This is a genomic window from Kitasatospora arboriphila (assembly GCF_039528095.1).
In the GTDB taxonomy this organism is placed as follows: Bacteria; Actinomycetota; Actinomycetes; order Streptomycetales; family Streptomycetaceae; genus Kitasatospora; species Kitasatospora arboriphila.
In genome coordinates, this window is the sequence record NZ_BAAALD010000027.1 from 21473 (window position 1) to 77322 (window position 55850).

At 74.4% G+C, this 55850-nt stretch carries 54 protein-coding genes and 2 riboswitches (1 of these 56 cut by a window edge); of the genes, 30 read left to right on the forward strand and 24 right to left on the reverse strand.

The genetic code is table 11. From position 1 onward, the window contains the following. The first annotated feature begins 88 nt into the window (after positions 1-88). Together efeB and efeU are read left to right on the forward strand one after the other, a co-directional pair. Complete coding sequence (gene efeB, locus ABD353_RS16090; RefSeq protein ID WP_344624275.1) at positions 89-1381, forward strand: iron uptake transporter deferrochelatase/peroxidase subunit; 1293 nt, start codon at positions 89-91, stop codon at positions 1379-1381. A gap of 40 nt (positions 1382-1421) precedes the next feature. Next, positions 1422-2273, forward strand: a complete 852-nt coding sequence (efeU, locus tag ABD353_RS16095) for an iron uptake transporter permease EfeU (protein ID WP_344624276.1) — start codon at positions 1422-1424, stop codon at positions 2271-2273. Between the two features lie 67 nt (positions 2274-2340). Here the strand turns inward: efeU and ABD353_RS16100 are convergent, their stop codons facing one another. Beyond that, positions 2341-3426 (reverse strand): Zn-dependent alcohol dehydrogenase, encoded by a 1086-nt coding sequence (locus ABD353_RS16100; RefSeq protein ID WP_344624332.1) that lies wholly within the window; start codon positions 3424-3426, stop codon positions 2341-2343. 116 nt (positions 3427-3542) lie between these two features. Beyond that, positions 3543-4961, reverse strand: coding sequence for an aldehyde dehydrogenase family protein (locus ABD353_RS16105; RefSeq protein WP_344624277.1), 1419 nt, complete (start codon positions 4959-4961; stop codon positions 3543-3545). Between the two features lie 189 nt (positions 4962-5150). On the opposite strand from ABD353_RS16105, the gene ABD353_RS16110 reads away from it, so the two are divergent. The 4 genes from ABD353_RS16110 (at position 5151) to ABD353_RS16125 (ending at position 8884) form a co-directional block, all read left to right on the forward strand. After that, a complete protein-coding gene (locus ABD353_RS16110; protein WP_344624278.1) occupies positions 5151-5741 on the forward strand; it encodes a TetR/AcrR family transcriptional regulator in 591 nt (196 codons plus the stop codon). A gap of 314 nt (positions 5742-6055) precedes the next feature. Beyond that, positions 6056-7159: a 2-dehydropantoate 2-reductase gene (locus ABD353_RS16115; RefSeq protein WP_344624279.1), complete on the forward strand. Its 1104-nt coding sequence runs from the start codon at positions 6056-6058 to the stop codon at positions 7157-7159. Positions 7160-7173: 14 nt separating this feature from the next. Beyond that, positions 7174-7617, forward strand: a complete 444-nt coding sequence (locus ABD353_RS16120) for an RrF2 family transcriptional regulator (RefSeq protein WP_344624280.1) — start codon at positions 7174-7176, stop codon at positions 7615-7617. Positions 7618-7693: 76 nt separating this feature from the next. Continuing rightward, a complete protein-coding gene (locus ABD353_RS16125; RefSeq protein ID WP_344624281.1) occupies positions 7694-8884 on the forward strand; it encodes a globin domain-containing protein in 1191 nt (396 codons plus the stop codon). 96 nt (positions 8885-8980) lie between these two features. Here ABD353_RS16125 and ABD353_RS16130 read toward each other — a convergent pair whose 3' ends face one another. Further along, entirely contained in the window at positions 8981-10453 is a 1473-nt protein-coding gene (locus ABD353_RS16130) for an MFS transporter (protein WP_344624282.1), read from the reverse strand. Positions 10454-10602: 149 nt separating this feature from the next. On the opposite strand from ABD353_RS16130, the gene ABD353_RS16135 reads away from it, so the two are divergent. After that, positions 10603-11043 (forward strand): MarR family winged helix-turn-helix transcriptional regulator, encoded by a 441-nt coding sequence (locus ABD353_RS16135; protein WP_344624333.1) that lies wholly within the window; start codon positions 10603-10605, stop codon positions 11041-11043. Positions 11044-11054: 11 nt separating this feature from the next. Beyond that, a complete protein-coding gene (locus ABD353_RS16140) occupies positions 11055-11702 on the forward strand; it encodes a LysE family translocator (protein ID WP_344624283.1) in 648 nt (215 codons plus the stop codon). Between the two features lie 25 nt (positions 11703-11727). Here the strand turns inward: ABD353_RS16140 and ABD353_RS16145 are convergent, their stop codons facing one another. Then, positions 11728-12087, reverse strand: coding sequence for a UBP-type zinc finger domain-containing protein (locus ABD353_RS16145; RefSeq protein WP_344624284.1), 360 nt, complete (start codon positions 12085-12087; stop codon positions 11728-11730). A 155-nt stretch (positions 12088-12242) separates the two neighbouring features. Here ABD353_RS16145 and ABD353_RS16150 point away from each other — a divergent pair, with 155 nt between their 5' ends. The 4 genes from ABD353_RS16150 to ABD353_RS16165 all read left to right on the forward strand — a co-directional run bounded on the left by ABD353_RS16150 (position 12243) and on the right by ABD353_RS16165 (position 15647). Next, positions 12243-13157, forward strand: coding sequence for a DUF2797 domain-containing protein (locus ABD353_RS16150; RefSeq protein WP_344624285.1), 915 nt, complete (start codon positions 12243-12245; stop codon positions 13155-13157). A 114-nt stretch (positions 13158-13271) separates the two neighbouring features. Further along, positions 13272-14111, forward strand: coding sequence for an alpha/beta fold hydrolase (locus ABD353_RS16155; RefSeq protein ID WP_344624286.1), 840 nt, complete (start codon positions 13272-13274; stop codon positions 14109-14111). 125 nt (positions 14112-14236) lie between these two features. Further along, positions 14237-15019, forward strand: a complete 783-nt coding sequence (locus tag ABD353_RS16160) for an SGNH/GDSL hydrolase family protein (RefSeq protein ID WP_344624287.1) — start codon at positions 14237-14239, stop codon at positions 15017-15019. 82 nt (positions 15020-15101) lie between these two features. Further along, entirely contained in the window at positions 15102-15647 is a 546-nt protein-coding gene (locus tag ABD353_RS16165) for a ferritin-like domain-containing protein (protein WP_344624288.1), read from the forward strand. Positions 15648-15677: 30 nt separating this feature from the next. Here the strand turns inward: ABD353_RS16165 and ABD353_RS16170 are convergent, their stop codons facing one another. Beyond that, positions 15678-15944 carry a DUF2630 family protein gene (locus tag ABD353_RS16170; RefSeq protein ID WP_344624289.1) on the reverse strand — a complete coding sequence of 89 codons (267 nt, stop codon included), beginning with the start codon at positions 15942-15944 and terminating at the stop codon, positions 15678-15680. 191 nt (positions 15945-16135) lie between these two features. On the opposite strand from ABD353_RS16170, the gene ABD353_RS16175 reads away from it, so the two are divergent. Continuing rightward, complete coding sequence (locus ABD353_RS16175) at positions 16136-16525, forward strand: SCO5389 family protein (RefSeq protein WP_344624290.1); 390 nt, start codon at positions 16136-16138, stop codon at positions 16523-16525. A 33-nt stretch (positions 16526-16558) separates the two neighbouring features. Here the strand turns inward: ABD353_RS16175 and ABD353_RS16180 are convergent, their stop codons facing one another. Then, positions 16559-17164 carry a TIGR03086 family metal-binding protein gene (locus ABD353_RS16180; RefSeq protein ID WP_344624291.1) on the reverse strand — a complete coding sequence of 202 codons (606 nt, stop codon included), beginning with the start codon at positions 17162-17164 and terminating at the stop codon, positions 16559-16561. A 92-nt stretch (positions 17165-17256) separates the two neighbouring features. On the opposite strand from ABD353_RS16180, the gene ABD353_RS16185 reads away from it, so the two are divergent. Further along, positions 17257-17997 (forward strand): alpha/beta hydrolase, encoded by a 741-nt coding sequence (locus ABD353_RS16185; RefSeq protein ID WP_344624292.1) that lies wholly within the window; start codon positions 17257-17259, stop codon positions 17995-17997. Beyond that, positions 17997-18977, forward strand: coding sequence for a carbohydrate kinase family protein (locus tag ABD353_RS16190; protein WP_425555170.1), 981 nt, complete (start codon positions 17997-17999; stop codon positions 18975-18977). Before ABD353_RS16185 ends, ABD353_RS16190 begins: the two co-directional genes overlap by 1 nt. A 97-nt stretch (positions 18978-19074) precedes the next feature. Here the strand turns inward: ABD353_RS16190 and ABD353_RS16195 are convergent, their stop codons facing one another. After that, positions 19075-19641: a DJ-1/PfpI family protein gene (locus ABD353_RS16195; RefSeq protein ID WP_344624294.1), complete on the reverse strand. Its 567-nt coding sequence runs from the start codon at positions 19639-19641 to the stop codon at positions 19075-19077. Between the two features lie 246 nt (positions 19642-19887). Here ABD353_RS16195 and ABD353_RS16200 point away from each other — a divergent pair, with 246 nt between their 5' ends. Beyond that, positions 19888-20679 carry a tyrosine-protein phosphatase gene (locus ABD353_RS16200; RefSeq protein ID WP_344624295.1) on the forward strand — a complete coding sequence of 264 codons (792 nt, stop codon included), beginning with the start codon at positions 19888-19890 and terminating at the stop codon, positions 20677-20679. 16 nt (positions 20680-20695) lie between these two features. Here ABD353_RS16200 and ABD353_RS16205 read toward each other — a convergent pair whose 3' ends face one another. After that, on the reverse strand, positions 20696-21688 hold the full coding sequence (locus ABD353_RS16205; RefSeq protein WP_344624296.1) for a PHP domain-containing protein: 993 nt from the start codon (positions 21686-21688) through the stop codon (positions 20696-20698). Between the two features lie 126 nt (positions 21689-21814). On the opposite strand from ABD353_RS16205, the gene ABD353_RS16210 reads away from it, so the two are divergent. Continuing rightward, a complete protein-coding gene (locus ABD353_RS16210; protein WP_344624297.1) occupies positions 21815-22723 on the forward strand; it encodes an AurF N-oxygenase family protein in 909 nt (302 codons plus the stop codon). Between the two features lie 141 nt (positions 22724-22864). After that, on the forward strand, positions 22865-24361 hold the full coding sequence (locus ABD353_RS16215; protein ID WP_344624298.1) for an MFS transporter: 1497 nt from the start codon (positions 22865-22867) through the stop codon (positions 24359-24361). 259 nt (positions 24362-24620) lie between these two features. Here ABD353_RS16215 and purB read toward each other — a convergent pair whose 3' ends face one another. From purB to ABD353_RS16235, 4 genes are all read right to left on the reverse strand, one after another. Then, positions 24621-26060 (reverse strand): adenylosuccinate lyase, encoded by a 1440-nt coding sequence (gene purB, locus ABD353_RS16220; protein WP_344624299.1) that lies wholly within the window; start codon positions 26058-26060, stop codon positions 24621-24623. A 59-nt stretch (positions 26061-26119) separates the two neighbouring features. Then, positions 26120-26560 (reverse strand): MarR family winged helix-turn-helix transcriptional regulator, encoded by a 441-nt coding sequence (locus ABD353_RS16225; protein WP_344624300.1) that lies wholly within the window; start codon positions 26558-26560, stop codon positions 26120-26122. Between the two features lie 98 nt (positions 26561-26658). Beyond that, positions 26659-27048 carry a DUF3037 domain-containing protein gene (locus ABD353_RS16230; protein WP_344624301.1) on the reverse strand — a complete coding sequence of 130 codons (390 nt, stop codon included), beginning with the start codon at positions 27046-27048 and terminating at the stop codon, positions 26659-26661. Beyond that, complete coding sequence (locus tag ABD353_RS16235) at positions 27048-27803, reverse strand: HipA family kinase (RefSeq protein ID WP_344624302.1); 756 nt, start codon at positions 27801-27803, stop codon at positions 27048-27050. The genes ABD353_RS16230 and ABD353_RS16235 overlap by 1 nt, the downstream gene beginning before the upstream one ends. 127 nt (positions 27804-27930) lie before the next feature. Here ABD353_RS16235 and ABD353_RS16240 point away from each other — a divergent pair, with 127 nt between their 5' ends. Together ABD353_RS16240 and ABD353_RS16245 are read left to right on the forward strand one after the other, a co-directional pair. Then, positions 27931-29298: an NAD(P)/FAD-dependent oxidoreductase gene (locus ABD353_RS16240; protein WP_043174276.1), complete on the forward strand. Its 1368-nt coding sequence runs from the start codon at positions 27931-27933 to the stop codon at positions 29296-29298. Positions 29299-29441: 143 nt separating this feature from the next. Beyond that, entirely contained in the window at positions 29442-30866 is a 1425-nt protein-coding gene (locus tag ABD353_RS16245; RefSeq protein ID WP_344624303.1) for a glycoside hydrolase family 47 protein, read from the forward strand. 5 nt (positions 30867-30871) lie between these two features. Here the strand turns inward: ABD353_RS16245 and ABD353_RS16250 are convergent, their stop codons facing one another. Then, positions 30872-32056, reverse strand: coding sequence for a GDSL-type esterase/lipase family protein (locus tag ABD353_RS16250; RefSeq protein ID WP_344624304.1), 1185 nt, complete (start codon positions 32054-32056; stop codon positions 30872-30874). Positions 32057-32285: 229 nt separating this feature from the next. Then, a complete protein-coding gene (locus tag ABD353_RS16255; RefSeq protein ID WP_344624305.1) occupies positions 32286-33629 on the reverse strand; it encodes an aminotransferase class I/II-fold pyridoxal phosphate-dependent enzyme in 1344 nt (447 codons plus the stop codon). Positions 33630-33663: 34 nt separating this feature from the next. Here ABD353_RS16255 and ABD353_RS16260 point away from each other — a divergent pair, with 34 nt between their 5' ends. The 6 genes from ABD353_RS16260 (at position 33664) to ABD353_RS16285 (ending at position 39478) form a co-directional block, all read left to right on the forward strand. Then, positions 33664-34335 (forward strand): pyridoxamine 5'-phosphate oxidase family protein, encoded by a 672-nt coding sequence (locus ABD353_RS16260; RefSeq protein ID WP_344624306.1) that lies wholly within the window; start codon positions 33664-33666, stop codon positions 34333-34335. After that, positions 34329-34988 (forward strand): FMN-binding negative transcriptional regulator, encoded by a 660-nt coding sequence (locus tag ABD353_RS16265; RefSeq protein WP_344624307.1) that lies wholly within the window; start codon positions 34329-34331, stop codon positions 34986-34988. Before ABD353_RS16260 ends, ABD353_RS16265 begins: the two co-directional genes overlap by 7 nt. Positions 34989-35271: 283 nt before the next feature. Beyond that, the gene (locus tag ABD353_RS16270; protein WP_344624308.1) at positions 35272-36675 is read left to right on the forward strand and encodes a sugar porter family MFS transporter; all 1404 of its coding nucleotides are present in this window, start codon (positions 35272-35274) and stop codon (positions 36673-36675) included. A gap of 124 nt (positions 36676-36799) precedes the next feature. Then, entirely contained in the window at positions 36800-37492 is a 693-nt protein-coding gene (locus ABD353_RS16275) for a dienelactone hydrolase family protein (protein WP_344624309.1), read from the forward strand. 96 nt (positions 37493-37588) lie between these two features. Continuing rightward, the gene (locus ABD353_RS16280; protein ID WP_344624310.1) at positions 37589-38905 is read left to right on the forward strand and encodes an MFS transporter; all 1317 of its coding nucleotides are present in this window, start codon (positions 37589-37591) and stop codon (positions 38903-38905) included. A 57-nt stretch (positions 38906-38962) separates the two neighbouring features. Beyond that, the gene (locus tag ABD353_RS16285) at positions 38963-39478 is read left to right on the forward strand and encodes an HAD domain-containing protein (RefSeq protein ID WP_344624311.1); all 516 of its coding nucleotides are present in this window, start codon (positions 38963-38965) and stop codon (positions 39476-39478) included. Here the strand turns inward: ABD353_RS16285 and ABD353_RS16290 are convergent. The 3 genes from ABD353_RS16290 to ABD353_RS16300 form a co-directional block, all read right to left on the reverse strand. Then, positions 39472-39858 (reverse strand): nuclear transport factor 2 family protein, encoded by a 387-nt coding sequence (locus tag ABD353_RS16290; RefSeq protein WP_344624312.1) that lies wholly within the window; start codon positions 39856-39858, stop codon positions 39472-39474. The two genes, ABD353_RS16285 and ABD353_RS16290, sit on opposite strands and share 7 nt — an antisense overlap. A 76-nt stretch (positions 39859-39934) precedes the next feature. After that, positions 39935-40723 carry a CPBP family intramembrane glutamic endopeptidase gene (locus ABD353_RS16295; protein WP_344624313.1) on the reverse strand — a complete coding sequence of 263 codons (789 nt, stop codon included), beginning with the start codon at positions 40721-40723 and terminating at the stop codon, positions 39935-39937. Between the two features lie 161 nt (positions 40724-40884). Further along, entirely contained in the window at positions 40885-42387 is a 1503-nt protein-coding gene (locus tag ABD353_RS16300) for a glutamate-cysteine ligase family protein (protein ID WP_344624314.1), read from the reverse strand. A gap of 338 nt (positions 42388-42725) precedes the next feature. Between ABD353_RS16300 and ABD353_RS16305 the strand changes: the two genes are divergently transcribed. Further along, entirely contained in the window at positions 42726-43298 is a 573-nt protein-coding gene (locus tag ABD353_RS16305) for a hypothetical protein (protein ID WP_344624315.1), read from the forward strand. 354 nt (positions 43299-43652) lie between these two features. Continuing rightward, positions 43653-43844 carry a DUF5999 family protein gene (locus tag ABD353_RS16310; RefSeq protein WP_344624316.1) on the forward strand — a complete coding sequence of 64 codons (192 nt, stop codon included), beginning with the start codon at positions 43653-43655 and terminating at the stop codon, positions 43842-43844. 109 nt (positions 43845-43953) lie between these two features. Here ABD353_RS16310 and gcvP read toward each other — a convergent pair whose 3' ends face one another. Continuing rightward, complete coding sequence (gcvP, locus tag ABD353_RS16315; protein WP_344624317.1) at positions 43954-46827, reverse strand: aminomethyl-transferring glycine dehydrogenase; 2874 nt, start codon at positions 46825-46827, stop codon at positions 43954-43956. 91 nt (positions 46828-46918) lie between these two features. Next, positions 46919-47049: riboswitch (glycine riboswitch) on the reverse strand. A gap of 1 nt (position 47050) precedes the next feature. Beyond that, positions 47051-47154, reverse strand: a riboswitch (glycine riboswitch). A 266-nt stretch (positions 47155-47420) separates the two neighbouring features. Between gcvP and ABD353_RS16320 the strand changes: the two genes are divergently transcribed. Then, positions 47421-48680 carry a PRC and DUF2382 domain-containing protein gene (locus ABD353_RS16320; RefSeq protein ID WP_344624318.1) on the forward strand — a complete coding sequence of 420 codons (1260 nt, stop codon included), beginning with the start codon at positions 47421-47423 and terminating at the stop codon, positions 48678-48680. A gap of 190 nt (positions 48681-48870) precedes the next feature. Beyond that, positions 48871-50358 carry an MFS transporter gene (locus ABD353_RS16325; protein WP_344624319.1) on the forward strand — a complete coding sequence of 496 codons (1488 nt, stop codon included), beginning with the start codon at positions 48871-48873 and terminating at the stop codon, positions 50356-50358. Positions 50359-50533: 175 nt separating this feature from the next. On the opposite strand, the gene ABD353_RS16330 is transcribed toward ABD353_RS16325, so the two are convergent. The 6 genes from ABD353_RS16330 to ABD353_RS40445 form a co-directional block, all read right to left on the reverse strand. After that, positions 50534-51952, reverse strand: a complete 1419-nt coding sequence (locus ABD353_RS16330; protein WP_344624320.1) for a DNA polymerase IV — start codon at positions 51950-51952, stop codon at positions 50534-50536. A 122-nt stretch (positions 51953-52074) separates the two neighbouring features. Continuing rightward, positions 52075-52773 carry a SanA/YdcF family protein gene (locus ABD353_RS16335; RefSeq protein ID WP_425555171.1) on the reverse strand — a complete coding sequence of 233 codons (699 nt, stop codon included), beginning with the start codon at positions 52771-52773 and terminating at the stop codon, positions 52075-52077. Between the two features lie 104 nt (positions 52774-52877). After that, positions 52878-53561, reverse strand: coding sequence for a MerR family transcriptional regulator (locus tag ABD353_RS16340; RefSeq protein ID WP_344624322.1), 684 nt, complete (start codon positions 53559-53561; stop codon positions 52878-52880). Positions 53562-53876: 315 nt separating this feature from the next. Then, positions 53877-54350 (reverse strand): bifunctional nuclease family protein, encoded by a 474-nt coding sequence (locus ABD353_RS16345; protein ID WP_263106328.1) that lies wholly within the window; start codon positions 54348-54350, stop codon positions 53877-53879. 95 nt (positions 54351-54445) lie between these two features. Continuing rightward, positions 54446-55195, reverse strand: coding sequence for a transcriptional regulator FtsR (gene ftsR / locus ABD353_RS16350; protein WP_344624334.1), 750 nt, complete (start codon positions 55193-55195; stop codon positions 54446-54448). A 62-nt stretch (positions 55196-55257) separates the two neighbouring features. After that, a protein-coding gene (locus tag ABD353_RS40445) for a double zinc ribbon and FHA domain-containing protein (protein WP_425555169.1) crosses the window boundary here: on the reverse strand, positions 55258-55850 show its 3' portion. The gene runs 286 nt beyond the window's last position; 593 of the gene's 879 nt are visible here — the last part of the coding sequence; the start codon falls outside the window, past its right edge; it ends in the stop codon at positions 55258-55260.

Consider the following 55850-nt stretch of genomic DNA (forward strand, 5'->3'; position numbering starts at 1 on the left):
GACCCGGGCCCGCCCCCCCCCCCCCCCCGCCGCGGCGCCCCGACCGGGCCGCCGCGCCATCCGCAGAGACAGGACCGAAGGAAGCACCGTGGACGCCGAGACCGCCGAGACCACCGCGCCGGACACCGCCACCGACCAGGCCGCCCCCACCCGCCGCGCCGTCATCGGCTGGGCCGGTGCCGGCCTCGCCCTGGGTGCGGCCGCCGCCGGCTCGGTGGCCGCCGCGACCATGCACGAGGCCGCGCCCGCCGCCGCCCCCGGCATCGACTCCACCGTCGACATCCCGTTCTACGGCGACCACCAGGCCGGCATCGCCACTCCCGTCCAGGACCGGCTGCACTTCGCCGCGTTCGACGTCATCACCAAGGACCGCGAGGCCCTGGTGAAGATGCTGAAGGAGTGGACGAAGGCGGCCGCCGCGATGACCGCCGCCCGCGAGGTCGGCGCCGGCGCGACCGGCGGCCTCCCGGAGGCCCCGCCGGACGACACCGGCGAGGCGCTCGGCCTGCCCGCGTCGCGGCTGACCCTGACCGTCGGCTTCGGCCCGACGCTGTTCGAGAAGGACGGCACCGACCGCTTCGGCATCAAGGCCAAGCGGCCCGAGGCCCTCGTCGACCTGCCGAAGTTCCCCGGCGACCGGCTGGAGGAGAACCGCACCGGCGGCGACATCTGCGTCCAGGCCTGCGCCGACGACCCGCAGGTCGCCGTGCACGCGATCCGCAACCTGGCCCGGATCGGCATGGGCGTGGTCAACGTCCGCTGGTCGCAGCTCGGCTTCGGCAAGACCTCCTCGACCACCCCCGAGGCGCAGACCCCGCGCAACCTCATGGGCTTCAAGGACGGCACCCACAACATCGCCGGGACCAACACCAAGTCGCTGGCCGACCACGTGTGGGTCGCCCCCGGCGACGGCCAGGACTGGATGACCGGCGGCTCCTACCTCGTCGCCCGGCGGATCCGGATGACCATCGAGACCTGGGACCGCACCCCGCTCAAGGAGCAGGAGGACATCTTCGGCCGCAGCAAGCTGGAGGGCGCCCCGGTCGGCAAGCAGAAGGAGCGGGACACCCCGGACCTGTCCGCGATGAAGCAGGACGCGCACGTCCGTCTCGCGCACCCGGACAGCAACAACGGGCTGATGATCCTGCGCCGCGGCTTCTCCTTCACGGACGGCACCGACGGCCTCGGCCGCCTGGACGCCGGCCTGTTCTTCCTCGCCTACCAGCGCGACACCCGCAAGGCCTTCGTGCCGCTGCAGTCCAAGCTCGCCGGCAACGACGCGCTGAACGAATACATCACGCACGTCGGCTCCGGCCACTTCGCGTGCCCGCCTGGCGTCCGCAAGCCCGGCGAATGGTGGGGCCAGGCCCTGTTCGGCTGACCCCCTGCCCCGTACCACCTCCACCCCCGGGAGTCCCCCTGTGTTCGGCAACTACCTGATCGGTCTGCGGGAAGGCCTCGAAGCCAGCCTCGTGGTCTGCATCCTGATCGCCTATCTGGTCAAGACCGGCCGCCGGGACCGCCTCGCGCCCGTCTGGGCGGGCATCGCCGCGGCGGTCGTGCTGAGCATGGCCTTCGGCGCGGTGCTGCAGTACGGCTCGACGCAGCTCAGCTTCGAGGCACAGGAGGCGCTCGGCGGCTCGCTGTCGATCGTCGCGGTCGGCCTGGTCACCTGGATGGTCTTCTGGATGCGCCGCACCGCCCGCCACCTGAAGACCGAACTGCACGGCAAGCTGGACGCCGCGCTGGCGATGGGCACCTTCGCCCTGGTGGTGACGGCCTTCCTCGCCGTCGGCCGGGAGGGCCTGGAGACGGCGCTGTTCATCTGGACGGCCGTCCAGGCGACCAGCGACGGCGTGCGGCCGCTGGTCGGCGCGGTCCTCGGCCTGCTCACCTCGGTGGTGCTGGGCTGGATGTTCTACCGCGGCGCGCTGAAGATCAACCTCGCCAAGTTCTTCACCTGGACGGGCGCGATGCTGGTCGTCGTCGCGGCCGGCGTGCTCGCCTACGGCGTGCACGACCTGCAGGAGGCCGGCTGGATCCCGGGCCTGACCAGCCAGGCCTTCGACATCTCCAGCACCGTGCCGAAGGACAGCTGGTACGGCACCCTGCTGAAGGGCGTGTTCAACTTCCAGCCGGACCCGACGGTGCTGCAGGTCTCGGTCTGGGCCGCCTACCTGGTGCCCACCCTCTTCCTCTTCCTGCGGAAGTCCGGCACCCCGGCCCCCAAGCCGGCCCCGGCCCCCGCGACGGCCGAGAAGCCCGCCGCCTGAGGCCTGGCGACCGAGAAGGTCCCGTACCCCGTCGGGGTGCGGGACCTTCCGCGTCGTACGGGCGGTGTCAGTGGTCGAAGAGCACCAGGGAGCGGCCGCCGCGGCCCGCCGCCATCCGTTCGAAGGCGGCCGGGATGTCCTCCAGGGAGATCCGGTCGGTGATCAGTGCGTCCAGGTCGAGCCGGCCGCTGCGCACGTGCTCGGCGAGCACCGGCACCGTCTCGTCCGGGTCGCAGTTGCCGTACACGCAGGCGGTCAGGGTGCGGGCGTAGTGGAAGAGCTCCAGGGCGGAGAACGAGACCGTGTCCTCCTTGCCGCCGATGCCGACCACGGTCGTCCGCCCGCCGCGGCGGGTCGCGGACCAGGCCGAGCGGATCGCCGCGCCGCGGCCGACGCACTCGAAGGCGTGGTCGGCGCCGCGGCCGCCGGTGAGCTCCCGGACGGCCTTCGGGGTGGAGTCGCCGGCGAGCAGGAACTCGGTGGCGCCGTGCCGGCGGGCCAGTTCCTCCTTCTCCGGGGTGACGTCGACGGCGACCACCGGCGAGGCCCCGGCGAGACGGGCGGCCTGCAGCACCGCCAGGCCGATCCCGCCCAGCCCGTACACCACCACCGACTCCCCCACCCGCACCCGGGCCGCGCTGTGCACGGCCCCGTAGCCGGTGAGGACGGCGCAGCCGAGCAGGGCGGCGGAGGCCAGCGGCACGTCGGCGGGCAGCGGCAGGACGGCGCGCCGGTCGACGACCGTCTCCTCGGCGAAGGCGCCGACGCCGAGGCCGGGGTGGAGCGGGGTGCCGTCCGGGAGGGCGGCGTAGTGGCCGGTGGACGCGGCGCCGGAGTTGTCGCACAGCCAGGGCTCGCCGATCGCGCAGGCCGGGCAGGCGCGGCAGGCGGGGGCCCAGTTGAGGACGACCGGGTCGCCGGGCGCCACCCCGGTGACGTCCTCGCCGACCGAGACGACGGTGCCCGCCCCCTCGTGGCCGAGGACCAGGGGGAGGGTGGCGCGGAGCATGCCGCGGCCGATCGACAGGTCGGAGTGGCAGACGCCGGCGGCGGCGAGGCGGACGCGGACCTGGCCCGGTCCCGGGTCCGGCAGGTCGATGTCGGTGATCTCGAGCGGGGCCCCGGCGGAGCGCAGGACGGCGGCGCGGACCATGGCGGTCACCTCGGTGGTCTTCTCGGTGTGTTCGGACGGGGACTGATCGGCGGACGGGGTCGCCCGACGGGGACGGGTCGGCGGGCGGGGCGGGCGGCGGTCAGAACTGCAGGGACTCAGAACTGCAGGGACTTGGTCTGCAGGAACTCCTCCAGGCCGTGCCGGCCGAGTTCGCGGCCCACGCCGGAGTTCTTCCAGCCGCCGAAGGGGGCGAGCGGGTTGAAGCGGCCGCCGTTGATGTCGACCTGGCCGGTCTCCATGCGGCGGGCGAACGCGGCGGCGGTCTCCTCGTCGCCCGCCCAGACGGCGCCGGCGAGGCCGTACTCGGTGCCGTTGGCGAGCGCGAGGGCGTGCTCCTCGTCGTCGTACGGCAGCACCACCAGCACCGGGCCAAAGATCTCCTCCTGCACCGCGCGGGCGTCCGGGGGGAGGTCGGCGAGGACGGTCGGGCGGACGTAGTAGCCGCGGTCCAGGCCCTCGGGGGCCCCGGGGCCGCCGGCAACCAGCCGGGCGCCGTCGGCGAGCGCGCCGTCGATGTACTCCCGGACGCGCTCGCGCTGCCGGGCGCTGACCAGCGGTCCGACCTGGGTGGCCGGGTCGGCCGGGTCGCCGGGCGCGTACTTCGCGGCGGAGGCGGCGGCGATCGCCAGGGCCTCCTCGTACTGGTCGCGGTGGACGAGCAGCCGCGTCCAGGCGGTGCAGGTCTGGCCGGAGTTGGCGAAGACGTTGGCCAGGTTGACGTTGACGGCGCGGGCCAGGTCCGCGCCGGGCAGGACGACGCTCGCGGACTTGCCGCCGAGTTCCAGGGAGACCTTCTTGATGCCGCGTCCGGCGCTCTCGCCGATGGCGCGGCCGACCGCGGTGGAGCCGGTGAAGGAGACGACGTCCACGCCGGGGTGGGCGGCGAGCGCGGCGCCGACCACCGTACCGAGGCCGGTCACCAGGTTGAAGACGCCCGGCGGCAGGCCCGCGCCGTCGACGATCCGGGCGAACAGCCGGGCGATCAGCGGGGTCTCCTCGGACGGCTTGAGCACCACCGTGCAGCCCGCCGCGAGGGCCGGGACGACCTTGGCGACGATCAGGTGCAGCGGGTAGTTCCACGGCGTGATCGCGGCGACCACCCCGGCGGGCTCCGCGTACACCGTGGAGTTGCCGACCTTCTCGTGGAAGGCGTAGTCGGCGAGGACGTCGAGGTAGGCCGAGGCCACCGCGATCGGGGTGCCGGCCTGGACGGCGTCGGCGAAGCCCGCGGGGGTGCCGAGTTCGGCGGTGACGGTGGCGGCGATCTCCGCGCGGTGGGCGGCCAGGCCGTCGCGCAGCCGGGTCAGGGCGGCGAGCCGCTCCTCGCGGCTGCTCGCCGCCCAGCCGGGGGCGGCGGCGCGGGCGGCGGCCAGCGCGGCGGCGACCTCGGCGGCGATGCCGGCCGGGACGGCGGCGATGGGCTGCTCGGTCGCCGGGTTGAGCACCACGATGGTGTCCGGCCCGGCGGCGGGCCGCCAGCCGCCGCCGATGTACTGGTCCGCGTAGTGCTCCACCCGATGCTCCTCGGAGTCCGCTCCGGATTTAACTAGCAGTGGTAGTTAACTCGCGGGTAGCCCTCCGGCGCAAGAGCACAGCCCGGTACGGCACGGCGCGGCACCGCGGGTGACGCCCCCTCACACCCGGGCACCGGCCGAACGGCCACCACCCCGGGGTGCCTCCGCACGCCTGTAGGGTTGGGCCGCATGAACGCCCGAACAGCCCCCGCCACAGCGGCCTCCCGCAGGTCCGAGGCCCGGGAGAGGCTGCTCGACACGGCCGCCGAACTGTTCTACGCGGAGGGCGTCCAGGCCGTGGGCGTCGACCGGCTGATCGCCGAGGCCGGCATCACCAAGGCCACCTTCTACCGGCACTTCCCCGGCAAGGACGAACTCGTCCTCGCCTACCTCGGCCGACGCGACCGGGCCGTCCGGGAACGGCTCGCGGCGGCCGCGGCGGCCTCGCCCGACCCGCGCACCACCCTCGCCGTCCTGGTGGCGGCCCTCGCCGACGAGGTCTGCGGGCCCGGCTTCCGCGGCTGCCCGTTCATCAACGCCGCCGCCGAGTACCCCGATGCCGACCACCCCGTCCGGCAGCTCGTCACCGCCCACCGCCGCTGGTTCCGCGGCGCGCTCGCGGACCTGCTCGCCGCCTGCGGCCACCCCGACCCGGTGGGCGGGGCCGCGGCGCTGCTCCTCCTCCGCGACGGCGCCATGGTCGCCGGATACCTCGACGGCACCGAGACCCGCGACCGCATCACCGCCACCGCCACCGCCCTCCTCGGCCCGCTCCCCTGACCGAGCCCGACGGGCGCATCACCGGGCACCCCGGATACCCCAGGGGCGCGTGGGGGCACCTCCCGGCCGAAGGCTGGGGGGAGAACTGCGCAGTCCGGGGGTGGGCAGCCCACAGAATCCGGGCCAGCCGCAGATCCGCACGGCAGCCCCATCCCAATTGCGCAGTTCCCACGCGCCCCTGGGGGTATCCCCACGCGCCCCTGGAGGCATCCCCTTGCGAGGGGATGCCCCGCACCCCGCGGGTTCCCCGTGGGCGCGGCCAGCGCCTAGGGTGCTCGGCACACCGTCCGTTCCCCCGCCGGAGGATGACTGCCGTGACGCCCACCCCGCCCACCCCGCCGTCCGGGCGGCTGCGGATCGCCGTGCTCGGCGCCGGCAGTATCGGCTGCCACCTGGGCGGTCTGCTCGCCGAGGTCGCCGACGTCACCCTGATCGGCCGGCCGGCCGGGATGGCGGTGGTGCGCGAGCACGGCCTCACCCTGACCGGCGGTGGCCGCCCCACCGTCCGGGTGCCCGCCGGGGGCCTCCGCACGGCCACCGACCCCTCCGGCGCCGAGGGCGCCGACCTCGTGCTGGTGACGGTGAAGTCGGCCGCGACCGCGGAGGCCGCCGCCTCCGTCGCGGGGGTGCTCGCTCCGGGCGCCGCCCTGGTCAGCTTCCAGAACGGCCTGCACAATCCGGCGCTGATCAGGTCGGCCGTCGGCGCGGACCACCCGGTGGTGGCCGGCATGGTCCCGTACAACGTGCTGCAGACCGCGCCGGGCACCTTCCACCAGGGCTCGGGCGGGGCACTGATGATCGACGACCAGCCGGCCGGTGCCCCGCTCGCCGGGGCGGCCGCGGCGGCCGGTCTGACGGTGGAGCGCCGCGCCGACATGCGCGAGGTGCAGCACGGCAAGCTGCTGATGAACCTGAACAACGCCGTGAACGCCCTCGCCGGCGTGCCGCTGCGCGAGGAGCTCGGGCAGCGGGCGTTCCGCCGCTGCCTGGCGCTGTGTCAGCGGGAGGCGCTGGCGGCGATGCGGGCGGAGGGCGTGCACCCGGCCCGGCTGGGCGCCCTGCCGACCGCGCTGATGCCCCGGCTGCTCGCCCTGCCCGACGGCGTGTTCCGGCGGCTGGCGGCGGCGACGCTGAAGGTGGACGCCGAGGCCCGGTCGTCCACCTGGGAGGACCTGCAGCGGGGCCGCCGGACGGAGATCGACAGCCTGCAGGGCGAGGTGGTGGCGATGGCCGGACGGCACGGTCTGGCGGCGCCGGCCAACGCCCGGCTGATCGAGCTCGTCCGGGAGGCGGAGCAGGCCGGGCCGGGCGGAGCACGGGTGTGGGCGGGCGCCGAGCTGCTGGCGGAGCTACAGGCCGCCCGACCTGCGGGAACGCGGCAGCGGGGACCCCAAAGACGAATCCGAGATTCGCATTAGATAGTCTTCCGGATGTGAGGCTGACGAAGGGCACCGACATCGCACTCCGCATCGCCATGCGGCTGGCCGTGCTGGACGAGGCGTCCAACCCGACCACCCGTGAGGTCGCGGCGGCGATGGAGGTTCCCTACACCCACGCGGCCAAGGTGGTGAGCAGGCTTCAGCACCTCGGCGTGGTCGAGGCGCGCCGGGGCCGCAGCGGCGGCCTGGCGCTCACCCCGGCCGGCCGCACCGGTTCGCTCGGCGCCCTGCTGCGCGAACTGGAGGGGATCGGCGACGTGGTGGGGTGCGAGGACGACCCACCGTGTCCGCTCCGGTCGTCGTGCCGGCTGCGCGGGGTGCTCCGCCAGGCCCAGGAGGCATTCTTCGCGGTGCTCGACCCGCTCTCGGTCGAGGACCTGGTCGCTTCCCCGACCGGCCCGGTCCTGCTGAGCCTCTCCGTCCGTCCGCCGGACTGATCCGTCCCACCGGGAACGGCCCGCCCGTTCCCGTCCCGCAAAATACGAAGATCAAATACCGATTAAGGAGCCGTCCATGCTGTCCCCGCAGAACGCCCCGGTCGTCGAAGCCACCCTGCCGGTCGTCGGCGCCGCCGTCGGCGACATCACCGCACGCTTCTACGAGCGGTTGTTCGAGGCCCACCCGGAGCTGCTGCGCGACCTGTTCAACCGCGGCAACCAGGCCAACGGCACCCAGCGGCAGGCACTGGCCGGCTCGATCGCGGCGTTCGCCACCGCCCTGGTCGCCCACCCCGAGCAGCGGCCGGACGCGATGCTCGCCCGGATCGCCCACAAGCACGCCTCGCTGGGCGTCGCGCCGGAGCAGTACCCGGTCGTCCACGAGCACCTGTTCGCGGCGATCGTCGAGGTGCTCGGCGAGGCGGTGACCCCGGAGGTCGCGGCGGCCTGGGACGAGGTGTACTGGCTGATGGCCAACGCGCTGATCGCACTGGAGAAGGGCCTGTACACCGGGGCCGGCACCGGCCCGGAGGCGCTGTGGCGCCCGTACACCGTGGTCGCGCGGCTGCTGGAGACCGACGACGTGGCGACCTTCCTGGTGCGGCCCGCCGACGGCGGCCCGCTGCCGGCCACCACCCCGGGCCAGTACGTCTCGGTGCAGGTCGAACTGCCGGACGGCGCCCACCAGATCCGCCAGTACAGCCTCTCGGGACAGCCGGACGGCGCCCTGCAGTTCTCGGTCAAGCGGGTGGCGGGCACCCCGGACGGCGAGGTCTCCAACCACCTGCACGCGCACGTCGGAGCCGGCGCGACCCTGCTGCTGAGCCCGCCGTTCGGCGACGTGACGCTGGCCGAGGGCGACGGCCCGGTGCTGTTGGCCTCCGCGGGCATCGGCTGCACCCCGATGATCGGGATGCTCTCGCACCTCGCGGCCACCGGCAGCACCCGGCGGGTGATCTCGGTGCACGGCGACCGCGACCAGCTCGCCCACGCCTTCCGCGCGGACCTGCAGCAGCTCACCGCCAAGCTCGCGGACGCCGAGGCGCACGTCTTCTACGAGCAGCCGGCCGGCGAGTGGCCCGCCGGGCGCACCGGTCTGGTGGACCTGGCCGGCGTGGAGGTCCCGGCCGGCACCACCGCCTACCTGTGCGGCCCGCTGCCCTTCCTGCGCTCCGTCCGCGGGCAGCTGATCGCGGCGGGCGTCCGCCCGGCCGACATCCACTACGAGGTCTTCGGCCCCGACCTGTGGCTGGGCGCGGAGGCCTGACGCCTCCTCACCCCGCAGCTCCTCACCGCCGCGGGCCGGCACCCCTCCGGCAGGGGGTGCCGGCCCGCGGCGCGCCGGCCGTGCGGCCGGTCGTCCTCAGGCCTGCGCGGCGGGAGCGGCGGCCTCGTCCTGCTGCGCGTCCACGGCCGGAGCGGTCGCCCCGCTCGGCGCGGCCTGCTCGGGCCGGCCGGGCACGGCGAGGGTGACCAGGGCGGCGAGGACGGCGGTGCCCAGGCCGATCGCCAGGCCCGTCCGGAAGCCGCTCTCGGAGGGCAGCTGGACCGGGCCCGTCGTCACCGTCATGTGCGAGAGCACCACGCCGACCACCGCGGCGGAGGTGGAGGTGCCGATCGACCGCATCAGGCTGTTCAGGCCGTTGGCGGCGGCGGTCTCCGAGGCGGGCACGGCCGACATGATCAGCGCGGGCATCGCGGCGTAGGCGAAGGCCACGCCGGCGCCGATCACGCAGGAGAAGAGCACCATGCCCCAGACGTGGCGGGTCAGCCCGAGCGAGAGCGCGTAGCCGGCCGCGATCACCAGCGAGCCGATCAGCAGCGAGACCTTGGGGCCGCGGGCCGCCGAGATCCGTGCGGAGAACGGCGAGACGGCCATCATCACCAGGCCGGACGGGGCCATGCACAGGCCCGCGACCACCATCGAGCGGCCGAGGCCGTAGCCCGTCCCCTCGGGCAGCTGCAGCAGCTGGGGGACGATCAGCGACATCGCGTACATCGCGAAGCCGATCACCACCGAGGCGAGGTTGGTCATCAGCACCTGGCGGCGGGCGGTGGTGCGCAGGTCGACCAGCGGGCTGCCGGTGCGCAGTTCCCACACGCCCCACAGCAGCAGCACCGCGGCGGCGGTGCCGAACAGGCCGAGGGTGGTGCCGCTCGCCCAGCCCCAGTCGCCGCCCTTGGAGACGGCCAGCAGCAGGCTGAGCAGTCCGGCGGAGAGGCCGACGGCGCCGACCAGGTCGAAGCGGCCGCCGGAACGCACCGGGGACTCCGGCACGAGGGCCACGACCAGGGCGATCACCAGCGCGCCGATCGCGGCGGAGGCCCAGAACAGCACGTGCCAGTCGGCGTGCTGGGCGACGACGGCGGCGAGCGGCAGGCCGAGTGCGCCGCCGATGCCGAGCGAGGAGCTGACCAGGGCCATCGCCGAACCCATCCGCTGCGGCGGCAGTTCGTCGCGCATGATGCTGATGCCGAGCGGGATGACGGCGGCGGCGCAGCCCTGCAGGGCGCGGCCGACGACCATGGGGACGAGGCCGCCGGCGAGCGCCGGGACGAGGGAGCCGATCACCATCAGGGCGAGGCTGGCGAGCAGGACGCGGCGCTTGCCGTACATGTCGCCGAGCCGGCCGAACACGGGGGTGGCGACGGCGCCGGCGAGCAGGGTGGCGGTGATCGCCCAGGAGGCGTTCGCGGGTGTGGTGCCCAGCAGTTCCGGCAGGTCGGGGATGAGCGGGACGACGAGCGTGTTCATCAGCGAGACGGCGATGCCGGCGCCGGCGAGGACGCCGATGATCGCGCCGCCGCCGCTGCGCGCGGTGGGGGGTGTGCTCAAGGGGGCTCCAAGTCACGGGGATGCGCTATGCATCGTACACACGATATGCATCATGCACATAGTATTGACTGGAACCCGACGATCACCGGCGGCGGAGCGACGAGGAGGACGTTGTGCACGAGGAGCTCGGCGACCTCGAACGCGAACTGATGCTGATCGGGCGCCACCAGGCGATGGGCTCGCTGCGCGCCGACCCCGGCGGCCGCCTGGAGCGCAGCGCGTACACCCTGCTCAGCCGGATCGAGGCCGAGGGGCCGATGACCATCGGTCAACTCGCCGAGGCCTTCAACCTGGACACCTCCACGGTCAACCGGCAGACCGCCGCGATGCTCCGTCAGAACCTCGTCGAGCGCATCCCCGACCCGGCCGGCGGCATCGCCCGCAAACTGCGCATCACCGGGGAGGGCCTGCGCCGGCTGCACCACGACCGCGAGTGGTCGCTCAACGGCCTGGCCTCCGTCCTGGCGGACTGGCCGCAGGACGAGGTCGCCGCCCTCGCCCGGCTGCTCACCCGGCTCAACCGCAGCATCGAGGGCAAGGAGGGCCGCAGCTGGCCCCGCCCCGGCGACCGGGGAACGGCCGGCCGATAGGCTCACCGGGCATGGACAACGCCACCGCCCTCTGGTCCTTCGCCCTCCTGGTCGGCCTGCTGACGCTCACCCCCGGCCTCGACACCGCCCTCATCCTGCGCACCGCCGTCCTCGGCCGCCGCCGCCGCGCCTGGGGCGTCGTCCTCGGCATCCAGACCGGCACCCTCGCCTGGGGCGTCCTCGCCTCCGCCGGCGCCACGGCGGTGCTCACCGCCTCCCACCTCGCGTACGAGCTGCTGCGCTGGGCCGGCGCGGCCTACCTGCTGTGGATGGGCGGCCGCATGATCCGCGACTCCTGGCGGCGCGAGCCCGCGGGCGACACCGCCGGCGCCGCGGACCCGGCGGACACCGGCGAGCGCGACGCCTTCGGCGCCGGCTGGCGGCGCGGGGCGCTCACCAACCTGCTGAACCCCAAGGTCGGCGTCTTCTACATGGCGCTGCTGCCGCAGTTCGTTCCGCCGGGCGCCCCGCACCTGGCCTTCGGCACGCTGCTCACCTGCGAGCACATCGTGCTCGGCACGCTCTGGTCCGCGGTGCTGGTGGGCTTCGCCCGGGTCGTCCGCCGCTGGCTCGCCGGGCCGACCGCCAAGCGCGTCCTCGACCGGATCACCGGCGGTGTGGTGGCCCTGTTCGGCCTGCGGCTCGCCCTCGGCGACTGAGGCACCCGCTCCGGTCCACCGGCCGTCAGTGCAGCCTGCCCCGCCAGTCCGCGGGCACCTTGTCGGACGGGCCCGGCGAGGCCTGCGCCTCCGGCCGGGAGAGCGGCGGCGCCAGGTCCGGCCCGCTGTAGTACTCGCCGGTCTCGGTGTTCCAGAACCAGTCCTCACCCGGCTCGAAGCTGGTGATGAACGGGTGTCCACTGTCCCGGGCGTGCCGGGTGGCGTGCTGGGACGGCGAGGAGTCGCAGCACCCGATGTGCCCGCACTCGGCACACCGCCGCAGGTGCAGCCACCAGCCGGCGTCCTGCCCGGCCAGGCACTCGGCGCACCCCTCGCCGCTCGGCACCGCCGACGGGTCGATCCCGGAAATCCGCTGCTCCGCCATGCCGCCGCCTCCTCCGGCTCGCCCTCCCCCGCGCCTTAGACCGTACGCCCGCGCACCGGCCCCCGCAGCGGGGTGGCTGCGTGGGCACGCGGGGCCGTCCCGCCTGTCAGCGGCGTCTGGTGGGATGGGGGCGGCGGCGACGAGGAGGGTGCGCGGTGGACGGGCAGGCGGGGTGGCGCTGTACGGGGCTGCACTGGCGGGACGGGCAGCCGGTGCTCGGTGCGGTGCGCGGCGGCCGGCACCACGAGCGGGTGGTCGCCGCGGGCACGGCCGTGAGCTGGCGGCTGCACGGCCCGCGGTACTGCTCGGGCCCGTGGCTGGCCGGCGAGACGGAGCAGCGGCCGTGCCCGCACCGGGCCGAGATCGATCCGAACGGCGGCGCGGTGCTCTGCCCGCCGTGCCAGGCGGTCGACCGCGGGCTGGCGCTCGCGCGGGACAGGATCCTCGACGACGGCCGGACGTACCTGCTCTACCTGGCCTGGTTCGGCGGCGACCTGGCCAAGGTGGGGCTGACGGCGGAGCAGCGCGGCCGGGCCCGGTTGCAGGAGCAGGGGGCTCCGGTGTTCACCGTGGTGGCCCGCGGTCCGCTGCCGGCGGTGCGCCGGGCGGAGTTGACGGTGTCCGGGGCGGGGCTGGCGCGCGAGCGGTTCGGGGTGCGGGCGAAGGCGGAGCAGTGGTGGCACCTGCCCGGTCCTGCGGAGCGGGCGGCGCGGGTGGCCGAGCTCCGGGCGGCGGTGACCGGGTTGCTCGCCGGGCATCCGGTGGAGCTGTTCCCGGCGGGCGAGGTGGTGGACCAGGTCGGCCTGTTCGGGCTGGTGGACGGTCCGCCGCGGGTGTACCGCGAGGTGGTGGCGGTGGCGGACGGCGCCACGGTCGGCGGCACGCTGCGGGCGCCGATCGGACGGCAGCTGTTCCTGGAGCAGCCGGACGGCGGTGAGCCGCTGCTGCTGGACGCCCGGCGGCTGACGGGCTGGGGGCTGTCGCCGGCTCCGTCGGGGCCCTGCTCGGGGGTGGAGGTGCGCGCGCACCGGCGGCCGCCGGCCCCGGACGCCCAGCCGGCGCTGTTCTGAGGGATCGGGCCCGGCTCCGAGGGATCGGGCACGGCGGATCCGGCGGATCCCTTGCGGGGTTTGCTACCGGTCGGTAATTCTTGCTGACATTCCGTCCCACAGAGGAGCGTCCGCATGTCCGCCGAGGTCACCTTCGCCCTGCCCTCCCCGTACGGCCCGCGCACGGCGACGGTGCGCTACCACCGGGAGGGCTCCGGCAGCCCGCTCCTGCTGCTGCACGGAATCGGCCACCACTGGCAGGCCTGGGGCCCGGTGCTGCCCGCACTCGCCGCCCGGCACGAGGTGGTCGCCGTCGACCTGCCGGGCTTCGGCACCTCGCCGGCGCTCCCGGACGGCGTCCCGTACGGCCTGGAGGCCGCCGTCCCGACCGTCGGAGCGTTCTGCGCCGCGCTCGGGATCGAGCGCCCGCACGTGGCGGGGAACTCGCTCGGCGGCCTGCTCGCCCTCGGCCTCGGCCGGGCCGGACTCGCCCGCTCGGTCACCGCCCTCTCCCCCGCGGGCTTCTGGACGGAGCCGGAGCGCCGCTACGCCTTCGCGGTGCTGGCCGGGATGCGCCTCGGCGCCCGGACGCTGCCGCGGTCCGCGGTCGAACGGCTGGCGCGCTCTGCCGCGGGCCGCGCCCTGCTGGTCAGCAGCATCTACGCCCGGCCGGGCCGGCGTTCGCCCGAGGGCGCGATCGGCGAGACGAGGGCGCTGCGCGAGGCGACCGGTTTCGCGCCGACGCTGGCCGCGGGCCGCAGCGTCCGCTTCACCGGGGACGTGCCGGGCGTGCCGGTGACCATCGCCTGGGGCACCCGGGACCGGCTGCTCGTCCGCCGCCAGGGCCTGCGGGCGCTGCACGAGATCCCCGGCGCCCGCCTGGTGCGGCTGCCGGGCTGCGGGCACGTGCCGATGAGCGACGATCCGGAGCTGGTCGGCCGGGTGATCCTGGACGGCTGCGCGGCCGCGGCCTGAGGCCCCCCGGAGGCGTCCCCGACGGCCCGGTGGCACGCCCGGCCGCGGGGGGTGGCGGAGATCACGCTCTGCAACGGGCCACCTACGGTGGCGTAGGTCACTTCAGAGGGTGAACCATCGGCACCATGCCTGATCCACTGGAGACCTTTGACCCGACTTCCTACGTCGCCCTCGGCGACAGCTTCACCGAGGGCCTGAACGACCCCGGCCCCGACGGCCGTTACGCCGGCTGGGCCGACCGGCTCGCCGGGATGCTCGCCGACCGCCGGCCGGACGGCGGGTTCCGGTACGCCAACCTCGCCGTCCGCGGCCGCCTGCTCGACCAGATCGCCGCCGAGCAGGTGCCAGAGGTCCGGCGGATCGCGCCGGACCTGGTGACCTTCTGCGCGGGCGGCAACGACATCCTGCGCCCGGGCAGCGACCCGGACGAGGTCGCCGAGCGGTTCGAGTCGGCCGTCCTGCAGCTCCGTGAGAGCGCCGGGACGGTGCTGGTGTGCACCGGCTTCGACACCCGCACCGTGCCGGTGCTGCGCCACCTTCGCGGCAAGATCGCCACGTACAACGGCCACATGCGGGCGATCGCCGACCGCAACGGCTGCACGGTCGCCGACCTGTGGTCGCTGCGCTCGGTGCACGACCGCCGGGCCTGGAGCGAGGACCGGCTGCACCTCTCGCCCGAGGGCCACCAGCGGGTCGCCCTGCTGGCCGCCCGCTCGCTCGGGCTGCCGGTCGAGCAGGACCCGGAGGCGCCCTGGCCGCACCGCCCCGAGCCCACCCCGGCCGAGCAGCGCCGCGAGAACCTGGCGTGGGCCCGGACGTACCTGATCCCGTGGGTCGGCCGCCGCCTGCGCGGCGAGTCCTCGGGCGACCACGTCGAGGCCAAGCGCCCCGAACTGCTGCCGCTCTGAGCACCCGGCCCCGGTTTCCCTCCGCGGGCGTCCGGCATACCGTCGGTCGTGACGGGACCGCCCGCGCACAGGAGGCACCGCCATGGCCGACAGCTTCGCCGTCGACGTGACCCGCATCAGCCGCGAGGCGCTGCGCACGATGGCCACCGAGCCCGGAACCGCGCCGCATCTGGACGAGGAGCGGGCCGTCAGCGTGCTCAACGACGTGATCGCCACCGAGGTGGTCGGCTGGCTCCGCTACACCCGGGACGCCCTGGCCGCCGCCGGCGGGGGCCCCGAGTCCGGCCGGGCGGCCGCGCTGCTGACCGCGCACGCCGAGCAGGGCATGCGGCACGCCGTCGCGGTGGCCGAGCGGATCACCGCACTGGGCGGGCGCCCCAACTTCGACCCGGACACCCTGGCGCAGCGCGCCCACACCGACTACTCGGTGCCCGCGGACGCCGCGCTGACCGCCACCCTCGACCGCAACCTGCGGGCCGAGCGGATCGTCCTCGCGACCTACCGGGAGATCGCCGACTGGTTCGGCGACCGCGACCCCGACAGCCGCGACCTGCTGCACACCCTCGCCGCCGACGTGCGACGCAACGCCGCGGCGCTGGAGGACCTGCTCCGCACCCGCGGCGGCTGACCGGCCCGGGGTTCCGGAGCGCCCCGGGGTTCAGGACTCGTACCGCTCGACCTCCTCGATGCTGCGCACCGCGGCGAGATCGGGGTCGTCCCCCGCGTCGACCCGTGCCCGACGCTGCCGGAGCAGGTCCCAGCACTGGTCGAGCTCCGCCTCCAGCTCGCGCAGCCGCTGCCGCTCGCTGGCCGGGTCGATCCGTCCTTCGGCCAGCATCGTCCGCAGCTCGCGTTCGGCCGCGACCATCTCACCGATCCGGTCCAGGATCCGCCGGTCGGTGCCGCCACTCGTGTGCTCGTCCACCGGGGACACCTCCTCGCCCCCAGCCTAGGAACGGCCGGTGTGCGGCGCGACCCGGCACCCGTTCGGCGCAGCGGCGGCTTGACAGGTCGTCAAGCGGTGTTCAGGATGGCGCTTGCTGGAAATGACTTTCACTTTCATAATCCGGCGAACCACCGTCCCCGCCCGACCCCGCACAGCCGAGGAGCACCCGCATGTCCCTGAACGTCCCCGCCGCCCTGCTGGAGAAGGCCGAGCACGGCGAGGTGGAGGAGGCGGAGTTCGTCGAGACCGTCCGCACCTCCCTGCCGTACGCCTACCGCACGGTCGCCGAGCTCAGCGGCGAACTGCAGGACTCCCCCGCCGAGTTCGCCGACAACACCACCGCACCGACGGACGAGGAGCGCGGGCAGTTGCTGCGCGCCATGGCCAGTGACGCCATCCGCGGCAGCCTGGAGCGGCACTTCGGCGTGCGGATCGCCTTCCAGAACTGCCACCGGGTGGCGGTCTTCCGCCCCGGCGCCGAACGGACGGAGGCGTACGCCCGGTTCACCTCGGCGCGGGCGCAGCTGCTCAACCAGGTGCCCGGTCTGCGCAGCTGCTGACCGCCGCAGGCCGGCCTCGCCTGCCGCGCCCGGTCAGCCGCCCGTGTGCAGCGGGTCGGCCGGGTCGAGGCCGGCGGCGGCGAGCAGCCTGGCCTGCGTGTCGGCGTCCTCGGGCACCGGCACGGCCCGGCCGAACACCCCGGAGGAGGAGAGGTCGCCGCCGTACGCCTCGAGCTCGGCGAACGCGAACTCGGCGGCCGCCCGGTCCATGGCGAGGTCGGCGCCGACGCCGACGGCAAGGTCCCAGGCGTGGATGATCGCGTCGACCGTCATCTCCCGGCAGTAGCCCTCGGCGGGGCGGTCGCCGTACGAGAGCGAGACGGTCCGCCCCAGCGCGCCGGAGGCGTCGAAGGCGGCGCGGGACGCCTCGGCGGCGGCCGTCCAGGCCGCGACCGGGTCGTCGCCGAGCACGTCGCCGTCGAAGCGGTCGCCGACCTCCGCGACCGTGCGGCCCGCCAGCAGCGGCGGCACCCACAGGTGCTCGGAGGTGAGGTGGCCGACCAGGTCGCGGACGGTCCACTCGGTGCAGGGCGTCGGCGCCTCCCAGGCGTCGTGGGCGGCGGCCCTGCGCACGTGCCGGCCGAAGGTGTCCTGCGCGTCGGCGAACAGCTTCAGCACGGCTTCCGGTTGCTCTGCCATGCCTCCACCCTTCACCCGATCGGCCGGCCCGGCCCCCCGGAAGAACGGCACCCCGGAGGAACCGTCCGGCCGCCCCGGACGTCGCCCGGTCCGTGGAACGCTTCCCCTCCGAGGGCCGCCGGCCCCGACGATTCCCGGTCGACGCCGACGGCGAGCGGCTCGCCGCCGTCGCCCTCGCACCCGACGCCCCGAACGGGCTCACCGCCGTCGCGTTGCACGGCGCGGGCGACAGCGACACCCGCCGTCTGCTGCCGCTGCTCGGCGACCTCGCCGCACGGGGGTGCCGCGCCCTCGCCCTGGACTTCTCCGGGCACGGCGCGAGTTCCGGACGGCTCGCGGACCTGTCGCTGGAGCGCCGGCTGCGGCAGGCCGCCGCCCTGATCGACCGGCACGCCGACGGCGAGGAGCTGGTGCTGGTCGGATTCAGCATGAGCGGGCAGACGGTGGCCGATCTGACGGCGCGGTACGGGCCGCGGGTCCGCGCCGTCGGGCTGTGCGCCCCGGCGGTGTACGCGCGGGAGGCCTGGCCGGTGCCCTTCGGCGCGGGCTTCACCGGGATCATCAGGCGGCCCGGCAGTTGGCGGGACTCGGCGGCGCTGACCGCGCTGGAGGGCTTCGGCGGGCGATCGGTGCTGGCCGTGCCCGGCCGCGACGAGGTGATCCCCGCCGAGGTGACCGCGGCGGTCGGGCGGGCACTGGCGGCGCGGTCCGACCACCGCCGGCTGGAACTGCCGGACGCCGTCCACCGGCTCGGCCGGTGGTTCGGCGAACACCCGGTGCCGCGGCGGCGGTTCGTCGCCGTGCTGCTCGACGGGGTCGCCCACCCGGCATGATGGCCTCCTCACCGCCGCGCCCAGGAGGTCCCGCCGTGCCCAGCAGTCCGGTCCGCGTCACCGTGATCGGCGAGTGCGTCGCCGACGCCTTCACCGATGCCGCCCTGAGCGGGCCCGGCGAACTGGCGCTGCGGGTGCACCCGGGCGGCGGGCCGGCCAACACCGCGGTGGCACTGGCCCGGCTGGGCACCCCGGTGGCGTTCCGGGCGCGGCTGGCGGACGACGTCTTCGGGCGGCTGTTCCGGGCCCAGTTGGCCGGCTCCGGGGTCGACCTGTCGGGCTGCGTGGCGGCGGCGGAGCCGAGCACCCTGGCGGTCGCCGAGGTGGACGGAGAGGGGCGGGCCAGCTTCTCGTTCCACGCCGAGGGCACGGCGGACTGGCAGTGGACGGAGGCCGAGTTGGCGGCCGTGCCGCCCGCCGGGCCGGTCTGCGTGCACTCCGGCTCGCTGGCCCTGGCGCGGGACCCGGGCGGGCCGGCGATCGAGGCGTACCTGGCCCGGGCCGCGGCGTCCGCGACGGTGTCGATCGACCCCAACGTCCGTCCGCTGCTGGTCGATCCGGCGGTCTACCGGGAGCGGCTGCCGCGCTGGTGCGCACTGGCGGACGTCCTGCGGCTGAGCGCGGACGACGTCGGGCACCTCTTCCCGGAGAGCGGGGTGGAGGCGGTCTGCGACCGGTTCCACGAGGACGGCGTGCCGCTGGTGGTGGTGACGCTCGGCCCGCAGGGCGCGCTGGCCTCGCTGAACGGGGAGCGGATCGCCGTACCCGCCCGGCGGGTGGAGGTGGTGGACACCGTCGGCGCCGGGGACGCGTTCACGGCCGGGCTGCTGCACCGGCTGGACGCGCAGGGCCTGCTCGGCGGACGGCTGGACGGGCTCACGGTGCCCGCGGTGGCCGAGGCGTGCCGCTTCGCGGCCGGGGTGGCGGCACTGACCTGCGGTGTCGCCGGGCCGAACCCTCCCTGGGCCGACCGGCTCTGACGGTCCGCCGGCCGCCGGCGGGCCCCCGACGCGGGGGCGGCCCGCTGGCAGCGGGCCGGCGAGCCGCCCCCGGAGTCTCCGGGCGGGGCGGGCCGTCCTACTCGACCGGCGCCTTCTCGCGCAGCACCTCGACGAAGGCGCGCATCCAGGCCGGGTGGTCGGGCCAGGCGCGGGCCGAGACCACGACGCCGTCGACCACGGCCTCGCCGTCGACGAAGTCGGCGCCGCCCGCCTCGACGTCCGGCTCCAGCGCCGGGTAGGCGGCCGTGGTGCGGCCGTTGAGGGTGCCGCCGACCAGGGTGATCAGCGGGCCGTGGCAGATCTGCGCGACCGGCTTGTCCTCCTGGAAGAAGTGCGCGGCGATGCGCTGCACGTCGGCGTTGTTGCGTAGGTACTCGGGGGCGCGGCCGCCGGGGATCACCAGGGCCACGTAGTCGGCCGGGTCGACGTCGGCGACGGCGACGTCGGCGGGCCAGGTGTAGCCGGGCTTCTCGGTGTAGGTGTCGAAGCCGTCCACGAAGTCGTGCACCACGAACTGCAGCGTCTTCTTGGCGGGCGCGGCGATGTGCACCTCGTACCCCTCCTCGCGCAGCCGCTGGTAGGGGTAGAACACCTCCAGCGACTCCGCCGCGTCACCGGTGACGATCAGGATCTTGGCTGCCATGTCCGGCGGTACCGCCCTTCATCCGCCCACCCTGTGTGAGCCCCGACACACACTGCCGCCTGACGGTCCGTCGGGCAATGCGGCGCGCGAGGCACGGGCGGCACGCGCCCGGTGCGCCGGTGTGCGCCCCCTGCGCGCCCCATCGCCGGCCGGCGTCCGCCCGGCCGGACGGACGCGCTCCGCGAGCGACCGGTCACCGCAGGGCCTAGCGTGCAGATGAGTCGCGTCCCCTGCCGGGAGGTAGCCATGCAGTGCTCGCAGATCGTGCGCTCCAGCACCGTCGCCAACCTGCGCGACCTCGGTGGCATCGCGCTGCCCGGCGGCCGGGTCCGCCCGGGCCTGGCGTTCCGCTCCGGCGGCCTCGACCGCCTGGACCTCACCTGCGACCCGGCCTTCGCCGCCCTCGGTGTGCGGACCGTCGTGGACCTGCGCACCGAGCGGGAGCGCACCGCCCGCCCCGACCGGGTGCCCGGCGGGGCGCACCTGCTGGTCGCCGACGTGATGGCCGACCCGGCGGGCACCGGCACCGCCGCCCGGCTGGCCCTCGCCTTCGCCGACCCTGCGCTCGCCAACCGGGAGTTCCGCGGCGGCCGGGCCGCCCGGGCGCTGGCCGCGGACTACCGCTCCTTCGTGACGGCCGAGTCCGCCCGGCAGTCGTACCGCCAGCTGCTGACCGCGCTCGCGCACCGGGACGGCGGTCCGGTGCTGTTCCACTGCACCGCGGGCAAGGACCGCACCGGCTGGGGGGCGGCGCTCGTCCTGCTGCTGCTCGGCGCGGACGACCGGACGGTCACCGACGAGTACCTGTCGGTCGGTGTCGCGGTGCAGGCCGCGTTCGCACCGGTGATCGCGGAGTTCACCGCCGCGGGCGGCGACCCGGAGATCGCCGACGCGGTGTTCGGCGCGCACCCCGCGTACCTGGAGGCGGCCCGGCAGGCGGTCGAGGACGGCTGGGGCGACGTCGAGAGCTACGCCCGCGCCGGGCTCGGCATCAAGGACGAGACCCTCGGCCACCTGCGGGAGCGGCTCACCGCCTGAACGCGCGGCGCCGCCCTCAGGCGGCCGTCCAGGCGAGCAGTTCCTCGACCGGGAGGGTGTTGACGATCCGCTCCGGCTCCAGCCCCGCGTCGGCGGCGCGGGCGCAGCCGTACTGCTGCCAGTCGAGCTGGCCGGGGGCGTGCGCGTCGCTGTCGATCGCGAAGACGCAACCGGTGTCGATCGCGAGGCGCAGCAGCCGGGTCGGCGGGTCGCGGCGGTCGGGGCGGCAGTTGATCTCGACGGCGGTGCCGGACTCGGCGCAGGCCGCGAAGACCGCCTCGGCGTCGAACTGCGACTCGGGGCGGGTGCGGCCGCCGACCAGCCGGCCGGTGCAGTGGCCCAGGACGTCGACCAGCGGGTTGCGGACGGCGGCGAGCAGGCGGCGGGTCATCGGGGCGCGCTCCATCCGCAGCCTGGAGTGGACGGAGGCGACGACCAGGTCGAGTTCGGCCAGCAGGTCCTCGTCCTGGTCCAGTGAGCCGTCGTCGAGGATGTCGCACTCGATGCCGGTGAGCAGCCGGAAGGGCGCGAGCTCGCGGTTGAGGGCGGCGACCACCTCCAGTTGCTCGCGCAGCCGTTCGACGCTGAGGCCGCGGGCGACGGTCAGCCGGGGCGAGTGGTCGGTGAGGACGGCCCAGGCGTGGCCGAGGTCGCGGGCGGTGCGGGCCATCGCCTCGATCGGGCTGCCGCCGTCGGACCAGTCGGAGTGCAGGTGGCAGTCGCCCTTGAGGGCGGCCCGCAGTGCGTCGGCGCCCTCGGCGAGCGGCCCGGCGCTCTCCTCCAGTTCGGCGAGGTAGCCGGGGACGCGTCCGGCCGAGGCCTCGGCGATCACCTGGGCGGTCTTCGGGCCGACGCCGGGCAGCCGGGCGGCCCGGGCGGCGTCGACCGGCCCGGCGGGCAGCCTGCGGGCGGCCTCGGCCGCGGTGCGGAAGGCCTTCACCCGGTACGGGGAGGCGTCCTCGCGCTCCAGCAGGAAGGCGATGCGTTCCAAGGCCGCGACCGGCTCCATGGGGCCAGTGTCGCCGAAGCCGGGCCGACCCGCGCGCGACCCCTTGTTGACAGCCCGTCTAACTGGTTCACTGCTCCCGTCGGTGCAGCCGATCCCGAACGCCCCCGACCCCACCGGAGCCGACCGATGCGCGACACCGCCCCCGCCCCGCACGCCGACCACCGCGAACAGAACGCCGCCCGGCTGCTGCGCGCCTCCGCCCGCCACTCCTTCGACCCGCTGACCGAGATCGACTGGGACGCGCCGATCGACCCGGACCACTTCGCCCTGCCGCAGCACCGCGTCACCCTCTACGGCACCCCGCTGTGGGAGACCCTGACGCCGCGGCAGCAGGCCCGTCTCAGCGTCCACCAGCTGGCCTCCGCGACCGCGGCCGGCATCTGGTTCGAGCTGGTGCTGATGGAGGGCCTGATCCGGCACGTCTACGAGGGCGACCTGACCACCCGGCACGCGCAGTACGCGCTGACCGAGGTCGCCGACGAGTGCCGGCACTCCACCATGTTCGCCCGGTACATCGCCGCCACCGGCTACCCGTCGGCCCGGCCCTCGGCCAAGGCGCACCGGCGCGGCAAGCTGCACTTCCTGCTGAACGACACCGCCATCACCTTCGCCGGCGCGATCTTCGTGGAGGAGTTCACCGACGCGATGCAGCGGGAGATGGTCCGCGACGAGTCGCTGCAGCCGCTGGCCCGGGCGGTGGCACGGATCCACGTCGTCGAGGAGGCCCGGCACATCGGCTACGCCAAGCCCGAGCTGGAGCGGATCTGGGCGCGGATGGGCCCGGCCCGGCGCGCGGTCTTCCGGCGCGGCCTGCTGGTGCTGGCCCGGCTCGCCGTCGCGGAGCTCGTCCACCCCCGGGTGTACGCCCTCTCCGGCCTGGACGTCCGCGCGGCGGAACGCGCCGCCGCGGCCAACGAGCACTGGCGGCTGGCCCGCGTCGACTGGGCCCGCAAGGCGCTCGCGTTCTTCACCGACCTCGGCGTCGTCGACCACCGGACGGCCCCGCACTGGCGACGCGCCGGCCTGCTCGACTGAACCCCGCCGCCCGTCCGGGTCAGAGCACGGCGTCGCCGGCCACCGTGCCGCCGGTCGCCGTACGGGGCGCCGCGGGCACGGCGGGTGGCCCCCGGGCGGTGGGGGGTGCAGAAGGGGCCGGGTGCGGCGCAGGATCGAAGGATGAGCGGCGATCGGACGGCACAGGCGATCCGGATGGGCACCCCGCGGGCGCGCTGGGTGCTCCTGGCGACGGTCCTCGGCTCCGGCATGGCGATGCTGGACGGCACGGTGGTGAACGTGGCACTGCCACGGATCGGCGAGGACCTCGACGCCTCGCTGGCCGCCCTCCAGTGGACGGTCAACGCCTACCTGCTGACCCTGGCGGCACTGATCCTGCTCGGCGGCTCGCTGGGCGACCGGTACGGCCGGCGGCGGGTCTTCCTGATCGGCGTGGCCTGGTTCGCGGCGGCCTCGGCGATCTGCGCGGCGGCACCCACCATCGAGGTGCTGATCGCGGCACGGGCGCTGCAGGGCATCGGCGGGGCGCTGCTGACACCCGGCTCGCTGGCCATGCTGCAGGCCGTGTTCCACCCCGACGACCGGGGCGCGGCGGTCGGCGCCTGGTCCGGACTGGGCGGCGTCGCCGCCGCCGTCGGACCGTTCCTGGGCGGCTGGCTGGTCGACGGCCCGGGCTGGCGGTGGATCTTCCTGATCAACGTGCCGGTCGCGGTGGCGGTGATCGCGGTGGCCGGCCGCCACGTGCCGGAGACCCGCGACCCGGACCGCTCGGGACGGTTCGACGTGCCGGGCGCGGTGCTCGCCGCCCTCGCCCTCGCCGGGGTGACGTACGCGCTGACCGACACGAGCAGCCCGTTCGCGCCGGTCGCCGGTCTGCTGGGGGTTCTGTCCGGCGTGGCCTTCGTCCTGGTGGAACGGCGGGCCGAGGAGCCGATGCTGCCGCTGGAGCTGTTCTCGTCCCGGCTGTTCACCTCGGTGAACCTGGTGACCCTGTGCGTGTACGGCGCCTTCAGCGGCGTCTTCCTGCTGCTGACCGTCCAGCTCCAGGTGGTGTCCGGGTTCAGCCCGCTGACGGCCGGGGTGGCGCTGGTGCCGATCACCGTGCTGATGCTGGCCTTCTCCAGCCGCGCGGGCCGCCTGGGCCGGGCCGTCGGCCCCCGGCTGCCGCTGTTCCTCGGGCCGGTCATCTGCGCGGCCGGTGTCCTGCTGATGCTGCGGATCGGCCCGGACGCCTCCTACTGGGCGGACGTGCTGCCCGCGGTGACGGTGCTCGGCTGCGGGATGACCCTGCTGGTGGCGCCGCTGACGGCGACCGTCCTCGCGGCGGTGGACGTGCGGCGGGCCGGCATCGCCAGCGGCGTCAACAACGCGGCGGCCCGGGCGGCGGGCCTGCTGGCGGTCGCGGCACTGCCCGCCCTGGCCGGCCTCAGCGGCAACGCCTACCGGGTGCCGGCCGAGGTGGACGACGCCTTCGAGACGGCGATGATGATCTGCGCCGGACTGCTCGCGGCGGGCGGGCTGCTGGCGCTGGCGACCGTGCGCAGCGACGCCCTGGAGCCGGAACGGGAGATCGCCGAGCCGAACTGCGGCTGGCGCTGCGACACCACCACCCCGCCCATCGACCCCGGCCACCCCGTCAAACGCACCGACCCCGGATGACCACGCGCAAAGGCACTCACCCCAAGGGCGCGGGGAGCTGCGCAACCCGGATGCGGGCCACCCTGCACGTCAGGAGCAAGCAAGAACAGGGGCGCGGGGAACTGCGCGATCCGGATGCGGCTCACCGTACGGACCAGGGCCCGGCCCGAATCCGTCACGATGCCCGATCCCGGACTGCGCAGTTCCCCGCGCCCCTGGTCGTGCCCTCCGCAGGTCCCAGCGCCCCTGGGGTGAGCCGCTGCACTTCCCCGCGCCGCTGCTACAGGATGTCGCCCGGGGCGTACTTCGCGGCCTCCGGGTAGGCGTCCGCGACGGCCTCGATCCGGCGGACCACCTCGGCGACCTGGGCGCCGGCCGCGCCGGTGAAGGAGAGCCGGTCGGCGAGCAGCGCGTCCAGGGCGGCCCGGTCGAGCGGGATGCGCTCGTCCTCGGCGAGCCGGCCGAGCAGCGCGTTCTCGCGGGCGCCCTCGCGCATGGCGAGCGCGGAGGCGACGGCGTGCTCCTTGATGACCTCGTGCGCGGTCTCCCGGCCGACGCCGGCCCGCACCGCGCCCATCAGCACCTTGGTGGTGGCGAGGAACGGGAGGTAGCGGTCGAGCTCGGCCTCGATGACGGCGGGGAAGGCGCCGAACTCGTCGAGGACGGTCAGGAAGGTCTCGAGCAGGCCGTCGAAGGCGAAGAAGGCGTCCGGCAGGGCGACCCGGCGGACGACGGAGCAGGAGACGTCGCCCTCGTTCCACTGGTCGCCGCCGAGCTCGGCGGTCATGGAGGCGTAGCCGCGCAGGATGACGGCGAGGCCGTTGACGCGCTCGCAGGAGCGGGTGTTCATCTTGTGCGGCATCGCCGAGGAGCCGACCTGGCCGGCCTTGAAGCCCTCGGTGACCAGCTCGTGGCCGGCCATCAGGCGGATGGTCTTGGCGAGGCTGGAGGGGGCGGCGGCGAGCTGGACGAGGGCGGAGACGACCTCGAAGTCCAGCGAGCGCGGGTAGACCTGGCCGACGCTGGTGAGCACGTGGTCGAAGCCGAGGTGGCCGGCGACCCGGCGCTCCAGCTCGGCGAGCTTGTCGGCGTCGCCGCCGAGCAGGTCGAGCATGTCCTGGGCGGTGCCGACCGGGCCCTTGATGCCGCGCAGCGGGTAGCGGGCGACGAGCTCCTCGAGGCGGCGGAAGGCGACGAGCAGCTCGTCGGCGACGGTCGCGAAGCGCTTGCCGAGGGTGGTCGCCTGGGCGGCGACGTTGTGCGAACGGCCGGCCATGACGAGCTCGCCGTACTGGGCGGAGAGCCGGCCGAGGCGGACGAGGACGGCGACGGTGCGGTCCCGGACGTGCTCCAGGGACTGGCGGATCTGCAGCTGCTCGACGTTCTCGGTGAGATCGCGCGAGGTCATGCCCTTGTGGATCTGCTCGTGCCCGGCGAGGTCGCTGAACTCCTCGATGCGGGCCTTGACGTCGTGCCGGGTGATCCGCTCGCGGGCGGCGATCGACTCGAGGTCGACCTGGTCGATCACGCGCTCGTAGTCGGCGACGGCGCCGGTCGGGACCTCGATGCCGAGGTCCTGCTGGGCCTTGAGGACGGCGAGCCACAGGTGGCGCTCGAGGACCACCTTGTGCTCGGGGGACCAGAGCTGGGCCAGGGTCGCCGAGGCGTACCGGTTGGCCAGGACATTGGGGATCTGGGGCTTCGCGCTCACGCTGGGCAAGCCTAACAGCCGAGGTCCGCGCGGTCCGCGCCGCCCGCGCGTACGGCTCAGCGCTCGGCTCAGCGCTCGGCGAGCAGCGGCAGCACCTGGCGGCACAGCTCCTGGAGGGCGGTGCGCTGCTCGGCGTCCAGGCTGGCGAAGGCCTCGTGGGTGCGGACCATGTCGGCGCGGATCAGGTCGAGGACCTCGCGGCCCTGACCGGTGATGCCGACGATCTTGACCCGGCGGTCGCCGGCCGCGGCCTCGCGGTGGGCGAGGCCGAGCGCCTCCAGCCGGTCGACGATGCCGGTGACGTTGGAGGCGTCGCAGCCGAGCCGGCCGGCCAGCGCGCGCATCGGCACCGGCTCCTGGACGGCCTTGAGCGCCTTGGCCTGCGAGGAGCTGAGCCCGTGCCGGGCGGCCGCGGCGGCGAAGTCCTGGAAGTAGGCGGCACCGACGGCCGCCATCGACTCCATCAGGTCGGCGGTGGACGGTGCGGTGGTGGACGCTGTCGTGGCCATGCGGTCAGCGTACGCCGGTATTCTTCAGCGGCTCAAGATTCGAGCACGGCAAGCACTGCGTGGCGCGCGGCACACCGACCGCGCGTCCGCACGGCCCGTCAGAGCACCAACTGCTCGAAGAGGTGCCGCAGCTCGGCCTCCGGGTCGCCGGTGAGCCCGGTGTGCACCGGACCGGGCTGCAGGACGGCGCTGCGCGGCGCGGTCAGCCAGCGGAACCGCTGCCCGGGGCTGTCGCCGGCCGCGGGCCCGGCGGCCTCGCCGCCCGCGCAGACGGCCTCCACGCCGTGCAGGGCGCGGCGCAGCGCGTGGACGTCCGCGACCGGGTCGAGCGAGAGCAGCCGGCCCTGGTCGAGGTGGGTCCGGGCGCCCAGGTAGCCGGACTGCCGACAGTAGAGGAGTACCCCGACGTTGATGAACTCGCCGCGCTCCACCCGGGGCACGGCGCGGATCACCGCGTACTCGTAGTCGTCGCGCGTCGGCTCGGCCATCAGCCGGTCACCTCCGGAAGCCAGTCGCGGCGGCCCGCCAGCCGGGCCGTCAGCAGGTCGCGGTACGCGGCGCGGACCGCGTCGGGCGTGTCGAAGCCGGGTTCGTCGGCCAGCCACACCTCGGGGACGGCGGCGACCGCGGTCTCCAGGGCCGCCGGGACGAGCGGGGCGAGTTCGGCGTCGGCGGCCTTGAGGTCGGGGGCCGCGGGCAGCAGGGCGTGGTCGGCCGCGTCGTAGCGGCGGCCCGCCCAGGCGGCGGAGCCGGCCCAGTGGTGATGGAAGATCAGGGTGGCGCCGTGGTCGATCAGCCGCAGCCCGCCGGCGGCCATCAGCATGTTGGGGTTGCGCCAGGACCGGTCGACGTTGCCGACGAAGGCGTCGAACCAGAGCACCCGCCCGGCGAGCGCGGGGTCGACGTCGAAGCAGAGCGGGTCGAAGTTGAGGGCGCCGCTGACGAAGGCCATGCCGAGGTTCGCGCCGCCGCTGGCCCGCATCTGGTCCTGGATCTGGTGCTCGGGCTCGCTGCGGGCGAGCACCGGGTCGAGGTCGAGCAGTACCAGCTCCGGCACGGGCAGCCCGAGGCCGCGGCCGAACTCCCCGGCGAGCACCTCGGCGATCAGCGCCTTGCGGCCCTGCGCGGCGCCGCACCACTTCAGCACGTACAGCCGCCGGTCGTCGGCCTCGACCAGGCCGGGCATCGAGCCGCCTTCTCGCAGTGGCGTCACGTACCGGACCGCCGTCACCTCGGGGAGCATCCGGCCAGCCTATCGGCGCCCGGCTACTCCCCGTGCCGTGCTGCGGTGGCAGGCCCCGTTCGTCCGTGCGAGTTTGGGGGAAAACGATGTCCCGGCACGGCACGGACGAGCACGTAAGGGATGGACGATGGAGCGACCCAGAATCGTCATCGTGGGCGGCGGCTTCGCCGGCCTGGAGTGTGCACGCCGCCTGGAGCGCAAGCTGGCACCGGCGGAGGCCGAGATCTCCCTGGTCACTCCGTTCAGCTACCAGCTCTACCTGCCGCTGCTGCCGCACGTCGCGGCGGGGGTGCTCACCCCGCAGTCGGTGGCGGTCTCGCTGCGCCGGACGCTGCGGCGCACCCACATCGTGCCGGGCGGCGCGATCGGGGTGGACCCGCGGTCCAAGGTGATCGTGGTCCGCAAGATCACCGACGAGGTGGTGGCCGAGCGCTACGACCACCTGGTGCTCGCCCCCGGCAGCGTGACCCGCACCTTCGACATCCCCGGGCTGCGGGACTACGCGCGCGGCATGAAGACGCTGGCCGAGGCCGCGTACGTGCGCGACCACGTGATCGCGCAGCTGGACCTCGCCTCGACCACGCTGGACCAGCGCGAGCGGGAGTCCCGGCTGCAGTTCGTGGTGGTCGGCGGCGGCTACGCGGGCACCGAGACGGCGGCCTGCCTGCAGCGGCTGACCACGGCGGCGATCCGCCGCTACCCGCGGCTGGACCCGCGGCTGATCAAGTGGCACCTGATCGACATCGCTCCGAAGCTGATGCCCGAGCTCGGCGACAAGCTCGGCACCACGGCGCTGGAGATCCTGCGCGGACGCGGGATCGAGGTCTCGCTCGGGGTGTCGGTGGCCGAGGTCGGCGCCGAGAACGTCAAGTTCACCGACGGCCGGCTGCTGCCCTGCCGGACCCTGATCTGGACGGCCGGCGTGGTCGCCAGCCCGCTGATCGCCACGCTGGACGCGGAGACCGTGCGGGGCCGGATCGCGGTGACCGCGGAGATGCGGGTCCCGCAGTTCGACGGGGTGTTCGCCCTCGGCGACGCCGCCGCGGTGCCGGACCTCGCCAAGGGCGACGGCGCGGTCTGCCCGCCCACCGCCCAGCACGCGGCCCGGCAGGGCAAGGCGGTCGCCGACAACGTCGTCGCCGCGATGCACAACCAGCCGCTGGAGCCCTACTACCACAAGGACCTCGGCCTGGTCGTCGACCTCGGTGGCAAGGACGCCGTCTCCAAGCCGGCGGGAGTCGAACTGCACGGCGTGCCGGCCCAGTTGGTCGCCCGCGGGTACCACCTGATGGCGATGCGGACCAACTCCGGCAAGTTCCGCGTCGGCGCCAACTGGCTGCTGAACGCCACCGCCGGCGACGACTTCGTCCGCACCGGCTTCCTCGCCCGGCAGCCCGCCCGGCTGCAGGACTTCGAGTACACCGACGCCTACCTGACGAAGGACCAGGTCCGTGAGCACGCGCAGATGCTGCTCGCGAAGGGATCCGCCACCTGACGGAGGGTCAGCACGCCTGTCGGGTGAATCCCGGCAGTCGAACCGGAGCCGGCGCTACCGCCCTGACCTGGGCGGTAGCGCCGACACGCGCCCTGTGGTGATTGTCGGACCACGGAGGGTCCGCATGACTACCGTCCGGCAGCATGCGATCACTCTCCCTGCCCCGCCGCCGTACCGTGCTCTCCGCCGCCGCCGTGGCCACCGCCGGGGCCGCGCTCGCCCGACCCGCCGCCGCCGCGCCCGCACTCGCCGCCCCCGCCGCCGGGATGCCGGACGACGCGGTGGCAGCGCGGGAGGTCCGCGACGAGTTCGTGCACAGCTGGGAGGGGTACAAGCGGGCGGCCTGGGGCTACGACGAGGTCCGGCCGGTCTCCGGCGGGCGCAACGACTTCTTCGCCGACGGGCGCACCTTCGGCCTGTCCATCGTCGAGGCGCTGGACACCCTGTGGCTCATGGAGCTCGACGACGAGGTCGCGCTCGCCGCCGACTGGATCGAGCGCGAGCTCGACCCGGCCCAGGACGCCGACGTCCAGGTCTTCGAGACGATCATCCGGCTGGTCGGCGGCCTGGTCGCCGGCTACCTCTGCACCGGCCGGCAGCCGCTGCTGGACCGCTGCCGCGAACTCGCGGACCGGCTGCTGCCCGCCTTCACCCGCTCCCCCACCGGCATGCCCTACCGGTACGTCAACCTGCGCACCGGGGCGGTCTCCGGCAACACCAGCCCGCTCGCCGAGATCGGCTCCAACATCCTCGAGTTCGGCATGCTCTCGCAGCTGACGGGCAGGCAGAAGTACTGGGACGCGGCGAAGCGCGCCATGCGGGCGGTCTTCGACCGGCGTTCGGCCCTCGGCCTGCTCGGCACCTCGCTGAACATCGAGACCGGCCGCTGGACGGACACCACCTCCTGCGCCCCCAACCCGCCGGTCGACTCCTACTACGAGTACCTGTGGGCCGGCGCCGAGCTCTTCGGCGACGGCGAACTCGGCGACTGGTACCGGCTGCTGACCGGCTCCGTGCTCCGCTACCAGCTGGAGCACCGGGGCGGCTACGCCTGGTACAAGCAGGTCGACTACGCGACCGGGCGGACCACCGGCCGCGGCGCCTCCGAGCTCGGCTCCTTCTACCCGGGCCTGCTCGGCAAGGGCGGGGACATGGACGCGGCGGTGGACTACTACAACACCTGGACGATGATCCTGGACAACAACCCGGTGGTGCCGGAGGCCATCGACTACGGCGACGCCACCGTCCGCTCGGCCCGCAACGACCTGCGGCCGGAGTACGTCAACTCCTCCTTCGACCTGTGGATGCTCACCGGCGACCGGCAGTACAAGGAGACCGCCTACGGCTACTTCGCCGGGCTGCGGGAGCACCTGCGGGTGCCGGGCGGCTACACCGTGGCGGAGGACGTCACCGCCGCCCCGCTGCGGCGCGGCGACCTGACGCCGGGCTACTGGTTCGCGGAGAACCCCAAGTACCTGTACCTGATGTTCGCGGCGGCGCCGCGCTTCGACTACCGCTCCGGGCTGCTGTCCACGGAGGGCAAGCTGATGCGCGGCGCCGTGCGCTGAGCCCGCTAGCGGGCCGTCAGGTACGTCCCGGCGGCGTCCCGCCCGGGCGTGTTGCGGCAGGACCAGTTTCCGGTCGGCTGCGCGTTCAGCAGGGTCAGGCAGCGGCCGAGGGCCAGCTGCGCGTAGTGGTTCGGGTGGAAGGACTCCTGCAGGGCGCCCTGGGTGGTGGTGCCCATGTCGAGGAAGCGGGCCCACTCGCTGGTGGTCGCCGACGGCGGGGTGCCGGGAGTCGCCAGCCGGGTCGCGGTCGAGCAGACCTCGCGGCCCTGCAGGAGGTCCCGCAGGTCGAGGAACTGCACGCCCTTGGCGGCGGCGACGGCGGCCAGCCGGTCGGAGATCTGCGGGACGAGCGAGTCCCGGGCCCAGTCGGCGTCGAGGTTCCAGAACGGGCAGCCGCCGGTGTTGGTGCGGCTCCAGCCGCTCTCCGGGTAGCGGTTCTCGCTGCTGCGCGGGATCGGCGACGGGTAGGACTGCAGCACCAGCCGGTACGAGGAGGACGTGTAGCCGGCGGCGGACATCACCGCGCGGACCTCGTCCACGGCCTTGCCGACCCCGGCCATCGCGGCGTCCATCTTCGCGTCCACGGCGGCCTGCTGGTCGTCGTGGCAGTAGGACCACCAGATCTCGTAGTCCTGGACGCAGGTGGAGATCACGTCGCCGAAGCCCAGGTCGTTGCCGCCCACGGAGAGGGTGATCAGCTTGACGGTGTTCTGCGCGGCGACGGCGGCCAGCTGGTCGGCCTGCGGGGCCTCGCCTTTGAAGGACTGCCCGCCGTTCGCGGCGCGGAACACGTTGGCGGAGGTGGCGCCGGAGCAGGCGAGGTTGATCTGGGTCTGGGCGACGCCGGAGGCGGAACGGACCTCGGCGGAGTCGGAGCGGTCGCAGCCGGAGGTGTAGGTGCTGCCGTACACCCGGGCCGGGTCGTAGCCGCTGCCCGTCCAGGCGCGGTCGGTGCCGTCGCGGCCGCCGCTCGCGGTGTCGCTGTTGCCGTCCCAGCGCCCGGCCTCGCCGGAGACGTAGCTGTCGCCCATCGAGACGACGGCGGTGGGACCGGCGGCGGCGGCCGGGGCGGCGGCGGTGACCAGCATCGGCAGGGCCAGGGCCGCCGCCCCGCACAGGGCGGCGAACCGGCGGGCGCCGGGGACTCCCCGGGTGGTGCTTCTTCTTCGGGCAGGGCGGATCTCGGGCACGGCGAAACTCCTGCGGACGGCCCCGCGCTGTGGGTGCGCGGGGCTGGTGAGGGTGGACCGCCGGCCGGTGGCGCGATGAAGATGGCATGGACGCGGTTATTACCGCCAGGTATCTGCATGCCACAATTCGGACAGTGACCGGGTTTCTCCCTGCGTCACCGACCCCGCGCCGACCCAGCGCCGACCCCTCGCCGTCCGTCCGCCCCCGCCGCGGCGGGACCGCCCCAGCTCAGACCCCCCGCGCGCCGCCGCGGCCCGCCGCCAGCACCTCCGCCACGTCCGCCGCCAGCCGCTCCGCCTCGCCGGGCTCCAGCGTCGCCACGCAGAGCCGGATCGCCGGCTCCGAGTGCAGCCGGAACCGCGCGCCGGGCGCCGCCACCCAGCCGCGCTGCACCAGCCCCGCCACCGCCACCGTCTCGTCCCGCACCGGGATCCACACGTTCAGCCCGCTGCGCCCGTGCGCCGCGACCCCGCGGGCGGCCAGCGCCCGCAGCAGCGCGTCCCGGCGCTCGCCGTAGGCCGCCGCAACCCGGGCGACCGGCGCGGCGTCGCTGCGCCACAGCTCCACGACGGCCCGCTGCAGCAGGTGGCTGACCCAGCCCGCGCCGAGGCGCTGCCGCCCCAGGACGCGCCCGACCGTGTCCTCGTCGCCGATCGCGACGGAGAGGCGCAAGTCCGGCCCGTAGGCCTTCGCCGCCGACCGCACCAGCAGCCGGTGCTCGGTGATCGGGACGCCGTCCGGCCCCGCCGCCAGCGACTGGAACGGCAGGTCGACCATGCCGTGCCCGTGGTCGTCCTCGATCAGCAGGATGCCCGGACGGCCGGCGATCACCTCGCGCAGGGCCGCGGCGCGGGCCGGGCTCAGCGCGGCGCCCGTCGGGTTCTGCGCCCGGCTGGTGACGATCAGGCAGCGGGCGCCCAGCGCCAGCGCATTGGCCACCTCGACGGGCAGCGGCCCCTCGTCGTCGGTGCGGACCGGCACCGGCTTGAGGCCGAGCGCGGGCACCAGGTCGAGCAGGCTGCCCCAGCCCGGATCCTCCACCGCGACGAGGTCGCCCGGGCGCAGCCGGGCCAGCAGGGCCCGTTCGATGGTGTCGAGCGAGCCGGAGCAGACCGCGATCGCGCCGGCCGGGGCGCCGGCCGCGGCGAAGGAGGCCCGGGCCAACTCGACCAGCCCGGGATCGGCGGGCGGGTGCCCGTACAGCACGGGCGGACCGGCCGCCGCCGCGGCGAGGGCCGGGCCGAGCGCGGGCAGCAGCGCCGGATCCGGGTTGCCCGCGGAGAGGTCGCGGGCGCCGGGCGGGACGGCGATGCCGACCTCGTCGCGCGGGGTGGTGACCGGGCGGGGGCGGACCCGGCTGCCCTTGCGGCCGGCCGTCTCGATCACGCCGCGGTCGCGCAGCAGCCGGTAGGCGGCGGCCACGGTGTTCGGATTGACGCCCAGCTCGACGGCGAGTTCGCGCAGCGGCGGCAGCGCGGCGCCGGGCGCCAGCCGCCCCTCGGCGACGGCCCCTTCGACGTCGGCCGCAATCTCGCTGGCCCGCCGACCCTTGATCGGATAGTCTCCTAGCACAAAGAAGATTATGCACTAGTGCAGTGAGGTTGTCATGTCGGACACGGCCTACGCCCGGACTCCCCGCACCGTCCCCACCCGATCGCGCGACCGCGCCAGCTGGGACAGGGCGGCCGTGCACGCCGTCCTCGACAGCGCCTGGGTGTGCCACCTCGGCTTCGTCGCCGACGGCGCGCCCGTCGTCCTGCCGACCATCTACGCCCGGGTCGGCGACGCGTTGTACCTGCACGGCTCGACGGGCAGCCGGCCGCTGCGCGGCGCCGGGGCCGACGAGGGCCTGCCGGTGTGCGTGACGGTCACCCTGGTCGACGGCATCGTGCTGGCCAAGTCGGCGTTCAACCACTCCGTCAACTACCGCTCGGTGGTCGCCCACGGCACCGCCTTCCAGGTCACCGACCCGGACGAGCTGGCGACGGCGCTGGACGCGCTGGTCGACCAGGCGGTGCCCGGCCGCTCGGCCGACGCCCGGCCGGCGAACGCCAAGGAGGCGGCGGCGACGGCCGTCGTCCGGCTCGACCTGGACGAGGTGTCCCTCAAGTCCCGCACCGGGGGCGTGAACGACGACGAGGACGACCTCCCGCTGCCGCACTGGTCGGGCGTGGTGCCGGTGCGCACGGTCTACGCCGCTCCCGAGCCGCACCCGAGCACCACCGGCCCCGTCCCGGGCTACCTCGCGGACTTCGTCGCCGGGGAGCTGCCGTGCTGATCCGGTCCTGGGACGCCGGCACGGACGCCGAGTGGCGCGCCTGGCTCGCCGAGGGCCGGGACTTCGGGGTGCTCGCCGCGAACGGCGCGGAGGGGCGGGGCCCGGTGCTCGTCCCGACGCACTTCCTGCTGGACGCGGACGCCGGCGAGATCCTGCTCCACCTCGCGGCGCCCAACCCGGTCTGGGCCGCGCTGCGCGCCGACCCGCACGTCACCCTGGCGGTGACGGACGACTACGCCTACGCGCCCGGCCACTGGCGCGGCGAGCCGGGCACCCCGACGAGCCTGTACGCCTCGGTGCACTTCCACTGCACCGCCGCGGTCGTCGAGGACGCGGCGGGCAAGGCCGAGATCCTCCGCCGCCAGGCGGCGCACTTCCAGCCGGAGGCACCGCTCGACGTCACCCCCGGCGAGGCGCCGTTCGGGCCGCTGCTGAGCGGCCTGCGCGGGCTGCGGCTGACGGTCCGCGAGGTCCGGGCCAAGTTCAAGTACGACGACAAGAAGCCGGTGGCCGAGCAGGCGGCGCTGGCCGGCCGGCTCGCCGAGCGCGGCACCGGGCTGGACGCCGGCGCCCGGGCGCAGCTGCTGCGGCGCAACGCCCTGCGGGCGGCCACGGCCGACGGCCCGCGCCCCGGCCCGGCCGCTCGGCCGTAGGACGTGTCTTCGAAGGGCACACGGACACCGCATGGGGCGCGTGGGGGCATATCCCGGCCGAAGGCCCCCACGCGCCCCTGAACCGACCGCCCGAGCACCCTTTGACGACGGTTCCTGGCCGGGCCGGCGTGTCCGGGCATCCGGGTGACGGCGTCCGGGTGACCTCCGTCGCCCGGCCGGCCCGGCCCGGCGGGCGGTGGGGGCGCGGAACTGATGGACTGTGGGACGTGCCCTGTCCATCCGGCCGAGCAGGAGGGCCGCCGACCGCCGAGGAGCCGCTCGCGTGTCCATCTCCCCGCCGGACGCCGAGGACCACCTCGGCCACGTCGTCTTCATCTCGGCCGCGGCCGCGATGGGCGGTTTCCTCTTCGGCTACGACAGCGCCGTCATCAACGGTGCGGTGACGGGCATTCAGCAGCACTTCGAAGTGGGCAACGGCACGACGGCGTTCGTCGTCGCGATCGCGCTGCTCGGCTCGGCGTTCGGCGCGGTGATCGCCGGCCGGCTCGCCGACCACCTCGGCCGGGTCCGGACGATGCTGCTGGCCGCGGTGCTGTTCGCGATCAGCGGCGTCGGCTCGATGTTCCCGCCGAGCATCGGCCTGCTCGGCTTCTGGCGGGTCGTCGGCGGCATCGCGATCGGCATCGCCTCGGTGATCGCCCCCACCTATATCGCCGAGGTGGCACCGACCGCGTACCGGGGCCGGCTGGCCTCCTTCCAGCAGTTGGCGATCGTGCTCGGCATCACCGTCTCGCAGCTCGCCAACTACGCGCTCAACCAGGCGGCCGGTGGCGAGTCCACCAACCACCTCGGCGGCATCCAGGCCTGGCAGTGGATGCTCGGCGTGGAGGCGATCCCCGCGCTGGTGTACGGGCTGATGGCGCTGGCGATCCCGGAGTCGCCGCGCTACCTGATCGCCGACCGGCGCGAGGAGCAGGCCCGCGAGGTGCTCGCCGAGGTGGAGGGCCCGGACGTGGACCTGGACGCTCGGATCGCCGAGATCCGGGCGGTGCTGGAGTCCGCGCACAAGCCGCGGGCGAAGGACCTGCTGGGCGGGCGGTTCGGGCTGCTGCCGATCGTCTGGGTCGGCATCGGCGCCTCGGTCTTCCAGCAGTTCGTCGGCATCAACGTGATCTTCTACTACTCGTCCTTCCTCTGGCAGTCGGTCGGCATCAACGAGTCGAACTCCCTGCTGATCAGCCTCTCCACCTCGATCGTCAACGTGATCGGCACGGTGCTGGCGATGTCCCTGGTCGACCGGATCGGCCGCAAGCCGCTGGCCCTGGCGGGCTCGGTCGGCATGGCCCTCTCGCTGGGCACCGCCGCCTGGGCGTTCTCGTTCCGGCAGGGCACCGGCGACAGCGCGACGCTCGACCAGACCTACGCCACGGTCGCCCTGGTCGCCGCGCACGTCTTCGTGTTCTGCTTCGCCTTCTCCTGGGGCGTGGTGGTCTGGGTGCTGCTCGGCGAGATGTTCCCCAACCGGATCCGGGCGCTGGCGCTGTCGGTGGCGGCCTCCGCACAGTGGATCGCCAACTGGGCGATCACCGTCTCCTTCCCGGACCTCGCCGACTGGAACCTGTCGGCGACCTACGCCGTCTACGCGGGGTTCGCGCTCCTCTCCATCCCGTTCGTGGTCTTCTGCATCCGGGAGACCAAGGGGCGGGCCCTGGAGGAGATGGGCTGACGGCCGGGGCCGCTCACCCGATCGGCGCGGTGCGCGTCCCCCGTGCCGCACCGCCGCCGCGCATAGCATCGTCCCCGCACCCGCCGCCCCGCCGCGTTCACGCGGCCCACCCCACGGAGAGGCCATGGGCAGTTCCCCGCAGAACGTCACCTTCCCTAGCAACGGGGGCACGGCACACGGCTACCTGGCGGTGCCGCCGCAGGGCACCGGTCCGGCACTGGTGGTCGTCCAGGAGTGGTGGGGCCTGACCTCGCACATGGTGTCGATGGTGGACCGGTTCGCCGCCGAGGGCTTCGTCACCCTCGCGCCGGACCTGTTCGGCGGCGCCACCACGCACGACCGGGAGGAGGCCGCCCGGATGCTGCGCGAGCTGCCGACCGACCGGGCCGCCCGCGACCTGCGTGGTGCGGTCGACCTCCTGCTCGGGCTGCCGCACGTGGTCGGCGACGCGGTCGGCGTCGTCGGGTTCTGCATGGGCGGCGGGTTCGCCCTGGTGCTGGCCGCACAGGAGGGCGACCGGGTCTCCGCGGTGGTCCCCTTCTACGGCCTGCCGAGGATCCCGGACTACGACTACCGCGGCCTGACCGCCCACGTGCTCGGCCACTACGGCGAGGAGGACCGCTCGATCCCCCAGGAGGCGGTGGACGAGGCCGCGATGCTGATCGGCGAGGCCACCGACCGGCGGCCGGAGATCCACTTCTACCCGGCCGGACACGCCTTCATGAACGACGAGAACCTGGCCGGCACCTACGACCCGCTGCAGGCCGACATCGCCTGGCAGCGCACGCTCAGCTTCCTCTGGGGCCACCTCGGCTGAGCCGCCCGACCGGGTGCGTGCCCGGGCCGTCCCCACCGGACGGCGGGCACCGGAAACCGGATGGACATCGCGCGGCGGAACACCGATAGTCTCCGGGTGACCTCCCCCGCCTCCCCCGCCGACGCACCCACCGGCCCCTCCGCACCCCGCCCGTTCGCCTGGGCGGGACGGAACTTCCGTATCCAGACGGCCGCCACCGTGGTCAGCGGGCTCGGCAACGCCGCCGCGCCGATCGCCACCGCGTTCGCCGTGCTGGAGGCGGGCGGCTCCACCACCGAGGTGGGCTGGGTGACGGCGGCGCGGCTCGTCCCGCTGGTGCTCTTCCTGCTGGTGGGCGGCGCGCTCGCGGACCGGCTGCCGCGGCACCACGTGATGGTCGCCGCCAACCTCTTCAACGCGATCTCCCAGGCGGTGCTGGCGGCCCTGGTGCTGTCCGGCGCGCCGCCGGTCTGGGCGCTGGTGCTGCTCTCCGCCGCGGGCGGCGCCGGCCAGGCGTTCTACGCGCCCGCCTCCGAGGGCATGATCATGGAGAGCGTGGCCGCCGAGCACGCCGGCAAGGCGTTCTCGGTCTACCGGATGGCGATGAACGGCGCGCAGATCGGCGGTGCGGCGCTCGGCGGCGCGCTGACCGCCGCGGTCGGGCCCGGCTGGGTGCTGGTGCTGGACGCGGTCGGCTTCGCCGTCGCGGGCGGCCTGCGGGTCTTCCTGAAGGTCTCCCCGGCACCCCGCGACGCCGCCCACGAGAGCGGTCTCGTCCACGAGCTCCGGCTCGGATGGCGCGAGTTCGCCTCCCGGCGGTGGCTCTGGGCGGTGGTGCTGCAGTTCTCCGTGGTGGTCGCCTGCGTCGGCGCGGTGGAGACGGTGTACGGGCCGGTCGTCGCCGACCTCCGCTTCGGCGGTGCCCGCGCCTGGGGCGTCGCGATGGCCGCCTTCGGCATCGGCATGGTCGCGGCCGGCGTCCTGATGACCCGCTGGCAGCCGCGCCGCATCCTGCTCACCGGCAACGGGGGCGTCTTCCTCTTCGCGCTGCCCGGACTGGCCCTCGCGGCCCGCACCGAGCTGCCCGTGCTGGTCGCGGCGATGTTCGTCTCCGGCGCCGGCGTCACCGTCTTCGGCGTCAACTGGATGGTCGCGCTGCAGCAGGAGATCCCGTCCGAGATGTTCTCCCGGGTCAGCGCGTACGACCACCTCGGCTCGATCGCGCTCACCCCGCTCGGCACCGCGATGGCCGGGCCCGCCGCCGACGCGCTCGGCCTGGACGGCGCGCTGTGGACATGCGCGCTCGTCACGCTCGCCCTGGCCGCCGCCGTCCTCGTCGTCCCCGAGGTCCGCCAGCTCAGCCGTCCGCTGCCCGGGCCTGCCCCGGCCGGCGCCCGCGAACCGGCCGGCACCACCGAACCGGTCGGCGTCTGAGCAACCGGGCGGCCCCGCGGCGCGTCCGTCACCGGTACAGGCCGAGGGGGAGAAGGCATGCCGGACGCACCACTGCTGTACATCGACGTCGACGGGGTGCTCAACCCCGCCGACCCGTACCCGGCGGACGGCTTCCGACGCCACGAACTGCTCGGGTACGAGGTGCTGCTCTCCCCCGTCCACGGCGAGTGGCTGCGGGAGCTCTCCGGCACCTACCGGCTGTGCTGGGCCACCACCTGGCAGGAGTCCGCCAACGAGCACCTCGCACCGCTGCTCGGCCTGCCGGAGCTGCCGGTGGTGGGGGTCAACCGCTACGTCCGGCAGCCCGGCGACCCGCGGACGAGGCTCGCCGAGCTGTTCTCCGGCTTCAAGTGGGCCCCGATCCTCCGGCACGCGGCGGGCCGCCCGTTCGCGTGGATCGACGACGTCATCCCGCCCCGGCTCGTCCGGAACTCACTGCTGCGCCCGGACCGCCTGCTGATCCCGGTCGACCCCCACCAGGGGCTCGAACGCCACCACGTCGACCGCCTGCTCCGGCGCCCGCCCCGCGCCTTCCGGCGCCCGCGTCACTGATCCACGCCGGGCGGGACGCGGGTGGCCTGGTGGTAGTACATCCGCCAGCCGCCGTCCCGGCCCCTGCGCCAGATCGAGCTGTGCCGGCTGCGGCGCCCGCCCAGCACCGTCTCGAACGTCAGGTGCACCAGCCCCGGCGCGAGCCGCACGCCCGAGATCTCCGAGGGCTCGTACTGAGGCCCGTCCGCCGAACCGCCCGGGTGGCCCGCCAGCTCCGCGAGCATCGTCGCGTACGTCCACCGCCGCCCCGACCCGCCGACCTCCACGAACCCGGGGTCGAGGAGCCGGCCGGCGAGCTCCGGCGAGGAGCGCACCCGCGGATCCATGAGCTGCAGCTCCCCCGCGATCGCCTGTTCCACCTCATCCGCTGCACTGTCCATGGACACATCCTTCCCCCGCCCACCGCCCCCACCGCAACCGCATTCGGGGGCGGGGGGCCGCCGCCCGGGGCGGCCGTCAGGGCGTGGGCAGCCAGCTGACGTGCCCGGCGAGGAGGGCGTAGCCGACGAAGGCGACGGTGTCGATCAGGGCGTGGGCGACGACCAGCGGCATCACCCGGCCCCAGCGGCGGTACAGCAGGCAGAAGACCACGCCCATGACCATGTTGCCGACGAGCCCGCCGACGCCCTGGTACAGGTGGTACGACCCGCGCAGCACCGCACTGGTGACCACGATCGCCGGCCAGGACCAGCCCAGCTGGCCGAGCCGCCGCAGCAGGTAGCCGACCACGACGACCTCTTCGAGGATCGCGTTCTGCCAGGCCGAGCCGATCAGGACGGGGATGCGCCACCAGACGTCCGGCAGACCGGAGGGGGCGACGGTGAGGTTGAAGCCGGCGGCCTGGGCGGCGAGGTAGAGGCCGAGTCCGGTGCCGCCGATCGCGGCGGCGACCAGCGCGCCGCGCCCGAGGTCCCGCGCCTTGTCCCGGAGGTCGAAGCCGAGCACCCGCAGCGAGGTGCCCTCCCGCACCAGCAGGTAGCCGACCAGCACGACGGGCATGAGTCCGCGGGCGATGTAGTAGAGCTGCCAGGCGAGGTCGATCCAGGGCCGGCCCGGCGCGCGGGAGCCGTTGAGGGTGGCGACCTGCTGGCCGAGCGCGATCGGCTGGGTCAGCGAGTCGGCGAAGCTGATCAGGGCGGCGATGCCGCTGGCCCCGAGGGAGAGGCCGAGCACGATGAGCAGCTCGACGCCGAGCAGGCGGCGGGCCGGGGTGCCGGTCTCCGGCTCGGTCGTAACGCTGGTCACCTGGTCTCCCGCGCGGCGGCTCGCTCCCCGCGGCCGGCCGGCGCGCGGGCCCGTCGGCACGGACGGCCTCCGGGCCGATCATCCTCGCACACGCGGATGAGGGCGCCCCGCCGCGAGCGGCCGGTGGCGGGCACCGGTCGCGGGCGGCGGGGCGCGGCCGGTCAGCCGACCGGCCAGGTGTGCACCGGTTCGCCGGTGCGCATGTACTCCACGTACCTGCGGGTCATCGCGGCGATGGCGGCGGTGCGGTCCATGCCGAAGTGCTCGCGCAGCCGGTGCACGGTGGCGGCCTGCCAGGAGGCGCCGTTGGTGCGGCGCAGGCAGCGCTGTTCGATGACGCCGAGGTAGCGGTCGCGGTCGGCGGGTTCGATGCCCCATTCGTCGAGGCCCTGGTGGGCGAGCGGGAGCAGCTCGTTCAGCACGAGCTCGGTGACGGGGGTCGGGGCGGTGCCGCCGCGGCCGGCCCGGCCGTGCCGGGGCCAGTGCAGGACGGCGTCGATGCCGTGCCGGGCCGCGGTGTGGAAGTTCTCGTCGGCGCGTTCGAAGGGCAGCCTCGTCCAGACCGGCCGGGACTGTTCGGCGAGGACGCGGACCAGCCCGTAGTAGAAGGCGGCGTTGGCGAGGACGTCGGTGACGGTGGGCCCGGCGGGCAGGCAGCGGTTCTCCACCCGGAGGTGGGCGATGCCGTCGGCGACGTCGTAGACGGGACGGTTCCAGCGGTAGATGGTGCCGTTGTGGAGCCGCATCTCGGCGAGTTTGGGGACGCCGCCGGAGGCGAGCACCTTGACCGGGTCCTCGTCGTCGCAGATCGGCAGCAGAGCCGGGAAGTAGCGGAGGTTCTCGGCGAAGAGGTCCAGCGCGGAGTCCACCCAGCGCTCCCCGAACCAGGTGATGGGGCGCACGCCCTGTGCCTTGAGCTCCGCCGAACGGGTGTCGCAGGCCTGCTGGAAGAGCACCGGGCGGGTCTCGCGCCACAGTTCGCGGCCGAACAGGAACGGCGAGTTGGCGCCGAGCGCGACCTGGCAGGCGGAGACCGCCTGGGCCGCGTTCCACACGGGTGCGAACTTCTCCGGCGTGACCTGCAGGTGGAGTTGGAGCGAGGTGGCCGCGGCCTCCGCGACCATCGAGACCGACTCGACCGCGAGGTGCTCGACGCCCTCGATGTCCAGCGCGATGTCCTCGCCGCGGGCGGCCAGGATCTGGTCGCTGAGCAGGCTGTAGCGGTTGTTGTGCGACATGGCGTCCAGGCCGGTGTGGTCCAGGTCGAGGGTCGGCAGGATTCCGACCATGACGATCCGGGCGCCGGCGTCGGCCGCCTGCCGGTCCGCGTAGCGCAGGCAGGTGTCGACCTCCTCGCGGAGCTCCTCCAGGACGTGCCCGCCGAGCCGCCGCGGGGCGACGTTGACCTCGATGTTGAAACGGCCCAGCTCGGTCTGGAAGTCGGCCGAGGCGATGGACTCCAGCACCTGTGCGTTCCGCATGACCGGCATGCCCTGCTCGTCGGCCAGGTTGAGCTCGATCTCCAGGCCCATCATCGCTCTGGGGCGGTCGAAACGTCCCTCGCGCAGCATCCGCTCGAACACGTCCAGACAGGACTGGAGCTTGCGCCGGTACAGCTGCCGGTCGGACAGTTCAGCGCGAGTGGCCGCGACCTTCTCGCCCATGAGCGTCCTCCTCCCCTAGGTCGACCGTGCATGCATCATGCCCATCCGGAAGATCGATAGCCCGGGGTCTCGAACGCGGTGGCGAGGGCAAGAACTGACGGACCGTCAGCCGCGATCGGACTTGCCGCCCCACACCGAACGTGATAAGAAGGTCACCCTGCGCACCTGTTCGAGTAGAATTCGCACTGCGCTTCCGGCCGGTTTCCCGCCGCACGACAACCTCGTGCTCGCGTGGTTCCGTGCCCGCACCGCGATCATGCCCAACCGGACACGGCCAGGTCCCGCCACGCCGGTATGCCGCACTCGCACGCCGATCTCGCACGGAGAGGCGACCCGCCATGACTCTGCAGACCCCCCAGCCACCGCCGAGCGCCCTGCGCGCCGTACTGGCCGCCCTCGACGACGAGGGTGCGCTGAGCAAGCCCGCGGCCGCCGCGCTGCGCCATACCGCCGGCCCGCTGCTCCCCGCGCATCCGCTGGCCGTGTACGTGCTGGAGGGGTCCGCGCTGGGCACCGCGCGGCGCACCGGCTGGCGGTTCCTCATCAAGCAGGGCAGCGGCGGCGTCGTCGCGGCGGCGGAGGTGACGGAGACGGTGGCCGGGCACACCTTCTCGCACTTCGCGGCCGGCCCCTACCTCGACTCCACCGTCCAGGCGCTGCGGCAGGCCTGGCAGCTCGCGCAGGGTTCACGGACGATCCGGCTGCCCCGGCTGCTGACGATGCCGGGGCACTACGCCACGGCGCTGTGGCTGAACGGTTCGGCGCCGGACGGCGGGGACGACCTGCTGATCCCGCTCTCCCCCGCACCGCTCGGGGTGACGGCCCACCGGATCTACCGGGCGGGCGAGTTGCTGGCGGCGCTGGAACGCCCGCCGCTCGGCGGCGCCGCGATGCTGCTCAGCCAGAGCTGAACCGCCGCACGCCGGCCGGAGCGCGACCTCCGGACCGGCACCTCCGCATCACCCGGACGGGCCATCGGTTCTGACCTACCAGGGTCAGTAACCCGGTGGCCCGTCCGGCCGTTCCGGAACGGGTCGGCCGCCTGAACGGGTGATCTCCCGCGACGGGTTGTGGCTCATGTCACAAAAAGGCTGCGGGAAGGACTCGGGATGCCGACACTGGGAACCAGCGGATGTGGGGGCTTGTCCTACCCACCGGAGCGCCGGTTCACACCTGGGCCGGCGAGGATGATCCGCCGGCAGGGCGGCGCGCCACGGGGGTGCCGTGCGGCGGGGCAGGATCCGAGCGAAGCGAGGGTACGAGCTATGTGCCAGCACCGTACTGAGTGTCCTTCGGCCGAGTCGGCCGACCGCGAGGCGGCCGTACCGGTGGCCCGCCACCCCGAGCAGGGCTGGAGCCTGCTCTGCAACGGCGTCCTGCTCTTCGAGGACACCGGTGAACTGCTGCCCGACGGCCGGGTGATCGCGCCGCGGCGCCCGCTCGCCGTGGCGGCCTGACCCACCCGGCACCACAACAGCACCACACCACCGGCACCACCGGCCGGGAACGCCGCGAGGGCCCCGGAGGAATCGTCCTCCGGGGCCCTCTCCGTCATGCGCTACCGGCTCAGTTGCCGTACTCGTCCAGCGGCGGGCAGGAGCAGACCAGGTTGCGGTCGCCGTAGGCGCCGTCGATCCGGCTCACCGGCGGCCAGTACTTGTCCGCGGGGTTCACGCCGGCCGGGAAGACGGCCTCCTCGCGGGTGTACGGGTGCTGCCAGTCGCCGGCCAGCTCGGCGGCGGTGTGCGGGGCGTTGCGCAGCGGGTTGTCCTCGGCGGCCCACTCACCGGAGCCGACCTTCTCGATCTCCGCGCGGATCTGGATCATCGCCTCGCAGAAGCGGTCGATCTCGTGCAGGTCCTCGGACTCGGTGGGCTCGATCATCAGCGTGCCGGCCACCGGGAACGACATGGTCGGGGCGTGGAAGCCGTAGTCGATCAGGCGCTTCGCCACGTCGTCGACCGTCACGCCGGTCTCCTTGGTGAGCGGGCGCAGGTCGATGATGCACTCGTGCGCGACGAGGCCGCCGGGGCCGGTGTAGAGCACCGGGAAGTGCGGGGCGAGCCGCTTGGCGATGTAGTTGGCGTTCAGCACGGCCACCTGGGTGGCGCGCTTGAGGCCCTCGCCGCCCATCAGGCGGACGTACGACCAGGAGATCGGCAGGATCGCCGCCGAGCCCCAGGGGGCGGCCGAGATCGGGCCGACGCCGGTGGCCGGGCCGGCCTCCGCCTGCAGCGGGTGGTTCGGCAGGTACGGCGCGAGGTGCGCGCGGACCGCGACCGGGCCCACGCCCGGGCCGCCGCCGCCGTGCGGGATGCAGAAGGTCTTGTGCAGGTTGAGGTGCGACACGTCGGCGCCGAACTTGCCCGGCTTGGCGAGGCCGACCAGCGCGTTGAGGTTGGCGCCGTCGACGTACACCTGGCCGCCGGCCTCGTGCACCATGGCGCAGATCTCGGTGATCTCGGTCTCGTACACGCCGTGGGTGGACGGGTAGGTGACCATCAGCACCGAGAGCTGGTCGCGGTACTGCTCGATCTTGGCCTTGAGGTCCTCGACGTCGACGTCGCCGTCGACCAGGGTCTTGACCACGACGACGCGCATGCCGGCCATCACCGCGGAGGCGGCGTTGGTGCCGTGCGCGGAGGACGGGATGAGGCAGACGTCGCGCTGGGTGTCGCCGTTGGCCAGGTGGTAGGCGCGGACGGCCAGCAGGCCGGCCAGCTCGCCCTGGGAGCCGGCGTTCGGCTGGATGGAGACGGCGTCGTAGCCGGTGACCTCGACGAGCTGCTGCTCCAGGCCGTGGATCAGGCTGAGGAAGCCCTGCACCTGGTCGGCCGGGGCGAACGGGTGCAGCTGGCCGAACTCGGGCCAGGTGACCGGCTCCATCTCGGTGGTGGCGTTGAGCTTCATGGTGCACGAGCCCAGCGGGATCATGCCGCGGTCCAGCGCGTAGTCGCGGTCCGACAGGCGGCGCAGGTAGCGCAGCATGGCGGTCTCGGAGCGGTGGCTGTGGAAGACCGGGTGGGTGAGGTACTCGTCGTCGCGCAGCAGGGCGGCCGGCAGCGCGTCGGCGGTCTCGTCGAGCTCGCCGCCGGTGATGCCGAACGCGGCCCACAGCGCGGTGACGTGCTCGCGGGTGGTGGTCTCGTCGCAGGAGATCGAGACGGTGTCGGCGTCCACCTTGTGGATGTTGATGTTCGCCTCGAGGGCGGCGGCGACGACCTCGTCGGCGCGCTGCGGGACGCGGGCGGTGACGGTGTCGAAGAAGGCGCCGTGCACCAGCTCCACGCCGCCGGCGCGCAGGCCCGCGGCGAGCGCGGCGGCGTAGCGGTGGGTGCGGCGGGCGATGTCCGCGAGGCCGTCGGGGCCGTGGTACACGGCGTACATCGAGGCCATCACGGCGAGCAGCACCTGGGCGGTGCAGATGTTGCTGGTGGCCTTCTCGCGGCGGATGTGCTGCTCGCGGGTCTGCAGGGCCAGGCGGTAGGCGCGGTTGCCGTCGGAGTCGACGGAGACGCCGACCAGGCGGCCGGGCAGGTTGCGGGCGAACTCGGCGCGGACGGCGAGGTAGCCGGCGTGCGGGCCGCCGAAGCCCATCGGCACGCCGAAGCGCTGCGAGGTGCCGCAGGCGATGTCGGCGCCCATCGAGCCCGGGGACTTGAGCAGGGTGAGGGCGAGCAGGTCGGCGGCGACGGCGACGACCGCGCCGAGGCCGTGGGCCTGCTCGATGACCGGGGTGAGGTCGCGGACGGCGCCGGCGGCACCCGGGTACTGGAGCAGCACGCCGAAGACGCCGCGCTCGGCGATCTCGGCCGGGATGCCCTCGGACAGGTCGGCGACGACGACCTCGACGCCGGTCGGCTCGGCGCGGGTCTCGATGACGGCGACGGTCTGCGGCAGGGTGTCGGCGTCGATCAGGAAGACGCCGCCCTTGACCTTGGTGACGCGGCGGGCCAGCGCCATCGCCTCGGCGGCGGCGGTGCCCTCGTCGAGCAGCGAGGAGCCGGAGGTGGCGAGGCCGGTGAGGTCGGAGACCAGGGTCTGGAAGTTCAGCAGCGCCTCGAGGCGGCCCTGCGAGATCTCCGGCTGGTACGGGGTGTAGGCGGTGTACCAGGCCGGGTTCTCGAGGACGTTGCGCAGGATCACCGGCGGGGTGAAGGTGCCGTAGTAGCCGAGGCCGATCATGGAGGTGGCGACCCGGTTGCGGTCGGCCAGCTCGCGCAGCTCGGCGAGGACCTGGGCCTCGCTGCGGCCGGCGGGCAGGTCCAGCGCGGTCAGGCTGCGGATGGCCTCGGGAACGGCCGCGTCGGCCAGCTCGTCCAGGGACGCGAAGCCCACCTGGGCGAGCATCTTCTCCTGGGCGGCGGCGTCGGGGCCGATGTGGCGGGTCTCGAAGGGGCTGGCCTGCTCGAGCTCGGTGAGGTTCGGCTGGGCGTTCATGGGGGTCGAGGCCTCCTGGTCACGGACCGGCGGGGGTACGCACGCCGGTCGGCCGCCGTGGGGAGCCGGAGACGTACGAACCCGTCAGGCCTCCCCCTCTGTCATCGGTACCTGAGAGCTTCGCCGTCTTGACGCCCGAGGGCATCTCGTCGGCTTGCACCGTCGGTGAGGGTGGTGCCGACGGCTCCTGTGCCGGCGGTCCTGCCCTGCTTTCCAGAGTGACCTGGCCCACGCGGTACGGGTGCCTGAGAGATTCCGGGGAGGAGTTGCTCCTTCGGCGCCCCTTCCCCAGCTCAGCGGGGTCGGGGACTCTCCCGCGCGGGCTCGGCGGTCGCCGCCCAGGGTACCAGCGGGACCGCCGGGAATGGCGGGTGCTGTGACCGGCGTCCCACCGCCGGGGGCCGGTCCGAGGGCCCCGTCTGCGGGCCCGCGGGCCGTGCCCGTCCCCCGGACGGCCGATCACCGGCCCGGACGGCCGCCCCCGGCTCGCCGGTGACCGGTCCATGGCGTTCTGTGTAGATGGCGTCTGGCCAGCTCCTCCAGCCGTCCCGACGTCCACGGAGACACAGGAGCAGTAGGCACTGGAGGACAGCGTGCAGACCGATATCGATCCGCGAGACCTGATCGGGCACAAGGCGGTCGACCGGAACGGTGAGAAGATCGGCACGGTCGACGAGGTGTATCTCGACGACGCGACCGGCGAGCCCGAGTGGGCCGCCGTCCGCACCGGGATCTTCGGCCGGGACGCCTTCATCCCGCTGACCACCAGCGAGTTCTCGGGCGAAGAGCTCAAGGTCCCGTACGACAAGTCGCTGGTGAAGGACTCCCCGGACTTCGGCGTGGGCCAGCACCTGTCACCCGCCCAGGAGTTGCAGCTCTACCGCTACTACGGGCTGGACACCTCCAACGGCCGGCCGGGCGCGGAGGCGGGCCCGGCGCCCGCCGAGCGCCCCGGTGACACCGAGTTCGGCGCGGTCGCGCACGCGGCGCCCGAGCAGTCCGCGGCGAACGGCCGCCCGGCGGTGAACGGCCACGGCCGGACGGACCACGCCGACGGGCAGCACGGCGGCACGCGCCACGACGGGCCCCGGCAGGAGGGGACCCGGCCGGACGGCTCCGGACCGGCCGGCTCCCGGCAGGACAGCTCGGAGAACACCATGCAGCTCCCGGTGGTGCCGGCCGGCGGCACCGTCCGCCCTGCTGCCGCTCCGACCGCCGCGGACCGGCCCGAGCGGCCGGAGCCGCAGCAGGGCGGCGAGGCCTCGGCGCAGGGGCCGGTCGAGATCGTCTGCCGCGAGGAGCGGCTGGACATCAGCACCGAGTGGCACGTGCTGGGCACCGCCCGGCTGCGCAAGTACGTCACCTCGGAGGCCGTGGAGCGCCGGGTGCCGGTGGTGCGGGAGCGGATGCGGGTGGAGCGGGTGCCGGTGAGCGACGCCGAGCGGGCCGCGCTGAGCGACCAGGAGATCGCCGAGGCGGTCGAGGAGGTGACCCTGCGCGAGGAGCGGGCGGTGGTGCGCAAGTACCTGGCCCCGGTCGAGCGGGTGCGCCTGGTGGTGGAGCGCTACACCGAGGAGGAGCTCGTCCGCGAGGAGCTGCGTCGCGAGCAGGTCGAGGTGCACGACGGGACGGCGCGCCAGCCGTACGGCCCCCAGCCGGCCGACCGCGCGGCGGCCACGACCGCCTCCACCACGGCGACCACCGCGGCTGCCGCGACCGGGCCCGCTCCGACCGGGCCCGCTCCGGCCGGTGGGCAGCCGGCGCCCGCCGCGTCGGGCCAGGCGCCCGTCCAGGTCGCGGCGCGGACGGCCGCGGCGCAGCCTGCCCGGCCGGAGCCGCTGCGCCCGGTCTGATCCTCCGACGGCAGGACGTCCCCGGGGTCCCGGTCCGCTGCGGCGGTCCGGGACCTGCGCTTTGCCAAAGCTTCACCGATCGATATTTGACAGACTGAAGTATTGGCCTGCATCGTTACTTCAGTTCATTCACTATCGCTCGCCTGAAGCAGTGACCGGCTTCCGGCGACCCAACGGGAGGAAACCCACCGTGAGTGAGGCCCCACAGCCCGCCGCCACGGACGAGAAGCCGAGCAGTGCGCGGGTGCTCCCCGCGCTCGTGCTGGCCATGCTGGCGTTCAGCGTGGTGCAGACCGCGGTCGTGCCGATCCTGCCGTCGCTCGCCAAGGAGCTCGACGTCTCCGGCTCCAGCATCACCTGGCTGATGACCGCCAACCTGCTCTCCGCGGCCGTGCTCACGCCGCTGCTCGGCCGGTTCGGCGACCTCCGCGGCCGCAAGCCGATGCTGCTGGTCTCGCTCGCCGGCCTGGTCGCGGGCTCCGCCCTCGCGGTCGGCACCCACTCCTTCACCTGGCTGGTCGTCGCCCGCGTGCTCCAGGGCGCCGGCGGTGGCGTGCTCCCGCTCGCGATCAGCATCGTCCGCGACGAGCTGCCCAAGGCCAAGGTCACCGGCGGCGTCGCCGCCATCAGCGCCTCCATGGGCGTCGGCAGCGGCCTCGGCCTGGTCGCCACCGGCCTGCTGCTGGAGCACTGGAGCTACAAGTCGATCTTCTGGATGGGCCTGGCCTTCGGCATCATCGCCGTCGCGCTGGTCGCGATCCGCGTCCCCAAGGACCCGGTCGTCGACAAGGAGGGCGGCGCCGACCCGCTCGGCGCGCTCACCCTGGCCGGCTGGCTCTCCGCCCTGCTGATCGCCGTCAGCCAGGGCAACCACTGGGGCTGGACCTCCAACCGCACCCTCGGCCTGTTCGCCGTCGCCGCCGTGGTCGCCCTCGTCTGGATCCTCATCGAGGTCAAGGTCAGCCACCCGCTGGTCGACATGAAGATGATGTCCCGCCCGGCCGTCGCCTTCACCAACATCTCCGGCCTGCTCATGGGCTTCGGGATGTACGGCTCCTTCATGGTCATCAGCAACTTCGCGCAGACCCCGGAGAAGCTCGCCCACTACGGCTTCACCGCCACCGTGCTGCACGCCGGCATCATGCTGCTGCCGTCCGCGCTCGGCTCGATGGTCGCCGCCCCGCTCGGCGCCCTGATGATCGCCCGCCGCGGCCCCCGCCTGCCGCTCGTCGCCGGCGGCCTGCTCGGCGCCGTCGCGATGGCCTACCTCGCCGTCCGGCACAGCCACGAGATCGACATCTACCTCGCCTCCGCCGTCTTCGGCCTCGGCGTCGGCCTCGCCTACGCGGCCATGCCCGCCTACATCAACGGCGCCGTGCCCGCCGAGCAGAGCGGCATCGCCAACGGCATGAACGCGGTGCTGCGCACCGTCGGCGGCGCCGTCGGCACCGCCGTCATGGCGGCCATCCTCACCGGCGACACCATGAAGCTGCCGATCCCGATCGCCCTGCCGACCCTGACCGCCTACGAGCACGCCTACTGGACGGCCGCCGTGATGTGCGTGGTCGCCGGCCTGGTGCCGTTCGCCATCCGCCGGATCAAGGCCGCCGACCTCCCGGCCGCCACCCCGGCCGAGGCCACCCCCTCCAGCCCCGAGCTGGCCAAGACCGACGCCTGACGAGGCGTCTCCCTCGCGCCAGGGGACGAGGCGCGAGGGGGGCCGGGCCCCGTGGACGGTTGTGGGCATGCGACCGCGGACACGGCCCGGCCCCGCCGAGCGGCCCCGCACTGGGACGGTGCGGGGCCGCTCGCCATTTCCACCGGCGTCCCGGGCGGCCTTATGAGCCGGGAGCTCAGGCCCGGCGCAGCGGCAGCGGGTCGGACGGCTCCAGGTCCGGATCGTCGACGGCGAAGGTCCGCACCCGGCCCGGCGGGTCGTACGGCGTCTCGAAGCGCACGGTGACCCGGCCGACACCACTGCCCTGCACCCAGCCGGGACCGTGCTCGGCGTGGTGGACGTCCTGCCCGGGCAGCCAGCGGCGCAGTGCCGGCGGCATGGCCGGAGCCGTGTCGGCGGCATCCGCTCCCCCGACCTCCGCCGACGCCACCCCCGCCTCCACATCCGCTTCTGCTTCACCCGCCGCTGCCACCTCCACCTCCACCTCCGCGGTGTGCGCGGCCTGGGCGAAGAGGTCCTCCTGCGTGTAGTCGGCCAGCTGGGAGACGCCCACGCCGAGCAGCCGCACCCCGCCGGTGGTGTCGACCTGCAGGGCCAGCCGGCGGGCCGTCTCCGCGATCACGCCCTCGTCGTCGGTGGGGGCGCGGAGCGTCTCGGAGCGGGTCAGGGTGGAGAAGTCGAAGCGGCGTACCTTCAGCACCACCGTGCGGCCGGAGCGGCCCGCCGCCCGCAGCCGCTTGACGCAGCGGGCGGTGAGCTGGTCGATCTCGTGCAGGATGCGGTCGCGGTCGGCGAGGTCGACCTCGAAGGTGTCCTCGACCGACACCGATTTGGCGTCGCGGTCGGGCACCACGGCCCGCTCGTCGTGGCCGAAGGCCATCAGGTGGATACCGGTGCCGTGCGCCCGCCCCAGCAGATGGACGAGCTCGGCCTCGCCGGCGTCCGCGAGGTCTGCCACGGTGGTCAGGCCCGCGCGGCGCAGCGTCTGCTCGGTGGCCGGGCCGATCCCGGGCAGTGCGCGGACGGGCATCGGGCTGAGCACGGCCCGCTCCGAACCGATCTCCACCAGCACCAGGCCGTCCGGCTTGGCCTGCTCGGAGGCGATCTTCGCCATCAGCTTGGAGCCGGCGGCGCCGACGGAGGCGGTGAGGCCGGTCCGTTCGAGAATGTCGGCGCGCAGGTCCTCGGCGACCGCGAGCACCAGCTGCGCGCCGGTCTCCGGGTCGACCTCGGCGAGTGCGGGGCCGTACGGGCCGGCCTCCAGGTCGACGAAGGCCTCGTCGAGGCTCAGCGGCTCGACCAGTGGGGAGCGTTCGCGCAGCAGGGCCATGACGATGTCGCTGTTCTGGCGGTAGGCGGCGAAGCGGCCGGACAGGAAGGCGGCGTTCGGGCAGAGCCGGCGCGCCTGGGCCATCGGCATGGCCGAGTGGACGCCGAACCTGCGGGCCTCGTAGGAGGCGGTGGCGACGACGCCGCGGCCGCCGAGGCCGCCGACCACCACGGGTTTGCCGCGCAGGCTCGGCTTGGACGCCTGCTCCACCGCGGCGAAGAAGGCGTCCATGTCGAGGTGGATGATGCTCGGCACAGTCCGCACACCGCGATCATCGCGCACGGCTGTGACAATCCGTTCGAGGCGGGCCGCCCCCGGTCCGCCTGGCCCTGCGCCACGCCTGGGCAGCGTCCGCGCCCTGCGCCACCGCCTCGGCGGTGTCCGCGCTACGGCTTGGCGGCGTCCGCGAGCGCGCGGGTGACCCCGGACTCGGTCGCGCCCAGGAACTGCGGGTCGGGCCGCAGCCAGGCGTCCAGCGCCGCCTTGCCGGCCCCCGGGATCTCCCGCAGTCCGCCGTAGTACCAGGTGGTGTCGTGCGGCTCGTCCACGGCGACGGCGTACGCGTCGATGCCGGCCGCCTCGCACAGCGCCAGGGCCCGTCGCACGTGGAAGCCCTGACTGACCAGCAGGGCGTGGTCGACGCCGAACACCCGGCGGGCCCGGCTGCAGGAGTCCCAGGTGTCGAAGCCGGCGTAGTCGCCGACCACCCGGACGTCGGGCACCCCGCGGTCCGTCAGGTAGCGGCGCATGGCGTCGGTCTCGTCGTAGGCGGTGGTGCTGTTGTCCCCGGTGACCAGGATGGCCCGCACCTTGTGCTGCTGATAGAGGTTCAGCGCCGCGTCGAGCCGGTGCGCCAGGTACGGGGAGGGCTCGCCGCCGAAGAGCCCGGCGCCGAAGACCACGGCCACCGGCGCGGCCGGGGCGTCCGCCACCGTACGGACCCGGCCGCCCTCGCCCGTCCACAGCCAGGTGCTGGGTGCGAGCCCGAGGGCGCTGACGAGAACGGCGGCCTGGAACCAGCGCCGCCGACCGGTGCGGTCGCCGAGCCCGGGGATCCGCCGCAGCCGCGCCACGGCCTTGCGCAGCACCTTCACATCCTTGATCGACACATCTGGCGGGACGCCGGCCGGGGCCGGTGCGGTTCCACCCCGGGCGCGGCCTGTCGCCGTGTCAGACCGCGTTTGCGGTGTCAGACCGCGCGGTTGCGCCGCTGGGCGAGCTCGTCGGCCGGGTTGTGGCCGACCAGGGTCTCACCGGTGTCGGTGCGCTCGGCGTGCAGCCGGCCGAGGGCGGTCTCCAGCTCCTGCCAGACCGCGCCGACGGCGATGCCGAACATGCCCTGGCCGCCGCCGATCAGGTCGACGACCTGCTGCGGGCTGGTGCACTCGTAGACGGTGGCACCGTCGCACATCAGGGTCAGGCCGGTGAGGTCGGCGGGCTCGGCCGCCTGGAGGTGGGCGACGGCGACGCGGATGTTCTGCAGCGAGACGCCGGCGTCCAGCAGCCGCTTGACGATCTTCAGCAGGAGGATGTCGCGGAAGCTGTAGAGCCGCTGCGCTCCGGCCGGGTAGGCGGTGCGGACGCTGGGCTCCAGCAGCCCGGTGCGGGCCCAGTAGTCGAGCTGACGGTACGTGATGCCGGCGGCCGCGCACGCGGTCGGCCCGCGGTACCCGACCAGGGCGGAGGTCGGCGGGATGCGCTCGATCGCGGGCTGCCCGGCCTGGACGGCGGGGAAGCGGCCCACCCGGGGCAGTTCGGACTCGGCCGGCTCGGCCGGGACCTCCCGGCCCCGCGCAACCGGTCCTCGGGCGGCGCGCGGCAGGTGCACGGCGCACAGGCCCCCGGCGGTGGCGTCGTCGCCGTTACCGCTCATGCCTGCCTCCGTCCACTCGGTCCTGCGGCTCTCCCGGCGCCGGACGGCGCAGGCCGACCGGAACCTCCCTTGACGGTAGGCAGTCACCACAGGCCCGTCAACGATCGCCACGCCGGGGCTCCGGTCGGATGTCACTCCGAAGAGTGGTTTTTCGTGCCCTTAGTGTGGGTAGCAGGGGCCGCTTTTGCAAAGCGCGGTTGCAGCGCCCCGGAGCGCGCAGTACGCGCGCCCTCCGCGGGCGGCGCCGCCTCGGGCGCCGCTACTGCCGACCCGCCGCAACAGGCCGCCGCAACAGCGCCGCCGCAACGGGCCGTGCTACTGCTGGCCGCCGCCGAAGTCCTCCGGCGAGACCTGGTCGAGGAACTCGCGGAACTTCTCGACCTCGTCCTCCTGCTCGTCCGGGATCGCGATGCCCGCCTCGGCGAGCACGTTCTCGCTGCCGTAGATCGGCGTCCCGGTCCGCAGCGCCAGCGCTATGGCGTCCGAGGGACGCGCACTCACCTCGACACCGCCGGAGAAGACGAGCTCGGCGTAGAAGACGCCCTCCCGCAGGTCGCTGATCCGGACCTCGGTGAGCTGCTGGCCCAGCGCGTCGAGCACGTCCTTGAAGAGGTCGTGCGTCAGCGGCCGCACCGGGGTCATGCCCTGCTGCGCGAAAGCGATCGCGGTCGCCTCGCCGGGGCCGATCCAGATCGGCAGGTACCGATCGCCCCCGACCTCCCGCAGCAGCACGATCGGCTGGTTGGAAGGCATCTCCACCCGGACACCCACGACGTCGAGCTCATTCACACTGGCAACCCTATGGCGCGCGCCGCCGATAGGAAAGCGCAGTCCTTCCCGCCCTGGTCAGCAACGCGGCCCCGGGGTGTCGTCGGCACCGGCGCTCAGTTCGGCCGGGCCCGCAGGCCCGCCTGCACCATGGCCGCGTGCAGCCGGACGGAGAGCGTGGCCAGCTCCCGGGCGGTGGTCTCGGCGTGCGCCCGGGTCTGCGGGTTGCGGTGCCGGCGCAGCGGAGCCACCACCTGGTCGACCAGGGCCACCTCGCGCTCCGCGGCGGCCTTCATGGCCCGCAGGTGGCGCGGCTCCAGGCCGTACCGGCCGAGCTCCGCCACCAGCCGGGCGATCTGCAGCGCCTCCCCGTCGTAGCCGCCGTCCGGCCCGGCCGTGACCAGGCCGTAGGACTCCCACTCGAGGAGCTCGCCCTCCTCCGCCTCGGCCGCGGCGAGCAGCTCCGCCCGTCCGAGCCGCACCCCGGCTACCGCGCCGGACGCGGCGCCGAGCTCCCGGTCGGCCTCCTCCAGCGGGCCGGGCCGGGCCTCCGGCGCGGGCAGTGCCGGAGGCGCCTCGCCGCGCTCGATGGCGTCCAGGTGCTCGCGGATCACCCGCAGCGGCAGGTAGTGGTCGCGCTGCATGCGCAGCACGTACGCCAGCCGTTCGACGTCCCCGGCGCTGAACTTGCGGTAGCCGGACGGGGTGCGCTGCGGGTCGACCAGCCCCTCCGCCTCCAGGAAGCGGATCTTGGAGATGGTGACCTCGGGGAAGTCGTCCCGGAGGAACGCCAGGACGGCGCCGATCGAGAGCAGCTCGTCGCCGCCCCTCCCCCGTGCCTCGGCCGCACGGCGTGTGGCGGGCACGGGGGTGGCCCCGAGGGTGGTGGGAGGGTTCGCGGTCACTCGGGCTCCTGCCGACGTCGGATTCAGTACCCCCGGACGTGGCCGGCGAAGAACACCAGCCGGTACTTGCCGATCTGGACCTCGTCGCCGTTGCTGAGCGTGACCTCGTCGATCCGCTCCCGGTTGACGTACGTGCCGTTCAGGCTGCCGACGTCCGCGACCGAGAAGCCGCCGCCGGGCAGCCGCCTGAACTCCACGTGGCGGCGCGAGACCGTCACGTCGTCCAGGAAGATGTCGCCCTGCGGGTGGCGGCCCGCGGTGGTCACGTCCGAGTCGAGCAGGAACCGGCTGCCGGAGTTCGGGCCGCGCTGCACGATCAGCAGGGCGGAGCCCGGCGGCAGGGCGTCGATCGCGGCCAGCACCTCGGGCGACAGCGCCGGGGTGGCGCCGGTCGAGGTGGCACCGGGCTCGTACGACTCGATCCCGGAGATCGAGATGGTCGACGTGGTCTCGGCGGCCCTCTCCGGCACCGGCGCGCTGCGCAGCGCCGTCCCGCAGTTGGAGCAGAACCGGGCCGTGACCGGGTTCTGGTTGCCGCACCGCGGACACGGGGAGGTGCCAGCCATCGTCACAGCCTCCTGGCTCGGCACACCCTGCTGGACGTGCCCGGCGTAGG

Excerpts from the sequence above, each read along its gene's own strand:
- gcvP (WP_344624317.1), bottom strand. The coding sequence starts at position 46,827 with ATGAACGCCCAGCCGAACCTCACCGAGCTCGAGCAGGCCAGCCCCTTC.
- ABD353_RS16300 (WP_344624314.1), bottom strand. The coding sequence starts at position 42,387 with ATGGGCGAGAAGGTCGCGGCCACTCGCGCTGAACTGTCCGACCGGCAG.
- ABD353_RS16155 (WP_344624286.1), top strand. The coding sequence starts at position 13,272 with ATGTCCGCCGAGGTCACCTTCGCCCTGCCCTCCCCGTACGGCCCGCGC.
- ABD353_RS16240 (WP_043174276.1), top strand. The coding sequence starts at position 27,931 with ATGGAGCGACCCAGAATCGTCATCGTGGGCGGCGGCTTCGCCGGCCTG.
- ABD353_RS16195 (WP_344624294.1), bottom strand. The coding sequence starts at position 19,641 with ATGGCAGCCAAGATCCTGATCGTCACCGGTGACGCGGCGGAGTCGCTG.
- ABD353_RS16160 (WP_344624287.1), top strand. The coding sequence starts at position 14,237 with ATGCCTGATCCACTGGAGACCTTTGACCCGACTTCCTACGTCGCCCTC.
- ABD353_RS16110 (WP_344624278.1), top strand. The coding sequence starts at position 5,151 with ATGAACGCCCGAACAGCCCCCGCCACAGCGGCCTCCCGCAGGTCCGAG.
- ABD353_RS16235 (WP_344624302.1), bottom strand. The coding sequence starts at position 27,803 with ATGCTCCCCGAGGTGACGGCGGTCCGGTACGTGACGCCACTGCGAGAA.
- ABD353_RS16340 (WP_344624322.1), bottom strand. The coding sequence starts at position 53,561 with ATGAGCGGTAACGGCGACGACGCCACCGCCGGGGGCCTGTGCGCCGTG.
- ABD353_RS16260 (WP_344624306.1), top strand. The coding sequence starts at position 33,664 with ATGTCGGACACGGCCTACGCCCGGACTCCCCGCACCGTCCCCACCCGA.
- ABD353_RS16145 (WP_344624284.1), bottom strand. The coding sequence starts at position 12,087 with ATGGCGGAGCAGCGGATTTCCGGGATCGACCCGTCGGCGGTGCCGAGC.
- ABD353_RS16190 (WP_425555170.1), top strand. The coding sequence starts at position 17,997 with ATGGCCTCCTCACCGCCGCGCCCAGGAGGTCCCGCCGTGCCCAGCAGT.
- ABD353_RS16205 (WP_344624296.1), bottom strand. The coding sequence starts at position 21,688 with ATGGAGCCGGTCGCGGCCTTGGAACGCATCGCCTTCCTGCTGGAGCGC.
- ABD353_RS16140 (WP_344624283.1), top strand. The coding sequence starts at position 11,055 with ATGGACAACGCCACCGCCCTCTGGTCCTTCGCCCTCCTGGTCGGCCTG.
- ABD353_RS16225 (WP_344624300.1), bottom strand. The coding sequence starts at position 26,560 with ATGGCCACGACAGCGTCCACCACCGCACCGTCCACCGCCGACCTGATG.
- ABD353_RS16180 (WP_344624291.1), bottom strand. The coding sequence starts at position 17,164 with ATGGCAGAGCAACCGGAAGCCGTGCTGAAGCTGTTCGCCGACGCGCAG.
- ABD353_RS16100 (WP_344624332.1), bottom strand. The coding sequence starts at position 3,426 with ATGGTCCGCGCCGCCGTCCTGCGCTCCGCCGGGGCCCCGCTCGAGATC.
- ABD353_RS16175 (WP_344624290.1), top strand. The coding sequence starts at position 16,136 with ATGTCCCTGAACGTCCCCGCCGCCCTGCTGGAGAAGGCCGAGCACGGC.
- ABD353_RS16210 (WP_344624297.1), top strand. The coding sequence starts at position 21,815 with ATGCGCGACACCGCCCCCGCCCCGCACGCCGACCACCGCGAACAGAAC.
- ABD353_RS16310 (WP_344624316.1), top strand. The coding sequence starts at position 43,653 with ATGTGCCAGCACCGTACTGAGTGTCCTTCGGCCGAGTCGGCCGACCGC.
- ABD353_RS16215 (WP_344624298.1), top strand. The coding sequence starts at position 22,865 with ATGAGCGGCGATCGGACGGCACAGGCGATCCGGATGGGCACCCCGCGG.
- ABD353_RS16245 (WP_344624303.1), top strand. The coding sequence starts at position 29,442 with ATGCGATCACTCTCCCTGCCCCGCCGCCGTACCGTGCTCTCCGCCGCC.
- ABD353_RS16290 (WP_344624312.1), bottom strand. The coding sequence starts at position 39,858 with ATGGACAGTGCAGCGGATGAGGTGGAACAGGCGATCGCGGGGGAGCTG.
- ABD353_RS16275 (WP_344624309.1), top strand. The coding sequence starts at position 36,800 with ATGGGCAGTTCCCCGCAGAACGTCACCTTCCCTAGCAACGGGGGCACG.
- ABD353_RS16165 (WP_344624288.1), top strand. The coding sequence starts at position 15,102 with ATGGCCGACAGCTTCGCCGTCGACGTGACCCGCATCAGCCGCGAGGCG.
- ABD353_RS16305 (WP_344624315.1), top strand. The coding sequence starts at position 42,726 with ATGACTCTGCAGACCCCCCAGCCACCGCCGAGCGCCCTGCGCGCCGTA.
- ABD353_RS16125 (WP_344624281.1), top strand. The coding sequence starts at position 7,694 with ATGCTGTCCCCGCAGAACGCCCCGGTCGTCGAAGCCACCCTGCCGGTC.
- ABD353_RS16135 (WP_344624333.1), top strand. The coding sequence starts at position 10,603 with ATGCTGATCGGGCGCCACCAGGCGATGGGCTCGCTGCGCGCCGACCCC.
- ABD353_RS16200 (WP_344624295.1), top strand. The coding sequence starts at position 19,888 with ATGCAGTGCTCGCAGATCGTGCGCTCCAGCACCGTCGCCAACCTGCGC.
- ABD353_RS16230 (WP_344624301.1), bottom strand. The coding sequence starts at position 27,048 with ATGGCCGAGCCGACGCGCGACGACTACGAGTACGCGGTGATCCGCGCC.
- ABD353_RS16285 (WP_344624311.1), top strand. The coding sequence starts at position 38,963 with ATGCCGGACGCACCACTGCTGTACATCGACGTCGACGGGGTGCTCAAC.